The following is a 56,848-nucleotide window of genomic DNA, read 5'->3' as shown; positions in this document are numbered from 1 at the left end:
TTGCAGCATGGCGGTAGAGACACCCAGTTGGGTGCGCGGCGCGGTTTCCTGGGCAAAGATGGTCAGATTGGGCAGCAACAAACCCAGCCCCAGACCACCCATCATCATGGTGATCACAATCAGCCAGTGCGGTGTGCCCAGCACCGTCTGGGTCAGACCGAACGCCGCCACCCAGAAAAAGCCGAAACCTACATACAAAATGACGTTAGGGCGAGGCAGGCGGGTCACCACCCGCCCATTCACAATACTGCCCACCGTGATGAACACCACCAGCGGCGTGACCAGCAAACCGGCTTGATTGGGCGAGAGGCCAAAACCGCCCTGGAACATCAACGGTGCGTAGTACATCACCGCGAACATGCAAAAGCCCATGACCAGCGACAACACAAACAAGGGTTGCAAGCTGCGATGGGTAAACATGTCCAGCGGCAGGATCGGATTGGCGCAACGGCGCTCCCACCATAGCAAGCTGATCAGTGAACCGATCGCCACCACCGCAATCAGCGCCAGCAAGCCTGGTTGCTTGTGCTGTGGCAACCACTCCACCAGCAGTTGCATGCCGCCCAGAAAGAGCGCGATCAAGATCGCCCCCGGCCAGTCCAGCCGTGATGGTTTGTGTTCGGCGTGGCGAATGCGGGGCAGATAGCGCCAGACAAACCACACGCTCAGCAACCCTACCGGCAAATTCACAAAGAACACCCAGCGCCAGCCGCAGTACTCGGTCAAGAAACCACCCAGCGAAGGGCCAATGGCGTTCGCCAGGCCAAAGGCACTGCTGAACAGCACCTGCCAACGCAAGCGTTCATGGGGATCGGGGAACAAATCCGGCACCGAGGCAAAGGATGTTGCCACCAGCATGCCGCCGCCCACGCCTTGCAAAGCACGGGCGAGCACCAGTTCGATCATGCTGTGGGCCATGCCGCACAGCATGGATGCCACGGTGAACAGAATGATGGCGGCAATCACAAACGGTTTGCGGCCGTGATCATCCCCCAGCCGACCAAAGATCGGCACGGTGATCACGGAGGTCAGCAGATAACTGGTCCCCACCCATGCGTACAGGCTGAACCCTTTGAGTTCAGCCACCACGGTGGGCAAAGCGGTACCTACAACGGTCTGATCCAGCGCAACCATGACCAGTACAAAACACAGACCCAGCATCGCCATAAGGCGCTGCCGGAATGTTTGTACAGGGACGGCGCTGGCGGGAAAATCCGGAGATGACATAAAACTGTTGCCATATCAATCGTTGACAAGTCAAACATTATGCAAAAAGCCGTGGACAATGTCTAGTATTGAAATTCCGCCGCCAGCCGGTTCAACCAGGTTTGAAGATCCTGGTCATATGCCCACACTTGCGGCGACACAAGGTGGTAAGATCGCCGCCTTTTTGCATGTTGAACACAGGAACTCCGCCATGATCGATCCTCTGCACCCCACTGCTCCGGATGACGAAACCCAGCTCTCCGAAGGCGAAGCGCAAGCCGCCATCAGCCATATCGAGGCCGTGGCCGGCCTGTTGCTGACCTCGGCGCAGCTGTCTGATCTGCTAGCTGACTGGACTCACGTTCGCGAAAACATCATTGATTGGGGCATGGATGATCCAGCCGCCATGGAAGACCTGAATAACACATTGGCGTCCGAACTGCTGGACGAGCCCTGGCAAGAGGGCGATGAGGATTTTCTGGCCCAGCTGCGCGCTGCCGCCACCAAACGCGGGTACGCCACACGCTGAGCGGGATCGCCAGCAAATACCCATAAAAAAACCGCCTTCGCAGGCGGTTTTTTTCATTTCGATCAGCACTTAGTCGATCAGCACTTAGTGCGCGGCACTACGGCGACGGAATAGCGGCAGCGGTTGATCAGTCGCCCCCTGGTAGTACTCGGTAAAGTCATCCAGACCCTTGAAAGCTTCATTGATGTCTTTATCTGCACGCACAGCAAAGGCATTGAACCCACAACGCTTCATGTACAAGATCACATCCTTGAACACGTCGCCAATAGCGCGCAGTTCGCCCTTGTACTGATAACGGTCACGCAACAGACGTGCATTGGAGTAACTGCGCCCGTCCGTGAAGGCCGGAAAATCCAGTGCAATCAGCGCAAACTCCGCCAGATCAGCGGCGATGTCCTCAGCTTCTTCATCGCTAGCCAGCCACACGCCCACGTTGCCACGCGCAATCAGTGCATCGCGCTGGGCCTGCCATTGCTTCAAGGGCACCACCACCACACCAGCAGCCGGCACGTCGGCAAAGCTACCGTCTTCATTCAAACGCAGTTGTACGGTTTGGTCGTCAACAATGGCACGGTCTTTGATGATCTGGCTCATTGTGCAGCCTCCGCACGGGTTTTGCCGGCGTAGACACGCTGCTTGAACGGATCGATACCCAAACGATCCACCACGTCGATAAAGTGTTCATCGCCTTCACGCGCTTCAACAAACACCTTGATGATCTGGTCAATCACGCCTGGTACGTCATCTTGCGCAAACGACGGGCCAATCACCTTGCCCAGGCTCGCGCCTGCACCCTGACGGCCACCCAGCGAAATCTGGTACCACTCGCTCCCGCTCTTGTCGACGCCGAGGATACCGATATGGCCCACATGGTGGTGGCCACAGGAGTTCATACAGCCCGAAATATTGATGTCCAGCTCACCCAGATCAAACAGGTAATCCAGGTCATCAAACTGGCGCTGGATGCCTTCGGCAATAGGAATGGACTTGGCATTGGCCAGCGAGCAGAAATCACCGCCCGGGCAACACACGATATCAGTTAGCAGACCGACGTTTGGCGTAGCAAACCCAATGGCTTTGGCCTTTTCCCACAGCGCGAAGAGATCGCTCTGCTTCACGTACGGCATGATCAGGTTCTGCTCGTGCGAGACGCGTACTTCACCAAGGCTGTATTGATCAGCCAGGTCCGCCACCGCATCCATTTGGGCATCGGTCGCATCACCTGGGGGCACGCCGGTTTTCTTCAACGACAACGTCACCGCCGCGTAACCCGGCTTCTTGTGGCCAAACACATTGCGTTGAACCCAACGGGCAAATGCCGGGTTGCTGGCTTTCGCCGCCAGGAACGCTGCATCATCGCCCGGCAGGGTTTCATAAGCCGGATCGACAAAGAATTTCGCGACGCGATTGATTTCCGCATCGGTCAGCGTCATCGGGCCGCCGCGGGTGTGCTGCCACTCTTGCTCAACCTTGGCACCGAACGCTTCCGGCGTCATGGCTTTCACCAGAATCTTGATCCGCGCTTTGTACTTGTTGTCGCGACGACCATAGCGGTTGTACACACGCAACACCGCATCAAGGTAAGACAACAAATCGTGCTTGGGCAGCCACGGCTTGATTAGCGCACCAATGACCGGGGTGCGGCCCAGACCGCCACCCACATACACGGCAAAGCCGATTTCGCCAGCGTCATTCTTCTGCACGGTAATACCAATGTCGTGCACCAGAATCGCAGCGCGGTCTTCTGCTGCACCGTTCACCGCAATTTTGAACTTGCGCGGCAGGTGGGCGAATTCGGGGTGGAAGGTAGACCACTGGCGGATGATTTCGCACCACGGGCGCGGATCGACAATCTCGTCGTGCGCCACGCCAGCAAACTGGTCACTGGTGGTATTGCGAATACAGTTACCCGAGGTCTGGATAGCGTGCATCTGTACAGTGGCCAGATCAGCCAGGATTTGTGGCACGTTTTCCAGCGCCGGCCAGTTGTACTGGATGTTCTGGCGCGTGGTGAAGTGGCCATAGCCGCGGTCATATTTGCGGGCAATTTCGGCCAGCATGCGCACCTGGCGGCTGTTCAGCTCACCATAGGGCACCGCCACGCGCAGCATGGGCGCATGGCGCTGGATATACAAACCGTTCTGCAAACGCAGCGGACGGAATTCGTCTTCGGTCAATTCTCCGGCCAGATAGCGGCGGGTTTGATCGCGGAACTGCGCCACGCGCTGATCCACGATTTTCTGGTCAAAATCGTCGTAAACGTACATGCAAGCCACTGCCATTGTTTTGAGCGTAATCCTGGATGATACCAGCGCAGGTTTTCCATCAGAAGATTGTTTTAAGCTATTGAAATCGTGAGGCGGAATATAAAAAAGGCTTATCTATTTTGCAGATAAGTGCCAAAACCCCGCTGTGGCTTCGCGCATGGGGGCCACTTGCCACCGTTGTTTTTCATCCTCATGCGGGGCAGCCCTGATGCCCGCCAACCTTGATTTTCGTTAGCATCGCGCCCATATACGGAACACCTTGCCCGCGCTGGGCCACAAGCCGCCGCGTGGGCGCGATTCCAACAAAGCGTCCGCCGTGAATACACCGGCAGTGATGTTTGAGCCACCCGTTCAGGTAAGCATCTGTCATGCAAGAACAACGTCAAGCCATTCAGCGTCTGGATTACACCCCGCCTCCGTTCCTGATCGACCGTGTCGATCTGACCTTTGAACTGGAAGAAACCAACACCCGCGTGCTGTCTCGCCTGGTACTCAAACGCAATCCGGCCCACCCGGATGCCGGCGCGCCGCTGGTGCTCAATGGTGAAGAACTCACACTGGAAAGCATCAAGCTGGATGGCAAGACGCTGGATGCCAGCGAATTCGCACTGGCCGATACCAGCCTGACTATCCCGACCCTGCCTGACGAATGCATTCTGGAGATCGCCACGCGCATCAACCCGCTGGCCAACACCGCGCTCTCCGGCTTGTATGTGTCCAATGGCAACTTCTTTACGCAGTGTGAGGCCGAAGGCTTCCGTCGCATTACCTGGTATCTGGATCGCCCGGATGTCATGGCCAAGTTCACCACCACCATCATCGCCGACAAAACCCGCTACCCGGTGTTGCTGGGCAACGGTAACCGCGTCGACCAGGGCCAGATGGATCGCAATCGCCACTGGGTGAAGTGGGTTGATCCGTTCCGCAAACCGTCTTATCTGTTTGCTTTGGTTGCCGGCAAGCTGGTGGTCTTGTCCGACCGCCATACGACCGCCAGCGGCAAGAATGTGAATGTTGAAGTCTGGGTTGAGCCGGGCGATGTCGAGAAATGCCACCACGCACTGGCCTCTGCCAAAGCCGCCATGAAGTGGGACGAAGATCGTTTTGGTCTGGAATACGATCTGGACACCTACATGATTGTGGCCGTGAGCGACTTCAATATGGGCGCCATGGAAAACAAGGGGTTGAACATTTTCAACACCAAGTACGTGCTGGCCCGCCCTGAAACCGCGACTGACATCGACTTTGACGGCATCGAAGCCGTGGTTGGCCATGAGTACTTCCACAACTGGACCGGTAACCGCGTGACCTGCCGGGACTGGTTCCAGCTCTCGCTCAAAGAAGGCCTGACCGTGTTCCGCGATCAGGAGTTCTCCAGTGACATCGGCAGCCGCGCCGTGCAGCGTATCGGCAACGTGCGCACACTGCGTGAGTACCAGTTCCCCGAAGATGCAGGCCCGCAAGCCCACCCGGTACGCCCGGATTCTTACCTTGAAATCAATAACTTCTATACAGCCACCGTGTATGAAAAAGGCTCTGAAGTTGTTCGCATGATCTACACCCTGACCGGCAAGGAAGGCTTTCGCAAGGGTATGGATCTGTACTTCAAGCGCCATGACGGCCAGGCCGTGACGTGCGACGATTTTGTTGCTGCCATGGCCGATGCCAACGGCCTGGATCTGACCCAGTTCAAGCGCTGGTATAGTCAGTCTGGCACACCACGCCTGGACGTCGAAGGCGTTTACGATGCCGCGGCCCAGACCTTCACCCTGACCGTGAAGCAAGGCTGCCCCGCTACCCCGGGCCAACCAGAAAAGCAGCCGTACCTGATCCCGTTTGCGCTGGGCCTGATTGATCGCACCACGGGCGCCGAACTGCCGCTGACCCTGGAAGGCGAAACCGTACCTGGCGCAACCAGCCGCGTGCTGGAATTGAAAGAAGCCACCGAACGCCTCGTCTTTACCGGCGTAGCCAGCCACCCGGTGCCCTCGCTGCTGCGTGATTTCTCTGCGCCGGTGAAACTGGATTACCCATATACCGATGACGATCTGGTTTTCCTGATCGCCAACGACACCGATCCGTTTGCCCGTTGGGAAGCCGCCAACACCTACCTGACGCGTCTGCTGCTGCAGCGCTACCAACAAGAAAGTGGCAGCAACGCTGCACCGACCCAACTGGTTGCGGCATTCGACAAATTGCTGACGCAAGATCGCCTTGATCCGGCACTCGTGGCTTTGATGCTGCAACTGCCGAGCGAGCAATTCTTGTTTGAGGCCTTGTCTGACGTCGACCCCAGCCGTCTGCACGCTGTGCGTCAATCGCTCAAGCAATCGCTCGCCCGTGAACTGCGCAGCCCGCTGCTGGCCACGTACCAGCGTTTACACAGCACTGAACCCTATGTTTACAACGCGGCCGAAGCCGGCCGCCGCAGCTTGCAGAATGTGGCGCTGGATTACCTCAGCGAACTGGACGAACCGCGTATTACCGAATTGCTGACCAATCAGTACCGTCACGCAGACAACATGACCGACAAACTGGCAGCGCTATCTGCGTTCAGCCAGCGCGAAGGCGGCGATCAGTATCTGGCCGACTTTGCCGCCATGTGGCAAGACGACCCGCTGGTGATGGACAAATGGTTCACGCTGCAAGCCCTGTCTGACCGTCCGGGTGCACTGGCCCGCGTGCAGCAGTTGATGAACCATCCGGCGTTTGCCATGACCAACCCCAACAAAGTGCGTGCGTTGATTACCGCGTTCTGCAACCGCAACCTGGCCAGCTTTCACGCGGCCGACGGTTATGGCTATGCCTTTGCAGCGGACCGCGTGCTGGATCTGGACAAGATCAACCCGCAGATCGCGGCGCGTCTGGCTGCCTGCTTCAACCGCTGGACGCGTGTCGAACCCAAACGTCGTGCCATGATGAAGGCGGAGCTGGAACGCGTGGCCGGCCAGCCGGGCTTGTCGTCTGATACGTACGAGATCGTGTCCAAGGCATTGCAAGCCGGCGCATGACCGGGCGCAGCCAGCTGCTTGCCATTGCGCGCGGCTGGCTGCACCAGTGTGGTTCACGCAGGCATACAAACAACACCGCTGTCTGGCTGTACGCAGATTTGATTCACAGCCACAGACAAAACGGCTATTTTGCACTTGCATAAAACTGCTGGACTGGCGCTTCAACGACGGTGCCGGTCAACTGCATTTTTTGCGTTTTTCCCTAAACATCAACAAGATAAAGTTGTGGTTACGTCGTTGAACTTATCCGGAATCCTGCCACGTCATGGTCAAGAAGCGTTTTGAAGACACGCGTGAGCATCTGCTCGCAATTGGTGAACAAATTATCCTCGGCAAGGGTTTTGCCGCGGTGGGTCTTGCTGAAATCCTGGCCACGGCCGATGTTCCCAAGGGTTCGTTCTACCACTACTTTGCCTCGAAAGAAGCGTACGGTGTCGCCCTGCTGGAACGCTATTTCGCCAACTACCTGGAAGACGCCAAATTGCGTTTGAACGCCCCGCAAGGCTCGGCGCACGATCATCTGGTCGAGTTCTTTGATGCCTGGCAGGGCAAGTCCTGTGGCAACACCGTGCCCTGCCTCGTGGTGAAACTGGCAGCAGAAGTCGCCGACTTGTCTGACACAATGCGCGCCGCCCTGCAAAGTGGTTGCAATCACATTGTTGCCGCGCTGGAACGCACCGTGGCCAAGGGTCAGGACGCCGGCGAGATCAACAAGCTGCAGTCGGCGGAATCGCTCGCACTCGCCATTTACGAAATGTGGTTGGGCGCCAGTCTGATGACCAAGCTGCGCCGCGATCGCGTACCGCTGGAAACCGCCATGGCGGTGACCAAACAACTCATCGCGCCCTGACCCAGTCACCTCCCCTCATGCGCCGTGGGCTGATATGTAGCTGCGGCGCTTTCGCTGCCTGCCTCAACCCATCTTTTGCTTGTTTGCTTATTCCAAAAAAATAATTGACCGGTCTAATTGAAAACACTTCATCCGGCGCGCATCTACAACCGCGCAAGATACCCCACCCCGGTTTCTTAACAATTACCCCTTCTACAAAAGGAAGTCTCATGTCTCTGGATAAACTGCTCACGCCGGTCAAGGTTGGCCATGTTGAACTGGCCAATCGCCTGGCCATGGCCCCACTGACTCGTTCGCGCGCCAGCAAGCCGGGTGAAAACCCGACAGAACTGAACGCCACGTATTACGCGCAACGTGCTACCGCCGGCCTGATCGTGACTGAAGCCACCCAGATTTCGCAACAAGGTCAGGGCTACGCCTGGACACCGGGCATCTACACCGACGCGCAAGAAGCCGGCTGGAAGAGCGTCGTTGATGGCGTACACGCCAAGGGTGGCAAGCTCTCCCTGCAAATCTGGCACGTCGGCCGGATCTCTCACCGCTTGCTGCAACCGAACGGCCAGGCACCAGTCTCTGCCAGCGCCATCCAGGCATCGAACTCCACCTGCTTTGTCGTGCAAGAAGACGGCACGCCGGCTACCGTACCGTGCGATGCCCCGCGCGCCCTGGAAACCGCTGAGCTGCCGGGTATTGTTGCCTCTTACGTCGCCGCCACCCAACGCGCCAAACGTGCCGGTTTCGACTTCGTCGAAATCCACTCCGCCAACGGCTATCTGCTGCATCAGTTCCTGGCTACCGGCACCAACCAGCGTACCGACCAATACGGCGGCAACCTGGAAAACCGCGCTCGCCTGTTGCTGGAAGTGCTGGATGCTGTGGTTGCCGAAATCGGTGCTGACCATGTTGGTGTACGTCTGTCCCCCGCGTTCCCGGGCCATGACATCACCGATACCGAATCCGAAGCCATGACGCTGTATCTGGCCACTGAGTTCAGCAAGCGCGGCATTGCCTACCTGCACATTGCCGAGCCGGACTGGGTGGGCGGCACGCCGTTGTCTGATGAGTTCCGCCGTGGCATCCGCCAGAACTTCACCGGCGCCATTATCACTTGCGGTGGCTATACCGCCGAGAGCGGCGAAGCCCGCCTGGCTCAAGGTGTCGCCGATGTGATCGGCTATGGCCGTCCGTTCATTGCCAACCCGGATCTGGTCGAGCGCTTCCGCCGGGGCGCAGCACTGAATACGCCAGATCAGTCCACCTTCTACGGTGGCGCAGAAAAGGGTTACACCGACTACCCGTTCCTGGGTTAATCACCCTCTCCTCCTGGCCGGCCGCTGTTCACGCGGCCGGAAACACCGTCTAGCGTCGTCTTTTTCCGGTCCGGAAAATGATGATCTGGCGGTGTTTTTTTTGGCTATAACCCGCCATTTTCCGGTATTGCCACCGGAAGTCAGCAAGCCAGGCACTATCCCCAATCGAAACGAGGCGTCCAGTTCGCGTAGAATCCACTTTTACGCTCAAGGAATGCTTCATGTACCAGGTTATTGCTTCCGATCTTGACGGCACGTTGCTCAATGCCGATCACATGGTAGATGCCTACACGGCAGAAACCCTGCGTCTCTTGCAGGCACAAGGCGTGCATTTTGTGATCGCGACCGGCCGTCATTACCTGGATGTGCGCGGCATTCGTGATGTACTGGGCGTGCGGGCATATCTGATTACCTCCAACGGTGCACGCGTGCATGACTGGGATAACCGTCTGGTGTACGCAGAAAACCTGGAGCCTGAAGTCGCGCGCCAGTTGCTGCAAGCCGAGTTCTCTGAAGGCACGCACCTGAACGTGTATCTGGACGAACAATGGCTGGCAGGCTCGCACGCGCAATGGCTGGCTGACCTGCACCAGGATTCGGGTTTCAGCTATGAGCTGGCTGATCTGCCCAACCACTCTGGCGAAGGCATCGCCAAGGTGCTCTACATTGGCGAGCACGAACATCTGCTGACCGTAGAAGAAAAACTGATCGAGCGCTTCGGCGACGAGTTGTATGTCACCTTCTCCATGCCTGATTGCCTGGAAGTCATGGCACCGACCGTCTCCAAGGGGCACGCGTTGACGGCCGTTCTGGCTGAACTGGGCATCCCTGCCACCGACTGTATTGCGTTTGGCGATGGTCCCAATGACATCCAGCTTTTGCAAACTGCTGGCCACCCGTTTGTGATGGGTAACGCCAACCCGCGCTTGACCGACGCGCTGCCGAATGTCCCGCAAATCGGCCTCAACACCGAAGCGGGCGTGGCGCATCAACTGCGCAAGCTGTTCCACATGGCTGAGCCGAAAAACTGAAGTCAAATAACCCGGATGTAAAAATAGGCGCGGAGATTTCCGCGCCTATTTTTATTTGCCGCCGCAGCAGCAGGTCTAACAGGGGGTTACTCAGCCAGCGGTGCGACCAGCGAACGGAAGTTGCCGGTTGCAGCGTCATACTGATGCAACTCACCTTGCTCAATATCGAAGTACCAGCCGACCAGGAACAACCGGCCTTGCTGAACAGCTTCGGCAATGAACGGGAAGCTCATCAGGTTATCCAGCGAAACGACAATCGCAGCCATTTCACAGGCACGGACCTGCTCGGGCAATGATTTGTCGCCATAGTTGTCCAGCACATACTGGCGGGCGCTTTCTGCCATGCGGACCCAACGGCCAACGAAGTTGGCTTCGGTCTTCGGGTTGTAGCCCTTGAGCAAGGCACCAATACCGCCGCAGGATGAATGCCCCAGCACGATGATGCGCTTGACCTGCAGATCACAGACTGCAAATTCAATGGCCGACGAAACGCCGTGGTACGTGCCGTCCTTTTCATACGGTGGCACAAGGTTGGCCACATTGCGCACCACGAACATGTCGCCGGGGTTGCAATCGGTCAGCAGGGCCGGGTCTACGCGAGAATCAGAACAGCCGATTACCAGCGATGTCGGGCTCTGGCCACGCTTGAGTTGTTCAAAAAGATTGGTGTCCTGCCCAAAATATTTGCCCTGGAAGCGGTGAAAACCGTCTACCAGTTTTTTTAGTTCGTCCATGCCATCTCCCGGGTCTGGTACAACGCGCCCGCAGGCGCAGCACATTTTGCGGGTCGATTCTAACTGAGTAGTGTTTGAAACATGGCTACAGCTCGCGCAAAAAATCGAAACATCCGTTCTTTTCTTGTACCCGTAATGGAATAAAACAGTGCGCTACAGCGTTCTCGTCATGGCCGATCAAAGGCCAATAACCGGGCATTGGCGGCGCGTTGGAGCAACATTCAAAAAAATTGAACAAATTAGCCAGAACTTTTCGCTGGCATGGCGTACCAACCCGCCGATATAGTGCTGCACTACAGTCATTTCTGATTATCCAACCATCATCTGAGGTATCTGGACAATGAAACGCACGCGCTACGACGGCTTTCATATCGCCTTGCACTGGCTGATCGCCGCATTGATCGTCGCCGCGTTTGGTCTGGCGCTGTATATCGACGAACTGCCGCTCTCGCCGCTGAAGTTCCGTCTGTATTCCTATCACAAGTGGATGGGGATCTCCGTCCTGATTCTGGTGGCCGTGCGCCTGCTTTGGCGCCATGCCAAAGGCGTGCCCGCCCCATTGCCCAACCAGCCACGCTGGCAAGTGGTGGTGGCCAATGCGACGCACCACACGCTTTATCTGCTGATGTTTGTCCTGCCCCTGGCGGGCTGGGCCATGAGTTCGGCCAAGGGTATCCCGGTGGTGCTGTTTGGCGTATTGCCGCTGCCTGACTGGGTACCGGTAGATCACGACCTGGGCGAGATTCTGGAAACCGCCCACAAGACGCTGGCGTGGATCCTGGCGGCACTGGTGGCCATGCATGCCGCTGCGGCCATCAAACATCATGTCATCGATAAAGACGACACCCTGCGCCGCATGCTGCCGGGCAAGTCCTGAACAACCGGCTTAACCGTTTCAACATCCAGTCTGACGACTGAACTTTGTGGAACCCGACAATGAAAAAACGTTTTTTGACCACTGTGATCCTGGCTGCGGGCCTTGGCTTTGCCAGCATGTCCGCCATGGCAGCACAAACCCTGGTGCCGGCGCAAAGCAAGATCGGCTTTGCATTCAAACAAATGAATGTCCCGGTGGAAGGCAGCTTCAAGCGCTTTGACGCCAATATCAATTTCGATCCGGCCAAGCCAGAAAAAACCCAAGCCACCATCAATGTTGATCTGACCAGCATTGATGTGGGCAGCGCGGATGGCAACAAGACCACCCAAGGCAAAGACTGGTTCAACACCAGCACCACACCCAAAGCGACGTTTGTGGCCAGTTCCGTCAAGGCTGTGGGCGCTGGCAAGTTTGAAGCGCGCGGCAAACTGACCATCAAGGGTGTGAGCAAAGACATCGTGGCGCAACTGGCCACCAAACAAGATGGCGCGAATCTGGATGTGGAAGGCAGCTTCCCCATGATGCGCCTGCAATACAAGATCGGTGATGGCGAATGGGCCGACACCGGCACTGTGGCTGACGAAGTCACCGTGAAGTTCAAGCTGGTTCTGTCGGGCAAGCCCAACTGATCTGGCAACAAGACCAGCCAGCCATGCCTGGCCGGTCAAAACATACCATCAACACGCTGTATATCTACTCAGGAACAACCATGAAACTGAAACTTGCTGCCATCGCCCTGGCTTGCGTTGCCTCTGCTGCTTTCGCTGCCCCGCAAACTCTGGAACTGGATACCTCCCACACCCAGCCGTACTTTGAAATCGGCCACTTCGGTTACTCCAACCAGATGGGCCGTTTCGAAAAAGCCACCGGTACCGTGGTCATTGACCAGGAAAAGAAAACCGGTTCGCTGGATGTGTCCATTGATACCAACAGCCTGTCTACCGGCTGGGCCGCTCGCGACAAGCACCTGAAGAGCCCGGATTTCTTCAACGCCGAAAAATTCCCGGCCATGACGTTCAAGTCGACCGACTTCAAGTTTGACGGCGACAAGCTGGTTGCCGTGAACGGTAACTTCACCCTGCTGGGCGTGACCAAGCCGCTGACACTGAACATCGCCAACTTCCATTGCGGCGATCACCCGATGATGAAGAAGTTCTGGTGCGGCGCTGAAGCCACCGCCACCATCAAGCGCAGCGACTTTGGCATGACCACCTTCGTCCCGGCCGTATCGGACGAAGTGAAGCTGACCATTCCGGTTGAAGCTGGCGCCAAGTAATTTGCACGGCGAAGAGGAACCCGCAGGCCGCATTTAGTGTGTACTTTCTGCACTTGTACGCCTTGCCTGCTGGCTCCTCTTCATCGCGCATTGGCAGCAAAAAAAAGCCCACGCATATACGTGGGCTTTTTTTGCATGCAGTGTGCGGATCAGCATTCCAGCCGCCCTGCCAGCCAGTCAGCGATACGGGTATCGGTACGCAACCGGTCTATCCACCAGGCCAGCGCCCTGCCCGGTTGATTGTTGCGCCAGACTGCATGAAAGCGTGGCACATGCTGCGGGCCGGCCGGGGTTTTCTCGATCAGGCGTCCAGCTGCGAGTTCCTGGCGGATCATGCAGCGCGGCAGATAACCGCAGCCAAGGCCGGCAAGCTGCGCCTGCAGTTTGGTCCGGGCATCATGCACTGTCAGCGTTTCCTGACCCTGCAAGATATTGACGGTACGCGGCACCAGCGAACGCGAGCTATCTGCGACGGCAATGACACGATATTGCTGGATCAGATCAGGCGGCAGCGGATCTGGTACATGGGCCAATGGGTGCGAAGGCGCGACGGCAAAGACAAACTCGACATCGCCAATATCGTGATTGGTAAACCCGCTACCGTGGGCGGTGTCCATCGAGACACCAATGGCCAGGTCAGCGCGATGATCGATCAGTGCATCCCACATACCGGCCAGCGCTTCGTGCAAAAACCGCAGGCGCGTACCAGAATTGCATTGGTCAAAGGCTTGAATCCACGGCGTAATCACCGAGAACGGCACCATGGTATCGATGGCAATGCGTAGCTCGGGCTCCCACCCGGTGGCGACCCGTTTGACGCGGTATTCCAGATCAGAGGCTGCGCGCAGTAAATGGCGGCCTTGCTCCAGCAGCGTCTCACCTGCTGGCGTGAGGCGAGCGCGGTGGCCAGAGCGGTCAAACAACTGCACGCCCATCTCATCTTCAAGTTTTTTGATGATATAGGTAACAGCGGAAGGCACACGGTGAACTTCTTCCGCTGCCGCCGCAAAACTGCCTTTTCTGGCAATGGCATCCAGTATTTCAAGGGCTTCCAGATTCAAGCGCAGCATTGAAGATTATCCCGAATTACGCAACAGAGTTATCCAGAACGGCCCTTATCTTTGCCGTTTTCTTGAATATAATACAACACATGTTCAACGCAACTGAAGGAGCTACACCATGATCACGCTACGCAAAGCCCAAGACCGCGGCCACGCCAACCACGGCTGGCTGGATAGCTGGCACAGCTTCTCGTTTGCCGGTTACCAGGACAACAACCACGTTCATTTCGGGCCGCTGCGCGTCATCAACGAAGACCGTGTCGCCGCTGGCCAGGGGTTTGGCTCGCACCCGCACCGTGACATGGAAATCATCAGCTACGTGCTGGAAGGCGAACTGGAGCACAAAGACAACATGGGGAATGGTTCCATCATCAAGCCGGGTAATGTCCAGCGCATGAGCGCAGGGACCGGCGTGGTGCATTCGGAATACAACCCGTCTGCAGTAAACCCGGCGCACTTTTTGCAGATCTGGATCATCCCGAACAAGGCGGCTCCCGCTTCTTACGAGGAAAAGACCTTCCCGGAAGAAGACAAGCGCGGCAAGTTCCGGCTGGTGGCCAGTGGCACGGGTGAAAACGGTTCTGTGACCATCAATCAGGATGCAAAGCTCTATATCGGCCTGTTTGACGGCGCAGAAACCACCACGCTGAAGGTGAACCCGGAACGGTTGGTGTACGTGCACGTTGCACGCGGCACGGTCACGGTGAATGGCCAGAAGCTGGAAGCCGGCGATGCCGCCAAGATTCGCGCGGAAAGCGCGGTGACTGTAGGCGAAGGCAATGGTGCGGAAGTGCTGGTGTTTGATCTGCCGCAGCTGCAATAACCATCCTGTTCCGGATGTAAAAATCCCGGCCTCTTTCTGGTAGAAGGCCGGGATTTTTTATGCGCGCACAACGCTCGGGTTTACAGCGCCTTCACCACCCACTTCAACCCGTCATCCTCAGGGTGCTTGTTGATCACAAACCCCAGGCGCCGCATAAACGCCAGCATATTGCTGTTGCTGGAGAGCACCTCTCCCTCCACGGTAGACAGGCGCATATCGCGCGCAGCGTTAAAGAGCGCTTCCATCAAGCGTCCGCCCAGGCCTTTGCCTTGCCAGTCATCGTCGATCACGATGGCAAATTCGCAGCTGTCGTTATCTACATTCACCACAAAGCGTGCGACGGCGACAATCATTTCTCCCGCGCTGCCCTGCACGGTCGCGACCAGCGCCATTTCACGGGCGTAATCAATCTGCGTAAACCGCACCAGCTGGATTTGCGAAAGCGCCTTGAGCGTACTCATGTAGCGGTTGTAACGCGTTTCTTCCGACAACCCATCGACAAAGCGCACGATCATTTCCGCATCCTCCGGACGGATCGGGCGGATGGTCATCGGCATGCCGTTCTTGAGCTGCGTAACCTGCACCAGGTGCGACGGGTACGGGTGAATGGCCATATGGCCATAGCGGCGCGCATCGGCAGCGACCGGCGCCAGGAAGATCCGTGCATCGAGCGCGATGGCGCCGTTTTCGTCAGCGATCAGCGGGTTGATGTCCAGGTGCTGCACCTGCGGGAACTCACACAGCATTTCAGAGATACGCAGCAAGATGTGTTTGACGCTGTCCACATCGGCTGGTGGGCGGTTACGGAATTCGCCCAGCATGTTTTTGACACGGGTGCGGCGGATCAGGTTATCGGCCAGGTAATCGTTAAGCGGCGGCAGCGCCACGGCGACATCGTTGAAGACTTCCACGCCCACGCCGCCCGCGCCAAAGCTGATGACCGGCCCAAATGCCGGGTCATGGGTCGCGCCAACCATCAGTTCCCGGCCGTATTTGCGATTGATCATCGGTTGCACGGTCAGGCCGCGCACGCGATCACCAAAGCGTTCGCGCGCGCGCGCCAGCATACGGGTCGCTTCGGTGGAAACCGCCATCAGGGTGACAAGGTTCAGTGCCACGCCATCGAAATCGGTCTTGTGCGTCAAGCCTTCAACATCCAGCTTGAGCACAATCGGCAAGCCGACACCCATCGCCGCGGTCACGGCAGCTTCGGCCGTTGCCGCGCGTACTGTCGTGGTCACCGGGATATGGAAAGCCCGCAGCAGGGCTTTGGATTCCAGTTCGTCGAGCATCTGGCGGCCACTGCCCAGCGCAGCATCTACGATCATGCGCGCGGACTCCATATCCGGCGCATCCCACTCGCCCAGCGGGCCGGGCGTTTGCAACAAAAGTTGCTGGCTGTATTGCCAGGAGGCCAGCGACCAGAAGACTTCAACCGCGTGTTCTGGCGTGCTGAAAAACGCCATATTGTGCTTGGCCAGAAGTTTGCGGCTGGCCTGTACTTTCTTGCCGCCAATCCAGGCCAGCAAAAGCGGTTTGTCTGTGGTTTTGGCCAGCGCGACCATGGCCTCTGCCGTCGCCATGTGATCGGTACCCATTTGCGGGGTGAACACCACCAGGACGCCATCAATGTTCTCGTCTTCCAGCGCAGCCTCGGTGGCGGAGTGAAAACGCGCGGCAGAGGCGTTGCCCAGGATGTCGATCGGGTTGTCGTGACTGGACTGCGCGGGCAAAAAAGCATCCAGCCGCGTGATCGTGGCCGGTGTCAGACGCGGCAGCGGGATGTGCAAATCGCCCGCACGGTCGACCGCCATCATCCCCGCGCCAATGCCGTTGGTAATCACCGCCAGCCGGCGACCACGGGTGCGGTAATTGCGCGGCAACACGCGCGCGGCAATGAACAACTGGTTGATGGAACGCAAACGCAGCACGCCGGCGCGGCGCAGGGCGTTATCGAACACTTCGTCGCTACCGATCAGACGCTCCGAATGGGTGCGACCAAGTTTTTCACCGCCATCGTAACGCCCCACTTTGAGCACCATGACGGGCTTGGTCCGCGCTGCCGCCCGCAAGGCAGACATAAACGTGCGCGCGTCGCTGACATCTTCGACGTACAGCAAAATACTACGGGTTTTAGGGTCCGAAACAAGGTAATCCAGCGTTTCGCCAACATCCATATCGACCGCCGAACCCAGCGAAATCACGGACGAGAAACCCACGTCCTGAGACTCGGCCCAATCCAGAATGGCTGACGCAACAGAAGAGGACTGCGACACCAGCGCCATGCTGCCCGGTTTGATCGCTCCCGCGTAATTGCCGCTGTTTAGCTTGCTGACCGGCCGCGCCTGGCCAAAGACAGTGGGGCCGAGCAAACGCACGTTGTACTGGCGACAAATGACCAGAATTTTGTCGAGCAAATCACGAGACTTATCCGCCGTACCTACAAAGTCGCACGACATGATGACAATACCCTTCACGCCGTGGCGGCAGCTTTCAGTCACCATGTCGATCAGCGTACGCTGCGGCGTGGTGATAACGACCAGATCCACCGGTTTACCGATCTTGCCAATGCTCTTGTACGCCTTGTGCCCCATCACATCGGCATGCTTGAGATTGACCGGGTACAGCGCGCCGCCGTAACCGCCCTCGATCAAATTGCCAAACACGGTGGTACCCACCGCGCCCTCAGTGACAGAGGCACCGATCACAGCAATCGAGGCAGGTTCAAATAGCGGCGTGAGGTAGTGTTGTTTCATCGGGTCGGGGCCTGGACATGCAGGTGCTGTCGCCAGTTTGGCGAGTACAGCATTCAATCGTCATGATATGCGAAAAACCCCGCCAGCCTGTGGCAGCGGGGATCAGGTAAAACGGCTACTTGAAGCATATTCCATGCCCATTTTTGCCTCATGACACTGCGCAAATGGTCGGGCTGACCTGCACAGTTGGGCGCACACCGTTATAATCACGCGGTTTCTATTTATTTCACCCACTGAACATTCAGGATTTCTTCTCATGGATATCAGCAAGATTCCCGTCGGCAAAGACGTGCCGAACGATTTCAACGTCATTATCGAAATCCCGGCCAACGCAGCGCCGATCAAGTACGAGCACGACAAGGAATCGGGCGCCGTGTTTGTTGACCGTTTCATGGGTACCTGCATGTTCTACCCGATGAACTACGGCTACATTCCGCACACCCTGGCAGAAGATGGGGATCCGGTTGATGCTCTGGTTTACACCCCGTTCCCGTTGATCCCGGCTTCCGTGGTCCGCTGCCGCGCTATCGGCATGCTGAAGATGGAAGACGAATCCGGTGTGGATGCCAAGCTGGTGGTAGTGCCGGTCGACAAGCTCTGTCAAATGACCAAGGGCATCCAGAAGCTGGAAGACCTGCCGGCTCTGTTGCTGGAACAGATCAAGCATTTCTTCGAGCACTACAAAGACCTGGAGCCGGGCAAGTGGGTCAAGGTGCAAGGTTGGGGCAGCAAGGAAGATGCGCACGCTGAAATCGTGGCTGGCATCAAGCGCAATGAAGGCTGATTGCCAACGCTGAACCGGTTTAGCTGCAAAGAAAAAAGCCAGTCGTCTGACTGGCTTTTTTCATGCCCGCTGCCAGACCAAACCGGCATCTGGTCGGAAACTGTCTTTTCTGACAACTAAATAAGTATTTTTTAATATAACGGTAAAGTAACTCGCCTACCCTCTTCGCCAGCCGATTACCCCATACTGCAACGCACCATAGGACCAGGAGAGGAAGATGATGACTGCTACCGCCTCCAGAAGTGTCTTTACCAAGACAAACAAAGGTTCGCTTGAGATCACCGAGCGCGCCCACGGTCTGCCCGCGCGCTTGCGCCGTGCATTGATCCTGGTCGATGGTGCCCGTGATACCTCCGCGATCAGCGCCATGATGCCAGGCGAGGATATGGAGCGCATGCTGGGTGAGTTGCAAACCATGGGGTTTATCCAGAACGGCACCGGTGGCGCCCCGACTGCGCGCATCGAGCCGGTACGTGCGGCTGCGCCCGCTCCGATTGCAGCCGTGATCCCTCTCGAGCCTGCCGCTGTGCCCGCGCCAGCGCCCGTCTCTGCCGAGACAATGCCCGCCGCAGCTCCGGTGGCTAGTGGCCTGGATACCGCGCTGATTCATCAAGTCAAAGTTCTGATGATTGAAAGTGCGCAACAGTTTCTTGGCTTGATGGCCAAGCCGCTGATTGCAGAGATCGAAGCCGTACATGATGCTATCTCGTTGAAGACCGCCATCGCCCGGTGGAACATCAGCCTGCGCCAGTCCCACAAGGCCGCTCAGCACGCCGATCAATACGTTCTGGCCGTCAAAACACTGGTTGGCATCTGACGCTTAAGCAACTCTGGATTGTTGCCGGCTTGAAGCGCGGGCCTTGCGCACTCATTTAGTTGAGATACAAGGCATGCCGGTCACCTGGCCGGTATGGCAAACAGAGGCAACGCCAATGACTTCCAGACTGAAAATCGACTTTGTTTCCGATGTGTCCTGCCCATGGTGCGCCATTGGCCTGAATGCGCTAGAACGCGCGCTGGACCAGATCGGACCGGACATCAAGGCTGATCTGCATTTCCAGCCCTTTGAGCTGAACCCGCAAATGGTGCCTGAGGGTCAGGACATCAATGAACATCTGGCGCAGAAATACGGCTCTACGCCAGAGCAATCCGCGCGCAATCGCGAAGGTATCCGGGCGCGTGGTGAAGAGGTCGGCTTCAAGTTCAGCATGGACAAGCGCGGCCGCATCTATAACACGTTTGATGCGCACCGTTTGCTGCACTGGGCAGCAGAAGAAGGCAAACAGCGCGATCTCAAACACGCACTGTTCAAAGCCTATTTCACCGACGGTGAAAACCCGGGTGATCACGATTTGTTGTTGAAGGTGGCAGGCGAAGTGGGGCTTGATACCGAACGCGCCCGCGCCATTCTGGCTTCAGACGAATATGCCAGCGATGTGCGTCAGGCAGAGCTCTTCTACCAGCAAAACGGCATCCACGCCGTGCCGGCAGTGATCATCAATGATCGTCATCTGATTCAGGGTGGCCAACCGGTGGAAGTCTTCGAGCAAGCATTGCGGCAGATCGCCGCAGGCAGTCAAGACTAGTTGCAGCACTCCTTTACGGGCCGTTATCAAGGGCAGTCGGTACTCCGTCGTGAGGCGAAGAACCACTGCCCTTTTTATCTGTTCGTTCAGGCTGGTTCTTGCCCCGGCCGGTACATCCGGAACAAGGCATCCGGCTTGATCTCGAAATAGTCCGCCGGGCCGCCACCACGCAAGATGGGGCTGGCTGCGGCGGTATCGTACACGCCGTCGCGCAGCAACTGACGGGCAATGTGCACGGCAACCACTTCGCCCAGCACCAACCAGGTGTTCGTCTCTGAGCCGGTTGCTGATTGCAGCCTGACGATCTGACTCATCCGGCACTCAAACGAAACCGGGCTTTCTGCCACGCGTGGTACTTGCACCAGTCTGGATGGTGCGGGGGTCAGCCCGGCCAGTTCAAATTCATTCACATCTGGCGGTACCGCAGCGCAACTCTGGTTCATGGGTGCAGCGAGGTTTTTTGTTGCCAGATTCCAGCAAAACTCACCGGTTTCCTGGATATTGCGCAGCGTGTCTTTTGCACCCACGCTGGCAAAACCAATGATGGGTGGGGTGTAGTTAAATGCGTTGAAGAAACTATATGGCGCAAGATTCAACACGCCATTGCCGGCACGTGAAGAGATCCAGCCAATGGGTCGCGGTCCGACGATGGCATTGAACGGATCATGGACCAGGCCATGGCCGTCTTTGGGCTCGTAAAAGTGGGCATCTGTGCTCATACGGGCTCCCTTTGCAAAATGGGCATTAAAGATACACCCCGACCATGCAAATCAGCAGGTGTTTGCCCGTTTTTTCACGCCTGTCAGAGCAAAACAACACCGCTTTGCCGCCGAGGGCGCCATATCAGCCGATTGTCATATACTCGTTGGAAAACAGGCGACCGGCGGCAAAGCCGGCACTCAAGCTCAGTCAAGGCTACTTGCAGCCAGCGCACAGCGCGGCGCAGTAGTCAGGGGTCCGGTTTTCTGCAAGGTACAACTCAATGATGCAGGAAACCAAAGGGGGAGTTTTGCAAAAGCGTCTGGCTTTCAGCGTGATTGTGCTGATCGCCATTATTGTCGTGATCGGCCCGATTTTTGCCGCACTCAGCATTGCCCGGGCACGCGGTCTGGAATCGCAACAGGCCGAAGCTTCGAAACTGGCCAGCAATGTGCTGGTGCGCGCCGACACCGTGGCAAAGCAGTTTTTTGATATGCACGATGCGCTCATCAAAGCGCATGCCGACAACCCCTGCTCTGAAAGCAATATCGACCTGATGCGCCAGTTGGCCTTCAGCTCCAATTACTTGCGCGCGGTGGGTTTTGTCGCTGGCAATAGTCTGGTCTGTTCGTCGCTGGGGATTCAGGGCAACGGCCTGTCGATTGGCAATCCGGACATGATCACGCCCAAAGGGGTGTCCATCCGCAAGGCAGTACGCTTGCCGATCGCCAGCGGCTTTGATGTGCGCATTTCTGAAAAGGATGGCTACGCGGCCATCATGGCGCGTGATGTCGCGCTGGATATCGACACCCATACAGATGGCATGCTCAAAGGGGTGTTCTATCTGGGCGGGACTGAACTTGTCACCTCCAATGGCAATATCAATCCGGCCTGGCTGGATCACCTTGGCAGCAAGCAAGGCGTGTCGTTCCTGGATGGCGATTATGTCGTCGCCCTGCATCGCTCGCCGAACTACAATCTTGTAGCGGTGGTCGCCACGCCGGTGGTGTATCTGACCCAGAACGTGCGCAAACTGGCGCTGGTGATGGTGCCGCTGGGAGCAGTCACCGCACTGTTGCTGATCACGGTGCTGGTGTGGATTGCCCGCCATCAGACCACCATGCAGACCATGATCCGCACCGCCTTGAAGCGGCATGAGTTTCATCTGGTGTATCAACCGGTCATTGATTTGCGAACTGGCCGCTGGGTGGGCGCTGAAGCGCTGATTCGCTGGCGTCGCATCAATGGAGAGATGATCCCGCCGGACATTTTCATTCCGGAAGCAGAGCGCGCCGGGCTGATTACGCAGATCACGGAACGCGTGCTGGAACTGGTGGCATATGACATCACCCACCACTTCAAATCATTCAAGGATTTTCACGTTGCCATCAACTTGTCTGCCGCTGATTTTGGCAGCGATCGCATCGTCGGTCAGTTGTATCGCCTGCTGCGTACGACAGGACTCGCGCCTGGCCAGTTGATTATTGAAGCTACCGAGCGTGGCCTCATCAATGCAGAAGAATCCCGCCGCATTATCAGGGACATCCGCTCACTGGATATCGGCGTGGCGATTGACGACTTCGGGACCGGGTATTCCAGCTTGTCGTACTTGACCACGCTGGAACTGGACTACCTGAAGATCGACAAATCATTCACCGACACCATCGGCAAGGACGCCGCAGCCAGCCACGTGCCAACACACATTATTGCCATGGCCCGTTCGCTCAAGCTGCAGTGCGTCGCTGAGGGCGTCGAAACCGCCGAGCAAGCCGAGTTTCTTCGTACACAAGGTGTGCGGCTGGCACAAGGCTGGTTGTTTTCGCGGGCAATCCCGCCGGCAGAGCTGGCACAGAAACTGCGATCGATGAAATCGGTTATCAGCAAGATGGAAGATCTGGTCTGACCCCCTGGCCCTAGCGCCAGGTGGTCAGAATGGTGCGATAGGTGCCGTCAGCCTGAATCGTCTCAAAACCCCGGTTGAAACTCTCCAGGGCGGCGGCGGCACCTTGAAACTTGCGGGAGAACACACAATACAGATCGTTCTGCGCACTCAGGCCAACGACCTTGAACTTGCCTTCGAACTCACGCTGATTGGCATTGATCAGGTAGTTGGCCACCTTTTCAAATGCCAGCACGTATTGCACCCGTCCTAGCTCCAGCATGCGAAAACTGTAAATAGTCTGGTTGGTGACCTCGCGGATAATCGTGCCATCGTCATCAAAATCACTACCGTATTCATAGCCATTGGTGACGGCGACGCGCTTGCCATGCAAGGCGGCTGGTCCCAGATTGTGATCAACGGAATCGGCCCGCGCGTAGATGAGTGCCTTGCTGCTGAACATCGGGTGGGTGGGCCAGAGGAAATCCTGTTCGTTCTCTCGCGTGCGGGAGGTGTCAAAACAGGCAGCCAGTTCTCCCGTCCGCACCATGTGTATACAACGGGCATAAGGCAGGGAGACAAATCGCACCTCCACCCCCGCAGCTGCAAACGCGGCCCTGACAATATCTTCAGCCATGCCATGGGCATCGCCATTGACCTTGCCCGAGTAGGGATACCAGTCATCTTCCGCGCCAACCACAATGCTCTGCCCTGCCCGCGCCGGCACCATGCACAGCGATGACAACAAAGCCAGCAGCGACAATACCCATGCGGGCATGACAAAAATCCTGTTCATGGCCTTGCGGCTATGACATACAAATATTTGCCAATATCAGGCATGTGTGGCGCCGCTGCAAACCCGCTGAGCACCCGCCACACAACAAAGAGACACATCTATAAAAAAACCCGCCAGCTTGTTGGCGGGCGGGTTTTGCGGCAAGAACGGCGACAGATCAGGCCAGTTCTGGCGGGAGTTTGCCTCCATTGGCAGTCAGCGCCTGCATGACCGCTTTGTGCAGCCAGAGATTCATGCTGGCAGAGTCTGCGGTATTGCCGGTAAAGCCCAGTTCTTGCGCTAGTTGTTTGCGGTGCTCCAGGCTGCTGTCCAGCCCCAGTGCTTTCATCATGTCGACAATGGATGAGCGCCAGTTCAGCGTCTGCCCGCTTTCAGTCACAAGGCGATCCATCACTGCAGCAATATCGACCACCGTCGCCGGTGCAATGGCCGGTATCACGGCAGGCGCAACGTCTGCCACCGGTGCAGCAGCTTGCGCTGGTGCCTGAGTTTGTTCTTCCGGCCTGGCCTTACCGAACAGTTTGCCGACCAGATCACTGAAAATACCCATGGTTTACTCCTGGTTAGATAACACGATGTTCATGCGACGGGTTTAAACCGTGCGCGACGCCGCCAGTTTGCTCATGGCAAAAGCCAGCGCGGCACTGCCCAGCGTCTGGACGAGTTCTGGATGTTGCGCATAAAAACCACTGACCAGTGAAAGCACGTCCGGATGCGCACTGTGGGCATCCGCGGCCATCTCGGTGACGTCTTGCTCAGTTAACTGACCCGCCTGTTCTGGGGTGATCTGGCTGGCGCCCGCAGGCAAAATGCGGCCCAGCGCGCCGCCAGCCGCCTGGGCAAGTAGTTGTGGCCCCACTGCACTCAGCAGCTGATTGATCAGCCCGGCGCGCTGGGCGTTGTTTGACTGGCCGAAAAGTTGACCGACCAGATTGGCAAAGGGCGGTGTTTGCTCCGCGCTGAACATCGCCGCCAGTCCGTCTGCCACTGCGCCATGGCTATTAGCCGCCGCACTGTTCCCTGCAACCTGTTTGATTACTTCATCCAGAAAGCCCATCGCCCCTCCCCTGTGCCGCAGCAAAAAAGGCGCCCAGCGTAGCAAGGAGAGACGGACCAACCTATCAGACAAGCCTTGAAACAACCGCTGGGCCAATAAAGAAAAACCCGCCAGCGAATGCAGGCGGGTTCAGTGGTAAAGCGGACGATCGCGGCGACGAGGTTTATTCGACAGGCACCCAGATTTCAAAACCGCCATTGCCCGTCGCCGGATCAAATGACTGGCCGTACTTCTCAAAGTCTGGCGCTTTGGCGTGGCGTTCACCCGACTCGGGCAGCCACTTGTTCCAGATGGTGTTGCACAGGGTATGGATCGCCGAAATATGCCCGCGCCAGGTAAAGACAGCGTAGCGCCGGGCCGGAATAGCCACCGTCACAAAGTCTTTGGGCAGGTGATCCTTGCTGGTGACCTGGACGCCGGCAACATAGTCAAACTGTTCGCCATCTGCCCCGACGCACACGCCATAGGCTGCACCCATGACCTCATGGGGCAAGGTGCCGATGAACTCACCAAAACGCCGCCACAATTCGGGGATGTTGCCCACCGTTTCATAGCTGAATCTGCCACCCAGACCCGCAATCAGCATGGGCTTGCTGGTTTCAAAACGGGGTGGCTCCAGTTCCAGATACTGTTGTTGCTGATCCATACGCAAAGGCTCCATTAGGTTTAGCCCATCCAGGCTTGATCGCGCGCGCAGTGCTTCAGGGGTGAGCCCGAATGCGTCATGAAACGCGCGGGTGAATGCCTCGTGAGAGTGATAACCCGCATCCAGTGCGACATCCAGAATGCTGCTGGCCCCGCCAACCAGTTGCCGCGCTGCCTCTGACAAGCGCCGTTCCCGTACGTAGCGCATCACTGTGTGACCTGTGACGACGCCAAAGACGCGGATCAGGCTGAAGCGAGACATGCCGCAAGCATCGGCGAGGTAATCCAGTGTGAGCTCTGAGCCCAGCGCCGATTCCACGAGCCACAGCGTTTTGCCGACTGGATTGATCGTTTCTCTCATGTGCATGGGGCTCAATCTAACGGGATTGAAAAAACGTACTTGATCGAAATTGCGCGCCAACAAAAATGGCGCAGCAAACGCTGCGCCATGGATTGCTTGGCCAGACTCAGGCTTTCCTTCTCTTTTTGCGATAATGTTCAAACCGCTCCTGAGTTTTTTCGTCTTTGTGGTGACCAAAGGCGTGATGACTTTCCAGCCACATCACATTGACAATGCCAGCCGCCAGCGCGAAGCCCAGGCCCAGAATCCAGGTGAAGTACCACATCTTGCTTGCTCCTTTACGCTGTATCTCAATAGCTATGGGTTTCTGAATTGATCCGCTCAACCGTGACCGGGCCGCGCAGCACGCGGTATACCCAGGTGGTGTAGATACCGATTAACGGCACGAACACGATCACGACACCCAGCATGATGCCCAGCGTCTTGTGGCTGGACACCGCATCCCACAGCATCAGGCTGGAGCGGGCATCGAGGGAAGACGGCAGCACAAACGGAAACAGCGACCAGCCGGCGGTGAGGATGATCCCGATCAAACTGAGCGAGCTGCCCAGCAAGGTCAGCCAGGCACGGTTGGCGCTCACCGCCAGAAGGGCAATCAGCGCACCACCGATACCCAGCCCCGGCAGAATCCAGGTCAACGGGTATTTGCCATAATTGGCCAGCCAGCCTCCGGCGACCCATTCCACGGTTTTATCCAGCGGGCGCAGGATATCATTGGGTGAGCCCATCTGCGTTACATGCAGACCATTGCGCTGAGCAACCCAGAACCCACCCAGGGCGAACAGGACGGCGGTCGCCAGTGCGGCCAGTTGTACGGCACGACGGGCGCGGCTGCGGACAACGCCTTCAGTCTTGAAGAAGACCCAGCCACCGCCATGCATGGTCAGCATGGCCACAGAGACAATCCCGCTGAACAGCGCAAATGGATTCAACAGACTGAAGAAACTGGCGTGACCATAGGTCACCCGCAGGGTTTCATCGAAACGGTAATCCACGCCAACAAAGAAGTTGCCAAAGGCCACGCCAAAGATCAGCGAGGGCACCAGACCACCGATAAACAAACCCCAGTCCCAGCTATTACGCCATCTCGGGTCAGGCAGTTTGCTACGGTAATCAAAACCCACTGGCCGCAAGAACAGCGCAAACAAGGTCAGGATCAGCGCGACATACAGTACCGAGAACGCCGCGGCATACACCAGGGGCCAGGCCGCAAACAACGCACCACCAGCGGTAATCAGCCAGGTCTGGTTACCTTCCCAGGTCGCGCCCACGGTGTTGATCACGACCCGGCGTTCATCATCGGTTTTACCAATAAAGGGCAGCAGAATGGCTGCGCCCAGATCCCAACCGCCAGTGAGCGCAAAGCCGATGATCAGGACGCCGACCAGCCCCCACCAGATCAGTTTGAGCGTTTCGTAATCAAGCATGCTGCTCCCCTTGCTTCAGTGTCTTTTCATGATGGTATTGGCCGGTATGCAACGAGGACGGCCCCAGCTTGATGTACTTGAGCATGAGGTACATCTCGATCACAAAGAGCGAACTGTAGATGGCCAACAGGCCCAACAGACTGAAGTGCAATTGACCAGGCTCAAGTGCAGAGGCGGAGAGCATGGTGGGGAGCACACCAGAAATGGTCCACGGCTGACGACCGTATTCCGCGACAAACCAACCCAGTTCAATGGCCACCCAGGGCAACGGGATAGAAAACACAATCAGCTTGAGCAACCAGCGCTGGGGCGCAAGGTTGCGTCTGGCCAGAAAGTAGAACGACGCAGCAAAAATAAACAGGAACAAGAATCCCAGCCCGACCATGATACGGAACGAGAAAAACAGCGGCAGCACCTGCGGGATAGTGTCGTTGGCAGCCAGTTTGATTTGCTCAGGCGTCGCATCGGTCACTTTGTCGGTGTACTTCTTCAGCAGTAGACCAAACCCGAGGTCATGCTTGTGCGCTTCAAACTGCTGTTTGACCGGGTCGCTCTTGTCCCCTGCCAGTAGCTTTTGCAAGGCGTCATACGCCGCCATGCCACTGCGAATGCGCCCTTCGTACTCAACCTTGAGGTCTTTGATACCGGTGACCTGTTTATCCACTGAACGCGTTGCAATCAAACCCAGGACATAGGGAATGCGGATGGCGTAATCGGTGCGCTCTTCTTTCTGGTTGGGAATACCAATCGCCGTGAATGTGGCTGGTGCGGGCATGGTTTCCCACTCAGCCTCAATGGCGGCCAGTTTCACCTTTTGCACTTCGCCGGAGGTATAACCGGATTCATCGCCCAGAATGATCACCGAGAGCACCGAAGCCAGACCAAAGCCCGCTGCAACGGCAAAGGAGCGGATGGCAAAACCGGTATCCCGTGCCTTCAAGAGGTACCAGGACGAGACACCCAGCACAAACATGGATGCCGCCACATAACCAGCCGCCACCGTATGCACAAACTTGACCTGCGCGACCGGGTTGAAGAACACGTCGGCAATGCTGGTGAGCTCCATGCGCATGGTTTCGTAGTTGAACTCTGCGCCAACCGGGTTTTGCATCCAGCCATTGGCAATCAGAATCCACAGGGCCGAGAGGTTGGAGCCCAGTGCGACCAGGAATGTCACGCCCAGATGCTGCACGCGTGAGAGACGGTCCCAGCCAAAAAAGAACAGGCCGACGAAGGTGGATTCCAGAAAGAACGCCATCAAGCCTTCAATGGCCAGCGGCACCCCAAAGATGTCGCCCACGTAGTGCGAGTAGTAAGCCCAGTTTGTCCCGAACTGGAATTCCATCGTGATGCCCGTAGTCACGCCCATGGCAAAGTTGATACCAAAGAGCTTGCCCCAGAACCGCGTCATGTCTTTGTAGACTTGCTGCCCGGTCATGACATACATGGACTCACAGATCACCAGAATCCAGCTCAAGCCCAGGGTGAGTGGCACAAACAGAAAATGGAACAACGCGGTTGCGCCAAACTGCAACCGCGATAGTGCCACGACATCTTCGGCAAATATCATTTCGGGGTTTCTCCGGGGGTACGCAAAGCGGGGCCGGACGCAGGCGCGCCCAGTATTTGTTGCCGCACCAGTTGTGGGGGCATGTTCATATCTTTGGCCAGGGGATGGGCAAACCAGGCGTGCCACGCTAGCCAAAGCAACGTGCACTTGACGATCAGCACACTGGTGATTTCCAGCGCAAGGCGTCGATCAAAAGATGGCAACTGCATACTGCCGCTCCAAAGCGGGTAGCGTTGAGCGCTACCGCGGTACTGTCAGTCTAGTCAGGCAATCCGGAATTTGTGGCGCCAACAGCCACTTTGCGTAGAGGCCGGTCAGCTCTCGGTGCGATCACCGCGTAGCCGGTCTGCCAATCCAAGTACCTTTTGTACTTTGGAACCCAGCCGCATCAGGTTTTCCAGCGTTTGCGGGGAGAGACGATGAATTTCATCAAACCAGCCCGCGGCCAGATCAATCAGCTCATGCATTTGCTGCATGCGTTGCTGGGCGTAGCGATCTTCTTCGCTGGTCGGCGTCGCCAGCATGGCATCGCGCAACATGGAGAGCGTCGGGTCGATTTCGCGTTTCTTTTTCTCTTCGGCCAGCGTGCGAAAGATCTCCCACACATCTTTGGGCGCTTCGAAATACTCTCGTCGATCACCCGGCAGATGGCTCATGCGGCACAGTCGCCAGGACTGCAGCTCTTTGAGACCCATGCTGACATTGGAACGGGAAAACCCCAGGGTTTCGCCGATTTCATCGGCGTTGAGCGGGCGCTCTGAAATGAACAGGACGGCATAGATCTGGCCAACGGTGCGGTTTACGCCCCAGCGGCTACCCATCTCGCCGAAATGCAGGACAAATCGTTCGGTAAGTTCAGTGAGTTGCATTTTTGGTCTACCAGTGGAATTCGGGGCCGGATGATAGCGACGTGGCTCATCCGATCAATGTCTCTTTTTCTGATTTTTTCTGATCTTCAGCAATTTTGTTATTTTCTGAATTTTCATTAATTACTGAAAATTGTAAAACCTGACTCTCATCAATGCAATATCCATTTGGTATTTTTTGGGGAACTTGCAGTTGCCACATCCCCCCCGGGGGGATACCATGCACAGATGGAACATACTGATCATCCGGAAATCATCAACCGTTTGCGCCGCGCTGAGGGTCATCTGAAAACCATCATGCGCATGCTGGAAGAAGGCCGGACTTGCCTGGATATCGCCCAGCAATTGCAAGCGGTAGAAAAAGCCATTGCCAGTGCCAAGCGGCAACTGGTGCAAGACCATATCGATCATTGCCTTGAACACGCGGTGGATGCCGCCGGTGAAGCGGGCCAGCGTGAGGCGCTGGACGAGTTCAAACAGATCGTCCGCTACCTTTGAGACTGACTGATGACATCACCCTACCGCCCGGCCAACACCCCTGCTCCGCACCAGCATGACGCTGTTTGCGGGCACGATCACAGCCACGATCACGCCGGTCATGATCATGCTCACGATCACAAACACGGCCACGATCACAACCATCATCACGACCACGACCACACCTTCGGCCACGCTCACGGTGTCACTGATCAGCGCCGCATTGCGGCGGCTTTCGTGATCATCTTTGCCTTCATGCTGGTGGAAGTCGCCGGCGGTATCTGGTCAGGCTCCCTGGCCCTGCTGGCCGATGCCGGACACATGGTGTCCGACGCGGCGGCACTGGGCTTTTCCTGGCTGGCACTGCATTACGGCAAGCGCCCGGCCAATGCAAAGCTGACCTTTGGCTACAAGCGCCTGGAAATCCTGGCGGCCTTTGTAAACGGCTGCGCCTTGTTTCTGGTGGCCGCGTGGATTTTGTTCGAAGCCATCGTGCGCTTTGCCAAACCGGTGCCGATCCTGTCCGGCACCATGCTGTGGGTCGCCGTCGTAGGGCTGGCCGCCAACATCGCTGCGTTTTATGTCCTCAATGGCGGCAATCAGGAAAACCTGAACATGCGCAGTGCCTGGTTGCATGTGCTCGGCGATATCCTGGGTTCTGTCGCAGCCATCGTCGCGGCGCTTGTCATCCGCTTTACAGGCTGGACGCCCATCGACCCGCTGTTGTCTGTGCTGGTTGCACTGCTGATCCTGAAAAGTGCCTGGCAGATCGTCAAGGCCACCACGCATATCCTGCTGGAAGGTACGCCGCCCAATCTGCACCTGGACGATATCAAGCGCGACCTGGAACAACATATTGAAGGTGTCACCGATATTCACCATATCCACGCCTGGGCCATGACCGCAGAGCAGCTGATGGTCACGCTGCATGCGGTTGCAAAACCGGGTGCCGATCAGGCGTCGATCGTCACCCACATTCAGCAGCGACTGGCCAGCGAGTTCAATGTGGGCCATGTCACCGTGCAGGTCGAAACCGCAGATTGCGTGGATCAGTTCCATCAATTTGAATCAGACAAGGCCCAGTGTCACTGACTGTTCCGGCTCAATGCGCATGACACTGCGCTAGCCAGCACTGCTGCGCTGCGGCAAGATCAGGGCATGGATTGTCTCAACGCTGGAGAAACACAATGATCGTACTGGTAACCGGCGCCAGCATCGGGATCGGCGAGGCCACAGCCCGTCGTTTTCTGGATGAAGGCCACAAAGTGATTGCTGCAGCTCGCAGCGCAGATGCGCTTGCCGCCCTGGCCAACGAATACCCGGGCAAGGTTCATCCGCTCACCCTGGATGTCACCAATAATGAGGGCGTGATCGCCGCGCTGGCACACCTGCCGCAAGCATTTGCCGAGATTGACGTACTGGTCAACAACGCCGGCCTTGCCCTGGGTCTGGAGCCGGCCCAGCGCGCCGAACTGGAAGACTGGGAGCGCATGGTCGACACCAATATCAAGGGTCTGCTGTACGTCACGCGCGCGGTATTGCCCGGCATGGTGGCACGCAATCGCGGTGCGATCCTGAACCTGGGCTCTGTTGCTGGCCGCTGGCCGTATCCGGGCGGCAATGTCTATGGTGCGACCAAAGCCTTTGTCCGTCAGTTCTCGCTGAACCTGCGGGCGGATCTCCTGGGTACGCGTGTCCGGGTCACGGACGTTGAGCCAGGCATGGTAGGCGGTACGACGTTCTCCAACGTCCGCTTTCATGGCGATGATGAGCGCGCCGCGACGGTCTACAACGGCACTGAACCGCTGACTCCGCAAGATATTGCCGACGCCATTTACTGGATTGCCTCGCGCCCGGATCGCGTCAATATCAACACCATTGAGATCATGCCGGTGCGCCAGTCGTTTGGGGGTCTGGCGATTGATCGTGATCGCCGCTGAACCCGCGTTACCGCCAACAAAAAACCCGGCTTTGGCCGGGTTTTTTGTTGCGCTGGAAACACCCGCAACTTACCAGTTATAGCGGGTCATCTCTGAGCTGTTCACGAAGTAATAGTCACCCACAAAGACATACTGCTGGTTCTTGTCGAGCAAGTCCTTCGGTGGCGGCGGCAGCGGTACGGAGCGCTCCAGAATCAGCTTGCACTTGGGCCCCAAGGCTGCGGGACCATCCACGTCCAGCACCTTGATGTCAAAGGTCTTGCCGTCGGCGCTCAAAGAACCCCGGAAGTGCACGCGGCCAAACATCGGGTTGTCGTGCTCGTCATGCGGGAAATTCATCTGCCCCACGTGTTCGACCTTGCGCTTGATCGCATCAAACCACCAGCCGTACTGGAAGCGCTTGACCGGGTCATTGGTCGCCTCGATCTGTGAATCAGGCTCTGGCGCAGCATCGTCATGGTTTTGCTGCTGCGGCGGCAAATCAGACAAGTGACGCAACAACTGCCCCGACTTGGGCTGCGGCGAGGCGCGGCGATTCAATGCGTCATCCAGGCCGCCCATGGCAATTTCACGCGGCGGTGTTTGATCGGGCACAGGCTTGGTCACCGGTGCAGATGCAACACGTGGCGCTTCTTTATGACGTGGCTTGGGTGGGGGCGCCGAATAGTCCGGCTTTTCCTGCGCCGGAACGGTCCGCGTCAGCACGGGCGGCTGTTTGGGCGCCAATTCGGCCTGGGCTGCGGGTTTGGTTCGCGGCAAGAGCTGCATCTGGAATGGCGCTTCTTGCTTTGCCACTGCGCCACTGGCCTTTTTGGGCGGCATTTTCGGTATGAACAAGACCGCCACGTGCAGCAAGATAGCTAGCAGAAACGCCAGTGCCAGCACATCGAGGTTGATGGTCAGAATGCCGTCTTTATATGAGAGGTGCTTGACTGACAAGAATCTTCAACTTGAACAAAAAGTTAATCCCCGCCCCAATCACGGGGAACCGGCACTGACCCGCGCCGCGCAACCTGATGCGCTGACCGGCGAGCCGCACAGTTTTACCCTGAGGCGCGACGACAATCAAACAGTTTATGTATCGTGCATGTAGCCCGCGACTTGAACCCGCCAGTACGCGGCCACTGGTGTGTAACGCAAGAACCCTGTGCCGCGCCGACAAACCCGGCGTTTTCTTTTTGCATCCCGGCCCAGCCATCCTGGTTAGCGACTCCAGACGACCTGGTCTTTCTGGAAGCTAGCCCACATCAGCAGCAAGATCTGCCCGTTTTCGTCCCAGATATCCTTGCTGGCCGGACCAAACGGCGCCGCGCGGCGCACCAGCAACAGCACCGCATCATCGAACTCCGGATTCCCGGACGGGCTGATGATGTCGCTCTCTGCCAGAGAACCATCCCGCCCATTGACCAGCAGCCGCAAACGCACACGCCCGTACATGGGGTCGCCATGGCTGTTGGTCGGGAAACTCATTTTGCCGTATCGCTCGATCCTTTGTTTAACCTGGGAGGCTTCCCACATGCTGTAAATGGCACGTGTCACGGAATCGCGCTGGGCGCGCACGTAGCCTTCTTCCTGGGCCTGCCTGCCACCTTCGTTTTGCGGCCGGATGAGTGGCATGTTAATCGAAGGCCCGTTCAGATTCAGGTTCAGATTCAGCGGTTTGACCGGCTGTGAGCCACTGCCGGTGCCATTACCCGCACTGCTCTTGCTACCCGTTCCTGTCGTGCTTTTGCCGGCACCGTTGCCCTGCCCTGCATTTTGCGCCGGCAGCACACTCTTGCCACTTTGGCTGCCAGGCAAGCCAGCCGCAGGCAACGGGGTCACTGGCATGGCCATTACCGGCGCGTGAGTCGGCACCGGCGTAATGGCCGGTACTGCCACCGGTGCCCGCGTTGGCTCCGCAGTGGGCACAGCCGTTGGCACTACGATGGGCAGCGGCGTAGGCACTGGCGTGGCTACAGGGGTCGGACGCGCTGTCGGCACTGCAGTGGGTACCGGCGTCGGCGCAGCGGTAGGCACCGGTGTTGCCGTCACGACGGGCGTGGGTACAGGCGTGGCAACGGGGGTCGGCGTAGCCGTTGGTAACGGCGTTGGATGTGGCGTCGGTACTGCGGTTGGCGTGGGTGTCGCTACGGGTGTCGGTGTCGGTGTCGGTGTCGGTGTCGGTGTCGGTGTCGGTGTCGGTGTCGGTGTAGCCACCGGCGCGGGCGTCGGTGTCGACACAGGTGTCGGAGTCGGAGTTACCACCGGCGTGGGTGTCGGCGTCACCACGGGTTCTGGCACAGGCGCAGGTTGCGGCGTAGGCGTGGCTTCAACAGCAGGTGCAGAAGCGGGCGAGACCTCAGATGCTCTGGCGTGACGTGCCCGATGGCGTCCGCTACGTGCGACAGGTGGCGCCACGGTTGCGGGTTTTTCTTCGGGCACTGGCACAGCGATCACCGCTTGTGTAGCGGTGTCCTCCGGCGTGGTTTCGCCGTGCACACTGACAGGCCTGTCTTGCGGCGGCGGCGTGACTTCAACCGGAACAGGAGGTGGTTGAAGCTCCACCCGCAGCGGCATGATGCTGGCCAGGAAAGTGGCGCCGCCGCCCGAAAAATTGAACGGGATCAACAACGTTGCCAGGTGCAACAGAACAGACAATACCAGTGCACACCAGGTCAGCCGCCGCTGTGATCTCAATTGGTCCTCGCTGTGTCGGGGCGCGGTGCCGGTGCTTGATGTGCGGGCCGGCTCCCGTTGTGGGTCAGGGTGTCGATTGCGGATGTAGAAAGGTACACTACTCTGGCACTTTGCGCGCGCCTGACGCATACGCTGACCAGCCAGCAGGCCATCACTTGGAGGCTACCCATGACCCAGTCCGACGAATCAGCAATTCGCGCCTTGTGCTCACATTGGCAGCACGCCACCGCTGCGGGCGATTACGACAGCGTGCTGGCACTCATGGCCGATGACGCCATTTTTATCACACCAGGTCAGCCGCCCATTATCGGTAAATCGGCCTTTGCCGCGCTCTTGCCACCCAGGCAGGCCGGTATTCGCATTGATACCGTGCAGGACATTGCTGAAATCGTGATCTGCGCTGATCTGGCTTATGCCCGCAGCCATCTGGAGGTGACCGTTCGTAGCCCGCAGTTGGCTCAGCCAGTGACACGCAGCGGCCAGACGCTCACCCTGTATCAGCGCCAGGCCGATGGTCGCTGGTTGTTGTTGCGTGACGCCAACACGCTCTTGCTTGATGCAACCAGCGGCCGCCCGCTGGACTAACAGCACACGCTCATACAAAAAAACGCCACCAGCTTGAAGCGGGTGGCGTTTTTTTATCGCGGCGATCAGGCCAGATGTTCAGCCAGGAACTCCAGCACGCGGCCATGGGCCAACAATGCTGCATTCTGGTTGTACATTGGACGACCCCAGCAATTGAAACCGTGGTCGGCCTGTTCGTAGATATAAACCTCGGTATCTTCGCGATCACCCAGGGTATCAATGACCGATTGGCGCACATCCTTGCCAATATGGGTATCCAGGCCACCAAAGTGGAACTGCACCGGTGCCTTCAGTTGCGCAGCGTCACCCATCACCGTGTTAATGGCGCCTGGGTAATAACACACCCCGGCGGCCACATCCGCACTATGGGCTGCGGTCAGGAACGACAAGCGACCACCCATGCAATAACCCACAGTGGCGATCTTGCCCGTGACTTCCGGCTGCGCTTTGAGTGTGCTGACTGCGCCGACCAGATCCTTCACCGCGGCAGGTTGATCCAGGCCTTGCATGAATGCAAAGGCCTGCTTGGTGCCCGCTTCGTCATAGTTCAGGTCAACGCGCGGGCTCTGACGCCAGAAAACATCCGGGGCCAGCACGACAAAACCATCAGCGGCGTACTGGTCGGCCACTTTACGAATATGGTCGTTCACGCCCCAGATTTCCTGGATCAGCACCAGACCCGGCCCTTTGCCGGTCGGCGGCAGCGAGAGATAGCCGCCATACGTTTCACCTGTCGAGCTTGTGATATCGATCCAGCGAGAGGTCATTGTGTACTCCGTTACTTGGTTCTGAGGGGTTGAAACGATGCTGGCGCACACATTGGGCCGACCGGTCGGTTTACAAGGCCGGCGTCCGGCGTTTTTTTGCCAGCCAGGTGTCCAGCGCGCGTCCAAACGCTTTCTTGTCTGCATCCGACAAGCCGGCCGGGCCGCCGGTTTGTACCCCGGCATCGCGCAGTCCTTGCATGAAATCACGCATGGATAACCGTTCTGCAATATTGGCTTTGGTTAGTGCCTCGCCACGCGGGTCAATGACATCGGCGCCTTTGGCAATCACGGCCGAGGCCAACGGGATATCCGCAGTGATGATGAGGTCCCCTTGTTGCACGCGTGCTGCGATCTCGTTATCGGCGACATCAAAGCCCGCCGCTACTTGTAAAGCATTGATCCAGGGAGACGGCGGCACGTGCAAAAGCTGATTGGCCACAAGGGTGACCTGGATGCGCGCGCGGTCTGCAGCGCGAAACAGCATGTCTTTAACGGGTCTGGGACAGGCATCCGCATCGACCCAGATACGCGGGCCGACAGATGGAGCGATAGGAGGTTCGGTTGTCATCGACCGAGGATATAAAATAAAACAGCGGCCAGCCAGCAGGTTTTTACCCTGCTGCAGGCCGCCAGGACTTCCCCTGAAAACAATGCAACGAAGAAGCGCGTATCAAAAAGTGCTGGATGGCTTACGCCGACCCCATGTGCGTCAGGTGAATGGCATCCAGCAGTTTATGCCGCGCCGCTTCGATCTGGTCGTCATCGCCAGAATCACACGCCTGAGCCAGGGCGTTATAGGTGTCCGCCCAGACCTCGCGTATTTGCGCGTGGTGTGTTTCAAACTGCTCGTAGACAAAATCTAGTGCCGCTTCCACGGTATCCAGCGGTTGCCCGCCTGCATCCGTTGTGTTGACTGGTTGCTGCAATCTGGTCATTTGAAATACCCCCCAGGCATTTGCCATCATTGCTGACCGGCCTATGCAAACGCCCCTGCGTTGTAAGCTCTGACACGGCTGACCGGTGAGCCCTTTTTGTGGTACTGCGCTACACAAACTAATCAGGACATTTGCATGAATCAAGTATCGGCCAGCGCCAGACGGCACACCGCCCGGCCTGCAATCGATACCATCAAGGCAACATCTGCTTCCCTGCCGGTCAACCCCGGCGTCAGGATGGCGTTTTGCCTGTATCGCCAGATGTTTTTTGCGTTCGTCGCCTGACAACGGCAGAACCGCCGCAAGCCGATCAACGGCACTGACTATGTTGCGTGGCAACGACGTGCTACTCGCGCGATACAAACACACTGACTGACTTGCAACTTAAGCTGGCATAGTAAGCAACGCGGTTAATAATTGAAGTAGATGGCTCCGCCGCTTCGCCATCAGGTCAATACGACCCTGACTGTTTAGCGATTTGCATCGAGGATTTTCATGATCACCAGAACCGGTTTCATCAAACGCGCTGGCGTTGTGTTAATGGCCGTCCCCTGCTTTGCCCATGCGGTACTCGGCGGTGCGCCGACCACAACCAGCTCGGCGCAAACCGCACTCAAGGCGTCTGTAAAAGCCGCTCAGAGCAGCACCAGTAGCAGCACGGCCTTTTCCGTGAACACTTTGCAGACTAGCCTTGGCACCACCATCAATGAATATGTGGGTACCGATGGCAAAGTATTTGCCGTGAGCTGGAGCGGGCCACAAATGCCAGACCTGCGCGTCTTGCTGGGCACGTATTTCCCACAATTGTCAGACAACGCCACCACACACCACGCCGGACATACATCCAGCCTCGTCAACACCAGTGATCTGGTGGTGCAGTCTGGCGGCAAACCGCTGGCCTACCATGGGCGTGCATGGGTGCCAGCCATGCTGCCCTCTGGTGTCACTACCGACCAGATTCAATGAGCCCTGCCCGACGCGGGCTAACAGTCTGACGACTCTGACGAATTCAGGAGCACACAATGCGGTACTTCTTGCTGGCTTGTCTGGGCAGCCTTTACTTGCTACTGATCGGGTGTAACGGCGCGGCCGATGGCTCTTCGCTCATCAACCCGACGGCTACGCCAACACCGACATCCACGCCGATCTCCGGCAGTAACGTTGCCAAAATCACGGTTGATAGCGGCCCGAGCGGCGTGAGTGGCGCCCTCAATATTCCGTATGTTTCTGTCACGCTGTGCGTGCCGGGTACAACGACCTGCACCACGGTAGACCACGTGCTGGTCGATACCGGCTCTACCGGCCTGCGGATCATGGCTTCGGCCCTCAACGGCGTGACACTCCCCGCGCAGAACACACCGGCCTCTAGCGGCAGCGCCCCCGTCACCGTACCGAATGTACCCATGGCAGAGTGCTATCAATTTGCCGATGGCTATATCTGGGGCTCGGTCGCCAAGGCTGACATTACCATTGGCGGCGAAACCGCCAGCGGCGTGCAGTTGCAGATCATTGGCGACTCCAGCTACCCCACGGTGCCATCCGGCTGCAGCGCCGGCGGTTCGAATGAAAGCACCGTCGCAGACTTTGGTGCTAACGGGGTCATCGGCCTGTCCAATATCGTGCACGACTGCGATACCCTGGGTGCCTGCGACACGACCGCCAATACGGCGTTCTACTACGGTTGCTCAACACCGTCGAACTGCCAGGCCACGACCATGCCGATCGCCAACCAGTTGGTGAACCCGGCCACGCTATTTGCCACCGATAACAACGGCGTCATGATCGTGATGCCCTCCGTTGGCAGCACCGGTGCCGCCTCTGTCTCCGGCTCACTGGTCTTCGGTATTGGCACGGCAAGCAACAACGCCCTCAGCGGCGTGACGCAATACCCAACGAATTACGTTGGCTTTTTGTATATGGGCATTGGCAGCACTGCAAACAGTTCCGGCTTTTTTGATTCGGGCTCGAACATCTATTTCCTGCCATCCACGGTAGCGTCCGCTTGCGCTTCAGGAAGCAACTCTGCCGGCCCGGACTTCTTCTGCCCGAACACCACACTGAGCCCGACAGTCGCCATTGCCGCCTACAACACCAACAGGTCGCCCTCGACCACGGTGACGCTGAGCATCGCCAACGCCACCAGCCTGTTCAGCAGCGGCAACATTGCCTACAGCAATATCGGCGGCCCCAACTCGAACCCCGGTATTGATCTGGGCTTCCCGTTCAATTATGGCCGTAGTGTGTATGTCGGCTTCAATAGCGGTAGCACACCCGGTTTCGTCGCTTTCTAAACGGCAAACCAATCGGTAATCACCAGATGCCGCCCCCGATGTGGGGCGGCATTTTCTTTGGCCGCGCCCATACCGTGGCGTGAACCCCACAGGTGTAAGCTGACGACCGTCGCGACTTTCCCGCCGTCCGGGTTGCGGCCCCACGCCTGACCGCTTATGCCGATATAATAGTTTGCCCGGTAACGTTGCCGACCGAGGGGCGTCGGTTTGGCACGGGTGAAAGCCGCACAACGGCCCGCCAGTACAGGGCGAGCCGTCGAATCAAAGCATCCAAGGATAAATAGATATGAAGGCGCTGTGGTTGGGTCTGCTGGCCCTGATTTCCCTGTCGGCTTTTGCCGCCGAACCGGGTGTGACTGAAAACGAAATTCTGCTGGGCCAGTCTGCTGCCCTTTCCGGCCCTGCGGCCGAACTGGGTAAGAGCGTGAACCGTGGCGCCAAAGCATATTTTGACTACGTGAACGCACATGGCGGCGTGAACGGCCGCAAGATCAAACTGGTTGCGCTGGATGATGGTTATGAGCCGGATCGCGCGGCGGCCAACACCCAAAAGCTCATCAAGGAACAGCAGGTATTTGCGCTGTTCGGCTATGTGGGCACCCCAACCTCCAACGCCTCACTGCCGCTGATCAATCAAAACAGCGTGCCGTTTATTGCGCCGTTTACCGGGGCTGACAGCCTGCGCAATCCACTCAACAAAAACATCTTTAACGTGCGTGCCGGTTATCGCGACGAAGCGGCAGAAATCGCCGAAGGCATGAAGAAGATGGGCATGTCGACCATCAATATCTTCTATCAGAACGATGCCTACGGTCAGGCCGGCTTGAAGGCCATGCAGGAAGCCTCGATCAAATACGGCATCAAGATCAACGCAACCGCCACCGTGCAACGTAACAGCGTGGAAGTGGCCAAGGCCGTTGATGAACTGGTCGTCAAGAGCCCGGCCAACGCCGTATTCATGGTCACCGCCTACAAATCGTCCGCCGCCTTCATTACCGCCGCCCGCGCCCGCAACTATATTGGCCCGTTCTACAACGTGTCGTTTGTGGGTACCGAAGCGTTGGTGCATGAGCTGAAGAACGACGGCTCCGGCGTGATCGTCTCGCAAGTGATGCCCACCCCGTACAACCCGACCCGGCCGGTGACCATTGAATACGTCAAGGCGCTCTCCGCCGCAGGCGTGAGCGATGTGGATTACCCAAGCCTGGAAGGCTATATCGGCGCCCGCGTGCTGGTAGAAGGCCTCAAGCGCGCCGGCAAGGCACTGACGCGCGAAAAATTGATCAGCGCACTGGAAAGCCTGGGCGACTACGACATGGGTGGCTACCGCGTGAAGTTCTCCCCGACCAACCACAATGGCTCGACCTATGTTGATCTGACGGTCGTGGATCATGACGGGCGGATTCACAGCTAAACCCTGTTTGATGCCCAATAAAAAACCGCCCTTGGGGGCGGTTTTTTATTTGCAACGTACCTCCTCTCCGCGTTCGCACGCGTGCTCACGCCTGGTACAGGGGTATATCCTCGCAAGAACGCGGTATTGAACCCTGTTGACTCCATCTTGCCGCGGGGTGTTTTGTAGGATTTGCCCAGTCCACACTTGCAAACAAATGCGTCAGGCACTGACAACGCAGGCTTTGCGGCGCGGCTAACATCAACCACGACATCCCGCTCGCGCCCGGAGCACACCATGCCAGCATCCCTCATCCAGCCCAACCACCGGCCCAGGACCAACAGCGTCACTGCGTTCAGCAGCGGTGCGGCACTCACGCATGACCGCGCTACGTTTTTGCTGACTGCTGAACACGCCACCATCCTTCAGTTGTTCAACGAGTATGAGCGCCGCAAGTACACGTTATCGGTGACGCATAAAGTCAATCTGGTGCGGCAAACCTGCGTTTTGCTGGCCTGGCATTCCCATGTGGAAGAGCAATTGTTCTACCCGGCCGCGCGCGCTGCGCTGCATAAGCAAGGGCAGCTCATCGATGAAGCCACGGTCGAACACGCCAGTTGCAATGCCTTGATGGCCCAACTGGAGGTCACACCGCCAGATCACCCGTTGTTCGAGGCCCGTTTCAAGGTGCTTTCTGATTATGTGGCGATGCACTTTGCGGAAGAAGAAGAGCGCTTGTTCCCGTTGATCCGGCAATTAGGGACGCTGGATTTAAACGCGCTGGGCGATCAGATGTTGAGCTTGCAGCATGCGCTGCGCGATCAAGCCATGGCCCCGGGTACGCACTAGCGCAGATCGGCGCCACGTTCGGTCAGGAGTTCACGCAGTACGCTGCGGTGGCAATGGGTTTCGTCTTCGCAATAACAGCCGATGGAGAAATTGCTCTGGTGTGAGAGCGCGGCCAGCAGGTCGAGCGTGCGACTGGCATCGGGTTCTTTCATTTGTTTGCGGAATTGTTTGACGAAGGCATCCCAGGCCTTCTGATCGTGCTCAGCCTGTGCCGTTTGCGCCGCTTGAACCAGCTCTGGCAACGGCGACAATTGTGGATACCAGACATCATAAAAGTCGCGACTGGCGAACTCTTCTTTACGCACGCCACGCGGCGGACGGCGCACCGTACCAATGCGCACACCCTCATCTTCATGTCTTGGTGAACCCAGTCGAACGATGCGGACGGCCATCAACGGCACCTTTTGGTGGTTGGGATCAGCGCAGAATCCGATCCGGGTGGCTATACACCGTGAGCCGCTCACCCCGCACAAAGCCAGCCAGTGTCAGGCCGGTTTCTTCGGCCAGGCGTACTGCCAGCGCGGTCGGCGCAGAAATAGCAGCCAGAACGGCAAACCCGGCGGCGGCAGCTTTGTGCACCATCTCGTACGATGCGCGTGAACTGATCACCAGTACGCCGTCTCGCACGGGTTGGTGGGCGACAGCACCAATGAGTTTATCCAGCGCATTATGCCGACCAATGTCTTCACGCACGGTAATGCGGCCGTCGTACCACCAACCGGCGGCATGCGCTGCGCCTGTCGCCAGATTCAGTGGCTGCAATGCGCCCAGCTGATCCATCGCGGTCAGGACATCGGTAAACAAAACCTGCGCCCCCGTACTCACGGGGGATAGTGGACGGATCACATGTTGCAATGAATCCTGCCCGCACAAGCCGCAGCCTGTACGGCCAGTCAGATTGCGGCGTTGTTCCTTAAGGGCCGCAAAGCGCTGTTCAGGAATGCGCATTTCCACCTGGACACCAGTGGGTAACGGCACGACCTCCAGATCCAGCAGTTCACCCGGACGGGCAATGATGCCCTCCGTCAGCGAGAACCCAAGCGCAAAGTCTTCCAGGTCCAGCGGGCTGGCCATCATGACGGCATGCGAGATCCCGTTGAACACCAGGGCTACGGGGATTTCTTCTGCCAGCGTTTCCGGCCGGGCCATGCTCTGGCCACGATCAATGCGCAGCGCTTCAACCCGTGCTGAAACAGCTGGCAGAGGTAAATCCACAAGGCCGTTGACGTCGTTCATGGACATAACGCCCTCCCCGCTTCAGTCAGCCATAAGGTGCGACGCTTGCCATCTTGCTGCGTACGCACCAAAGACTCCCCATCAGCCAGCGAGGATGCCGTCAGCACCGTCAGCGCGCGGTTCAACTGGCTCATACCCAGCCCCAGCTTTTTGCCGACCTGATGGTCAGAGAGCCCATCTTGCCCGGCCAGCAAGGCCATGATGGCAATCAGCGTTTCTTCCATGATTCATTAATCCGGCCGTTCAAGCGGCCTCTTGCTGATCGCTGGAAAGCGTCAGCACGACCGGTACCGACTTGGAAGCCGGCGTGCGGGCGCGATCGGCCATACTGTCCAGCGGCACCAGGTTGTTGGTTTCCGGGTAATAGCTGGCCAGACAACCCGGCGGAATGTCGTATTCGACCAGCTTGAAGCGCAGCGCCTTGCGCTCGCCATCGTGCCAGACAGAGGTCATGTCGACCCATTGACCCGCTGCGAAGCCCAGTTTTTCCAGATCATGCTTGTTGATGAAACACACGCGGCGCTGGCCAAACACGCCACGATAACGGTCATCCAGGCCGTAGATGGTGGTGTTGTACTGGTCGTGACTGCGCACGGTCATCAAGTTGAAAATCTGTTTCCCGGTGTGCTGGCGACGCAGCGCGGTAATGGGCATGTCACCCGGCACGGGGTTCGGCACAAACAGCGCTTTGCCCGTCGCCGTAACCCATTTACGATCACGTGCGGAGTTACCCAGATAGAAACCACCCGGAACGTGAACGCGGTGATTGAAATCGTTAAAGCCGTCAATCACCTCGGCGATTTTGTCACGGATGCGGTCATAGTCTTCGATCATCCACAGCCAGGGTGTCTTGCTGTTTTTGAGCGTCGCTGCGGCCATGCGCGCCACAATGGCGGGCTCTGACAAGAGGTGTTCCGATGCTGGCGTGTTCATGCCGGCAGAGATATGCACCATGCTCATGGAGTCTTCTACCGTCACGCCTTGCGCGCCACCCACCTGGTTGTCGACTTCGGTGCGGCCCAGGCACGGCATGATCAGTGCATCTTTGCCGTGTTCAAGGTGAGAGCGGTTGAGCTTGGTGGTGACATGCACGGTCAGATCACACTGTCGCAAACCGGCCCGGGTGCGGTCAGAATCCGGCGTGGCGGAGGCAAAGTTGCCGCCCATGCCGATAAACACTTTGGCCTCGCCTTTGAGCATGGCTTCAATGCCGCCGACCACATCGTGGCCGTGTTCTTGTGGCGGGACAAAATCAAACGCCTTGCCCAGCTTGTTCAGGAAGTCGACCGAAGGCTTTTCGTAAATCCCCATCGTGCGGTCACCCTGCACGTTAGAGTGCCCGCGCACCGGACACGCACCTGCGCCTGGCTTGCCGATATTGCCCTTAAGCAACAACAAATTGATGATGGCCTGGATCGTCGCCACCGAATGCTTGTGCTGGGTAATGCCCATGCCCCACGTGCAGATCGTGGCATTGCTGGCCATGTAGATGTCCGCAATGTCGCGGATCTGCGCTTCAGACAGGCCCGACTGTTCTTCGATGTGCTCCCACATCTGCGCGTCAATCATGGCGAGGAAATCTTCAAAGCCGCTGGTGTGTTCTTCAATGAAGTCGGCATCGATGACACCGGCCTCTATCACCGCTTTGGCAATACCGATGGCAACGGCCATATCGCCGCCAATACGCACCTGATAATAGCTGGATGCAATTTTGGTGCCGTCGCCGGAGAGCATATCCAGCGGGCTTTGCGGATCAGCAAAGCGTTCAAGGCCGCGCTCGCGCAGCGGGTTGAACACCACAATGCGGCAACCGCGCTTGGCCGCTTCGCGCAGCGTACCCAGCATGCGCGGGTGATTGGTACCCGGGTTCTGACCAAAGATGAACAGTGCTTCGGCGTGGTCAAAATCTTCCAGTGTGACCGTCCCCTTCCCGATGCCGACCTGTTCTTTCATGGCCGTGCCCGAAGGCTCATGGCACATGTTGGAGCAATCTGGCAGGTTGTTGGTACCGTACTCGCGGATAAACAACTGATAAAGGAATGCAGCTTCGTTGGAGGTGCGGCCAGAGGTATAAAACAGGGCTTCGTGCGGGCTGGCCAACGCGTTCAGATGTTGGCCGGTGAGCTCAAATGCGTCGTCCCAGGACACTGCGACATAACGGTCGCGGGTGGCGTCATAGCGCATCGGCTCGGTCAGACGGCCTTGCGCTTCCAGCCAGTAATCATCTCTGGTGTTCAGTTCGGTGACCGAATACTGTTCAAAGAATGCACGGTCGATACGGCGCTCGGTCGCTTCCGCTGCCACGGCCTTGGCGCCGTTTTCACAAAACTCGAACGTGGAGTGGTGGTTCTTGTCTGGCCAGGCGCAACCCGGACAGTCAAAGCCATCGGGCTGGTTTTGTTTGAGCAGCGTACTGATCCCGCGCACCATGACGCCTTGCTCGCGAATGGTGTGCAATACGCTTTTGAGCGCACCCCAACCACCGGCCGGACGGTTATAGAACTTGATCGCCTGCTTGCTCATTCTCAATACGCCTTAGATAAACCACTTGTCACAACATACTCAGCGGACACGCCCTGTTCAATAAGGTTTTGTCGCGCATCAACACAATACGTTCTGAATAATGGATTGCCAGAAGGGCAACCGCCCCGGCCGCAACAAGGCGAACGGGGCGGATGGTGTTGCCAGTCAGATTACCGCTGGCAACTTAGCTGAACAGCGCCGCCGTTTTCTTCACGGTCTGGATCACGCCCCAGGCCAGCGGAATCAGCACATATGCCCACAGCACCAGACCTTTGATCTTGGTCATGTCTTAGTCCTCACGCGAAATGAATTTTTCGTCCACGTTCTTGATGAACGCGTTGCAGACGAAACCGATCACCAGCAAACCAGCCAGCATATACATGGTGGTGTTGTACGCTTGCGCAGCCGGAACACCCAGATCCTTGATCTGATGGTCACGCATGTAGTTCACGATCACCGGGCCAAGCACACCCGCGGCAGACCACGCGGTCAGCAAACGACCATGGATGGCGCCCACGTAGCGGGTACCAAACTTGTCGGACAGGTAAGCCGGGATGGTCGCAAAACCGCCGCCATACATCGACAGGATCACCGCATACAGGCCTACGAACAGCGCGATGCTGCTTGAACCAATGGTCGGCACCAGGGCGTATAACGCGGCGCCCAGCAGCAGGAACACGAGGTAGGTGGTCTTGCGGCCGATCGCATCAGACACGCTGGACCAGAAGAAACGGCCACCCATGTTGAAGATGGACAGCAAACCCACAAAACCCGCCGCAGCCGCTGCGCTGACCGAACCCTTGAAGACTTCCTGAATCATCAGCGAAGCCTGACCCAGCACACCGATACCTGCGGTCACGTTCAGGCACAGCACGGCCCACATCAGCCAGAACTGCGGTGTCTTCAGCGCGGTGTCGGCATCCACATAGACGTGGCTGGCCAGTTTTTTCGGATCTTGTTTTTCAACAAAACCTTCCGGCTTCCAGTCCGGTGCCGGCAGACGCACGGTGAACGCACCGATCAGCATCGACAGCGTATAGATCAGCCCCATCACCACGAAGGTTTCAGCAATACCTGGCGTGGTGGCTGTCTTGAACTTGTCCATCAGCGTCACGGCCAGCGGCGCGCCAATCATGGCACCGCCACCAAAACCCATAATGGCCAAGCCGGTCGCCATACCGCGACGATCAGGGAACCACTTGATCAGCGTAGAAACAGGGGAGACATAACCCAGGCCCAGACCGATACCACCGATCACGCCATAGCCGAGATACAACATCCACAGTTGCTGCAAATAGATGCCCAGTGCCGACACCAGGAAGCCGCCGCCAAAGCACAGCGCCGAGGCAAACATGGTGGCACGCGGGCCAACACGTTCAAGCCACTTGCCGCCAAATGCGGCAGACAGACCCAGAAAAACGATGGCCAGAGAGAAAATCCAGCCCAGCGAAGGAATGCTCCAGCCGTAAGCTTTGTTCAGCGGTGCATTGAACACCGAGAACGCGTACGCCTGACCGATCGACAAATGAACTGCCAGTGCGGCCGGCGGAATCAACCAACGGTTGAATTCCGGCTTGGCGATACTGAGGCTCTTGTCCAGTGTTGCGGCAAAACCCATCTATTTCCCCTTTTTATTCAAGACCTTTACGTAAAGGAAGCTTGCAAACCCGTGCGTTTGACGACTGCGTTATCTGCCTATGCCCGCTGGCAAAACTGCGCACTACCACATAACCGGCATTGACATGATGCGCCATATCATAGCGCTCTTATATTCAAAATGGGTTATATGTACGCCCATTCCGTTAGTCGGATACAAACGGACCGGTTGGTGCGGGAGAAGTCTTACAAAAAGCAGGAGTGACAGCAGGCATACACCAGCCGCATCCGAGGTGGAATGCGGCTTGGGCGGCGATTGTAGCAGATAGCGGCCGTTTGTCAGCCCAAGCACGCGCTGGCCCGGTTTGCCCCTTCTTTGGCCGTTTTTTTTTGCGCCCGATCGCCACCCGGTCCATGTGAGCGGCACGCCCTCACCCCACAGACGGGGATGAGTTAAGCCTCCCTCGACCGGCAGAGGTCAAAACAGGGGGTGACTTAGCAAATTGAGGGTGATACCGGTTATGGCGTGGTTCACAGTGAAATGGAACGCCATGACGGGTTTGCTGGTCATAGCGACGACATGACGTAAGCATATTCCGACGCGTATTTCAGTCCGCACCACGCGCTTTGCCAGGCGCGGCATGGGACACTCAACGCGCCCGACGCTGATCCTGGGAAACCGCATGAGACACAACCGCTACGCATTCTGGCTCATTTTGCTGGCTACTCTGCCCCGTGTGATGGCAGACCCCGTGCAAAGCGTACCCACGCTGGAAGTCGACCGGTATCTGGGTACCTGGTACGAGATCGGCCACTTGCCCATGTTCTTCCAGCGCCTGTGTGCGTCCGACACCACGGCGCTCTATAGCAAAAACACCGATGGCACCATTGCCGTCACCAACACCTGCCGCCATGAAGACCGTCAACTGGATACCGCCCGTGGCACGGCGACGGTCATCCCCAACAGTGGCAACGCACGCCTCAAGGTCCAGTTTTTCTGGCCTTTCAGTGGAGATTACTGGGTGATCGGCCTGGCACCGGACTACCACTGGGCACTGGTCGGCTCACCCAATAACAAATATCTGTGGCTGCTTTCGCGTAGCCCGACCCTTGCGCAGACAGACGTCGATACTGCATTGCAGATTGCACGTCGCCAGGGATTTGATCTGGAGAAATTCATCTACACGCCGCATAGCGAGCGTTAGCAGGAGCAACAACTCATGAAAGCCATCTGGAACGGCGTGGTACTGGCAGATAGTGACGACACCGTGGTGGTCGAGGGGAATCACTATTTTCCTCGCGCCGCACTCAATGACGCACTGATCGAACCCTCGCGCACACACACGACCTGCCAGTGGAAAGGCGAAGCCAGCTATTACACGTTGAACGTTGGCGGCCAGCGCAATCCGGATGCGGTCTGGTACTACCCGGTCCCGAAAGATGCAGCAAAACAGATCAAGGACCGGGTCGCTTTCTGGCGTGGCGTCACCATCGAACCCTGAAACACCGACCCTGGCAACTGCCGCATTTGCAGCAAATGGTGGCGTGGCTTGCCGGTTTTGACACACTGCGGCCAGCACCACCGCCTTCTGATACCAGCCAGCGCTGGCATGGATCATGCGTTATACAAGGCTTATACCTTATGGGAGTTCCTTGATGAATTTGACCTCTTTGCTGGCACGCGGCTGCATCGCGCTGTCGATCGCCCTGCCCCTGATGACACAGGCCGGGACTACGCTCACCCTGGAGGAGGTGGTTGCCGGCCCGCAGCGCACCCCGACGCGAGTCAAGCGGGATGTCTACAGGCACCCGGCGCAAACACTCGCGTTCTTTGGCCTGCGGCCGGATCAAACCGTGGTTGAAATCTGGCCCGGTGGCGGCTGGTATACCGAGATCCTGGCGCCCTACCTGAACCAGCATGGTCGTTACTATGCCGCGCAAGTCGCGCCAGAGATGGATGAAGAGCGAGCCGACGAAGTGGCTGGTTTTGAAAACACGCTGAGCCACCAACCGGATCTCTACAGTCACGCGGCGATACTGACGTTCGAGCCACCGCAGCGCGTAGACATCCGTCCGGCCGGCGGCGCAGATGTCGTGCTGACATTTCGCAACGTGCATAACTGGCTCAAAGATGGCTCCGCGCCTGCCGCGTTTGCCGCGTTCTATCGTGCACTCAAGCCAGGCGGCGTACTGGGTGTGGAAGAACACCGGGCTGCGCCGGGAACCTCGTTACAGCAGATGATCGATACCGGTTACGTTTCGGAAGACACCGTGATCAAGCTGGCACAGGACGCCGGTTTCAAACTGGTTGCCAGATCGGACATTAACGCCAACCCCAAAGACACCAAAGATTACCCGAACGGGGTCTGGTCGTTGCCCCCTTCCTATAAAGGCGGCGATCAGGATCGCGAGCGCTTTGCGGCGATTGGTGAGTCTGATCGCATGACGCTCAAGTTCATCAAACCTGCCCGTTAGTACCTGGCATTTTCAAACAAGACAAGAAGATCATTCCTGAACGAGGCCAATTATCAGAATGAGCAAGCAGACCCAGAATGCAGTCATCAACAGCCCAACTGCATCTGGAGATCATCATGCGCTTGCCCACACTGCTTCTGGCCTCGTCTTTCCTGGCCGCCACCCTTAGCCTGCCCGCACTGGCTGATACGAATGTGTTGCCGCAACCGCATCACATTGCGGTAACCGACGCCGATACCAGCGCCAGCGTCATTCTGGCCGCCCGCCGTTACGCCGCCTTCTGGAATACCGGCGACACCCGCTATGCCGACCAGGCACTCTCTCCTGATTTCATCGACCGCACCCTGCCCGCTGGCCGCGTACAAGGGCCGCAAGGACCGCGCCAGGCCTCTGCCGGTTTCCGCACCGCCGTGCCTGATCTGACCGCCGAGATGGATGACGTTGTCGTCAGTCAGGATCGCGTGTCCGTTCATCTGCATTTCAAGGGTCATTTCACCGGCCAATTCGGCAACGTGCAGGGCACCGGCCAGACCATCGACTTCCAGGCATTTGACCTGTACCGCGTCGCGGAGGGTCGCATCGTCGAAAACTGGCATCTGGAAGACAACCTGACGCTGCTGCAACAGATGGGCATCGTCAAACCGTAAAGCGATGCTGAAGGAGGACCACCATGGCCTGGACTTTTGATCACCTTAGCCTGAGGGCCAGCGGCCAGGATCAGATCGCCCGCTTTTTTGGCGATGTCCTGGGCTGGCAACCTGGTTATCGACCTGACTTTGGTTTTGACGGCACATGGTTGTACCAGGGCGATCAAGCCGTGGTTCACCTGCTGGGCCAACCGGGAAACCAACCGCACGTGACTTTTGCGCACCTGGCGTTCCGGACTGACGAAGCCGCCGAAACCGTCATTGAGCGAGTGCGCGCCAGTGGTTACCGCTGGCAGGCCGGGCGCCACCCGGATAAACCCGCGGCACAGATTTTTGTTGAATTGCCCGGCGGCGTGGTGCTGGAGCTGGAAGCACCGCTGACCCCGCCCACCGTTTCACCTTGAATAACTCTCTTCACACACAGGAAACATCATGACTCAAACAACCCTTTTTGATCCGCTGGAACTGGGTGCCACCACCCTGCGTAACCGCGTGGTGATGGCCCCCATGACGCGTGCCCGTACCACGCAGCCAGGCAATATCCCGAACGAACTGATGGCCGAGTACTACGCCCAGCGCGCTGACGCCGGATTGATCGTCTCAGAGGCCACGCAGATTTCGCAGCAAGGCCAGGGCTATTCATTTACACCCGGCATTTTCAGCGCCGACCAGATCGCCGGCTGGCGGACTGTGACCGACCGCGTCCATGCGGCAGGGGGCAAGATATTCCTGCAGCTGTGGCACGTAGGCCGTGTTTCTCATCCCGTGTTCCACAACGGCCAGCCGCCAGTGGCGCCCTCGGCCATTCAGCCCAAAGATACGCAAGTGTGGATCGTGGGCGATGACGGCGTAGGCCGCATGGTGGATTGCCCCATGCCACGCGCCCTGAGCGCCGATGAGATTGGCGGCATCATCGCTGATTTCCGCAAGGGCGCGGCCAATGCCATTGCGGCGGGTTTTGACGGTGTGGAAGTCCACGGCGGCAACGGGTATCTGGTTGACCAGTTTTTGCGTGGTGTTTCAAACCAGCGTACCGACCAGTACGGTGGCTCCCGCGACAACCGGACACGCTTTCTGGTGGAGTTGATGACGGCACTGGCCGATGAAGTTGGCGCGGACAAAGTCGGCGTGCGTCTTGCCCCTTACATCACCTTCAAAGACATGACAGACCCGGATATCGTCCCGACGATTTTGCATGCAGCTGAAAAACTGGACCCGCTGGGGCTGGCGTATATCCACTTGTCAGAAGCCGATTGGGACGATGCACCGGTCATCCCCGAAGACTTCCGCCACGAACTGCGTCGCCTCTTCCACGGCAAAATCATTGTCGCCGGTGGTTATGACAAACAGCGCGCAGAAGTCATTCTGGCGAAGGGACTGGCTGACCTTGTGGCGTTTGGTCGCCCATTTGTCGCTAATCCTGACTTGCCGCGCCGCCTGGCGCGTGACCTGCCGCTGGCCCAACCGGACGGCGCCAGCCTGTTTGGTGGCAACCACCTGGGTTACACGGACTACCCTGCCTACGCGTGATGAGGCTGGCCGGGCGGATCAGATGGTATGCCCGGCAAATTGCGCCATCAAAAATTCAATCAGTAATTTGAGGCGCAAAGGCTGCAGGCGGTTGGCGTGGTACAGCAGGTTAAGCGGTGCCTGGTCGGTAAAGTATTCGTCCAGCACCGTGACCAGCCGGCCCGCCGCGAGGTCCGCCGTAATATCCGGGCGGGATTTCCAGGCATACCCGTAGCCTTGCAGCGCCCATTTGCGGATCACCTCGCCATCATTGCTATGGCGCACGCCCTCTACCCGCACACTGGCGCTCTGGCCGTTCTCACGGTAACGCCATTCATTCATCGGGCCGGCCCCGGTCACCAAAACCAGCGCCGGCAGCCCTTGCAAATCGGCGGGCGTTTTTGGCACGCCGGTCTGCGCGACGCGATCTGGCGAAGCGCACACCACGCGCTGGCTGGGTAACAATTGGCGCGCCACCATACTGCTGTCTGCGGGTTGTCCATAACGCACGGCCAGATCAATGTCGTCCCCGACCAGGTTGGCAGTGGAGTCTGTCAGCGACAGCACAAAACGCACTTCCGGATATTGGGCAGAAAACGCATCCAGCGCCGTGAGCAACACATTGCGACCAAGATCAGAGGGCGCCGAGATCCGCACGACACCCTGGACTTCGGTCCGACCGGCCTGGAGCGCGTGTTCGGCCTCAATCAGCAAATCCAGCACTTGCTGGCTGTAGGCGCGGTAAATCTGGCCTTCGTCCGTCAGGCGCAACTGGCGCGTGGTGCGTTCAAACAAGCGAATCTTGAGGGTAGCCTCCAGCCGCTGGATACACGCACTGGACGCGGCGGGGGACAAACCATGTTTGCGCCCGGCCGCAGAAAAGCTGCCCAGGCTGGCTGCATCCAGAAACAAGCGCATGTCGTTAAGCCGATCCACGTTTTCCTCTCTGCCTTGAAAATACCCGACTGAATGTCCCTTATTATTCAGCAGTCATGAAAAATCCCCAACACTCGATTGGGGATCAGAGGATGGTGCAGACCGATCAGTGGCCGGCCACGATCGCCGGCCGGCCTGAGACGGGAATAGGGTTGGCCTCATCCAGCCGGCCAGACAACACGGTCAGCCCCAGCGCGCCCAGTGCCAGCAATGCGCCGATCCAGGGCGTATGCATCAGGCCAAAGTGTTCCACCACCAGCCCACCCGCCCAGGCCCCCGCTGCGATGCCCACGTTGAACGCTGCAATATTAAGGCCAGAAGCCACATCGACTGCACCCGGTACGAAGTGCTCAGCCTGCTGCACGACGTACACCTGCAAACCTGCCACATTGCCAAACGCCACAGCGCCCCAGACCAGCACGGTGGCCACCAGCAGCACCGGATGCGGCGCAGTGAACGTCAATGCCAGCAACACCAGCGCCAGCAGCAGGAATATCCGCTTGAGCGCGCCCACCGGACCAAGACGATCCGCCAGCTTGCCGCCCCAGATATTGCCCACCGCAACCGACACGCCATAGGCCAGCAAGACCAGACTGATTGCATTGGGACCAAAACCGGTGATGTCACGCAGCATGGGGGCCAGGAAGGTGAAGGCAATGAATGACGCACCGTAACCCAGGGCGGTAATGGCGTACACCAGCAACAAGCGTGGCTGACGCATTACATCCAGCTGTTTGATCAGCGAAACCGGCGTATTGCGCGGAATACTGGCCGGCACAAAAGCAAGACTGCCAGCCACCGCCAGTGCACCCAGGCCGGATACAACGAGAAAGGTTTCACGCCAGCCAAAGTGCTGGCCAATGAACGTCCCCAGTGGCACACCGGTCACCAGCGCCACGGTCAGCCCGGTGAACATGATGGCAATGGCGCTGGCGGCTTTCTCACGCGGCACAAGGCTGGTCGCGATGGTCGAGCCAATCGAGAAAAATACGCCGTGCGTCATCCCCGTAAGGATCCGCGCCACAATCAACGAGGTATACCCCGGCGCATGCCAGGCCAGAAGGTTGCCCAGCGTGAACAAGACCATGAGCGAGACCAGCAATGTTTTGCGCGGCAGCTTGCCGGTAAGCGCAGTCAGCACCGGCGCACCAACCGCCACGCCCAGCGCGTACAGGCTGACCAGCAAACCGGCTGATGGCAAAGAAACGCCAAGATTGGCGGCAATATCAGGGATCAGACCAACGATCACAAACTCGGTGGTGCCGATAGCAAAAGCGCTGATGGTCAGCGCCAGCAAAGCAATAGGCATGAGGTTTCTCCGGCAGATGGAACATGCCGCAGTGTGCGCAAACGACTCGCGCAGAAAAACCATGCTCAAGGCACAACATTGTTGATTATTGATCACCAATAACTAAAAAACTTTCGCTTCTGGGTCAACCAAACCCTCATTGCGTCACCGTTGGCCGAGCCACCCGGCAGACCGACTCTTCCGCTCATCCCCGTCAGGGCTGCAACCCAAAAAGCAGCAGATAAACTGACGCCAGCCTTGCCCATGCAAGGCAATACAAGACCAACGAGTAACACCAAAGAGGAATGGAACCGATGAACAAACCGCAAATGCGCCGTTTGGCGCGCCTGTGCGCCCTGACATTTGGCGCGACACTGCCTCTCTTGCTGGTCAGCCAGCATGCAACCGCTGCCATTGCCGCCTGGCAAGACGGCGGGACATATACCGCCGGTACTGTCGTCTATTACGGCAGCCATGCTTATGAGGCGCTTGTAACGCAAACAGATTACGTCGGCGCGAACTGGAACCCGGCGTCCACGCCAAGCTTGTGGAAGGACTTGGGGTTTGTCACGCAGGCAGCCACTCCGGTACCAACCCCGACACCAAGCGTTACCCCAACGCCCACGCCGGTACCCACGCCCTACCCGGAAATGACACCGGTGCCGACGCCAGCGCCCACCGCCGCACCAACCCAGGCCCCGGCCCAGGCGCCCACACCAACCCCGGTGCCCACTGTCACGCCGACGCCCGCCCCGACCACTTGCTACGCGCTCTGGAATAGCGCCACCGCTTATTCAGGCGGTGCGACCGTCAGCGAAGGCAATGTCAATTACAAGGCCAACTGGTGGACCCAGGGTAACGAGCCAGCCACACACAATGGCGCCATCGGTACTGGTCAGCCGTGGACCGCCGTCGGCAACTGCGGCCCGTCGCCGATCCCGACACCGACGCCTGTCCCCACGCCAACGCCGACCCCAACACCGGTCCCCACTCCCACGCCCGTTCCGACTCCGACCCCAACGCCAACACCCGCTCCGACGCCGTCCGGCGCAGTGACCACCACCGGCAAGATCAACTTCCACCTGTTGCTGGGCGCTGGTACGGCGCAAGACAGCCTGACGCTGGATGGCGATAACTACACCGACCTGATCATGTCCAACATGATCGCCGGCGTGATGTATGGCCACCTGGTGCAGCAGTACTACCCGGGTCTGCAGTTTGAAAAAGACTATCTGTACGGCTCGGTACTGGGGCAGTTGTTGCAGGAAAACCTGGAAACCCAGGTCTATCAGGCCAGCAGCAACTTGATTGACCCCTCGTCTGACCAGCAAGCCGTGATGGGTGCAGGCCAGGGCGGCCCATACCAGATCAACAACTACGCCGCCGATATGGTTTCTGGTAGCTACACGCCAGCTGGTCACTCGCTGATCAATTTCATCGCGCTGCAAAAGAACATTGGCTACACGCTGGCCGATGCCCCGACGCAGTACACCAAGGCCACACCGCCGTCGTTCAACAACAAGTACTACGGCCCGATGCTGACCGCGTACTTCCATTACAACGACATGGTGGCGCTGGTTGAGATCGGCAAAGGCACTGGCGGCTGGACGACCCCATGGCAACCGGCGTTCGACAACACGCTGACCAACTTCAAGAGCTTGCCAAACAACTTCTTCGACGTGCTCTTGAACGTGGCCTACAACCAGGGCTATTACGGCACGCTGATGTCCAGCTACAGCCAGTTGGGCGCAACCGCCACCGCTGCCACGGTGGCGCAAGTGAACGACTGGAGTTCAGTCTGGGGCAAATCGGATACCTATCAACAATATCCGTATCAGGTGCGTTACTACCTGAACCAGTTCTACGACCTGCCCATCCCGACCACCAGCGCCACCACCCTGGCTACGCCGACCAACCATGTGGCCTTCAACATGACCACACTGGGTAATGTGTTCAGCAACGTGTTCACGACACTGTCTTATGTGAACAGCAGCGGCCAGGGCGCGTTTATCCCGGCGGCTTCGGCACAAGCGGCGTACACCACAGCACTGCAGCAGCACAGCGTGGTGGCGAGCAGCACGCTGGATCTATCCAGCGCCATCGACCGCGCCACGATCTTTGCGGTGCTGGAAGACGCGATCAAGAACCTGGAATTAAGCCTGGGCGTGCAGTTCAACGCCACGACCAATTCGCAGATCTGATGGGTTGGTGATTGTTGGCTGTCAAAACAAAACGCGCTGGCCAGGAGGTCAGCGCGTTTTTTTTGGTGTGAGTTACTGGATTGAGTGTCACTGGCTTGCCTTGCCGGGTGCTGGATTCACAGTTTTGTGGCAGCCAGGGCCGATTGTCGCTATCGCTCCGAATCCACCCTGCACACCTACCCGATCTTCACCGGCGCCCCAGTCTCTGCACTGGCGTAAATCGCATCCAGAATTTCCATCACAATCAGCCCTTCCTCTCCTGAAGCCGGGTGAGGCCGGTCCGCCAGGATCGCTGCTGCCATTTCGTACATGGCCGGCAACCCTTCTTCTTTGGGTGGATGCACATGAATATCCAGCCCTGCCCCGTGCTGCTCGGTGAAGATGTGCGCATCAAACGTATAACCCTCATCCAGATTGTGTTGCAGCAAACCGGCGCGGGTCCCAAGCAAACGGGTTTCCATCAGATCGGCTTCTTTGATATTGGCCGCCCATGAGGCTTCCAGTGACAACGTTGCGCCGTTCTCAAAGCGGATGAACGCACTGGCGAGATCCTCCACATCGAAGGTCTTGCCCGACTGCCGCGCCAGTTCACCGGCGATGGGGTTATAGGTGTTGCCCAACACCCAGACCGGTTTCGGGTAGCCCATCAGCCATAAGGCAAGATCCAGCCGGTGCACACCCAGATCAATCAGCGGACCACCGCCAGACAAGGCTTTGGTGCCAAACCAGCCACCAAACCCGGGCATGCCGCGGCGGCGGTGCCAGACGGTACGACCGGTGTAGAAATCGCCAAACACACCTGCATCGACCTGTGCTTTCAAGGCGCGGGATTGCGCGCTAAAGCGGTAAGAGAAGTTGATCATCAGGCGTTTGCCCGCCCGCTTCGCTGCCGCCAGCATTTCGCGGCCTTCATCAGCGTTCATCGCCATCGGCTTTTCACACAGCACATGGCAGCCCGCCGCCAGCGCTGCCAGCGTCAGCGCTTTATGAAACTTGTTGGGGGTGCAGATACTGACCACATCCAGCTTTTCTGCTGCCAGCATCGCCTCCAGACTGTCGTAGCGACCAGGTACGGCGAACTCGTCGCCCACGGTGGCAAGACGCTCAGTATCCGGGTCGG

Annotated in this window: 57 protein-coding genes and 1 pseudogene (2 of these 58 running past the window's edge); 29 read left to right on the top strand and 29 right to left on the bottom strand. The window is 58.0% G+C overall.

The genetic code is table 11. The features are described from left to right. Positions 1-1,167, bottom strand: the 5' portion of a protein-coding gene (locus IEX44_RS10575; protein WP_229678965.1) for an MDR family MFS transporter. It extends 372 nt beyond the left edge of the window; only the first 1,167 of its 1,539 coding nucleotides appear in the window; it begins with the start codon at positions 1,165-1,167; its stop codon lies off the left edge, out of view. A gap of 250 nt (positions 1,168-1,417) precedes the next feature. Here IEX44_RS10575 and IEX44_RS10570 point away from each other — a divergent pair, with 250 nt between their 5' ends. Beyond that, on the top strand, positions 1,418-1,735 hold the full coding sequence (locus IEX44_RS10570) for a hypothetical protein (protein ID WP_188693004.1): 318 nt from the start codon (positions 1,418-1,420) through the stop codon (positions 1,733-1,735). Between the two features lie 84 nt (positions 1,736-1,819). Here the strand turns inward: IEX44_RS10570 and IEX44_RS10565 are convergent, their stop codons facing one another. Further along, complete coding sequence (locus IEX44_RS10565) at positions 1,820-2,329, bottom strand: DUF934 domain-containing protein (protein ID WP_188693001.1); 510 nt, start codon at positions 2,327-2,329, stop codon at positions 1,820-1,822. After that, the gene (locus IEX44_RS10560) at positions 2,326-4,002 is read right to left on the bottom strand and encodes a nitrite/sulfite reductase (protein ID WP_188692998.1); all 1,677 of its coding nucleotides are present in this window, start codon (positions 4,000-4,002) and stop codon (positions 2,326-2,328) included. Before IEX44_RS10560 ends, IEX44_RS10565 begins: the two co-directional genes overlap by 4 nt. Before the next feature lie 368 nt (positions 4,003-4,370). Here IEX44_RS10560 and pepN point away from each other — a divergent pair, with 368 nt between their 5' ends. From pepN to IEX44_RS10540, 4 genes are all read left to right on the top strand, one after another. Continuing rightward, positions 4,371-7,013: an aminopeptidase N gene (pepN, locus tag IEX44_RS10555; RefSeq protein WP_188692995.1), complete on the top strand. Its 2,643-nt coding sequence runs from the start codon at positions 4,371-4,373 to the stop codon at positions 7,011-7,013. Between the two features lie 265 nt (positions 7,014-7,278). Beyond that, a complete protein-coding gene (locus tag IEX44_RS10550) occupies positions 7,279-7,863 on the top strand; it encodes a TetR/AcrR family transcriptional regulator (RefSeq protein WP_188692992.1) in 585 nt (194 codons plus the stop codon). Positions 7,864-8,072: 209 nt separating this feature from the next. Further along, positions 8,073-9,173, top strand: a complete 1,101-nt coding sequence (locus tag IEX44_RS10545; RefSeq protein WP_188692990.1) for an alkene reductase — start codon at positions 8,073-8,075, stop codon at positions 9,171-9,173. A gap of 221 nt (positions 9,174-9,394) precedes the next feature. After that, complete coding sequence (locus IEX44_RS10540) at positions 9,395-10,204, top strand: Cof-type HAD-IIB family hydrolase (RefSeq protein ID WP_188692987.1); 810 nt, start codon at positions 9,395-9,397, stop codon at positions 10,202-10,204. A gap of 86 nt (positions 10,205-10,290) precedes the next feature. On the opposite strand, the gene IEX44_RS10535 is transcribed toward IEX44_RS10540, so the two are convergent. After that, positions 10,291-10,938, bottom strand: coding sequence for a carbonic anhydrase (locus tag IEX44_RS10535; RefSeq protein ID WP_188692984.1), 648 nt, complete (start codon positions 10,936-10,938; stop codon positions 10,291-10,293). Positions 10,939-11,278: 340 nt separating this feature from the next. On the opposite strand from IEX44_RS10535, the gene IEX44_RS10530 reads away from it, so the two are divergent. The 3 genes from IEX44_RS10530 (at position 11,279) to IEX44_RS10520 (ending at position 13,091) form a co-directional block, all read left to right on the top strand. Continuing rightward, a complete protein-coding gene (locus IEX44_RS10530; RefSeq protein WP_188692981.1) occupies positions 11,279-11,815 on the top strand; it encodes a cytochrome b in 537 nt (178 codons plus the stop codon). Between the two features lie 59 nt (positions 11,816-11,874). After that, positions 11,875-12,444, top strand: a complete 570-nt coding sequence (locus IEX44_RS10525) for a YceI family protein (RefSeq protein ID WP_188692979.1) — start codon at positions 11,875-11,877, stop codon at positions 12,442-12,444. An 80-nt stretch (positions 12,445-12,524) separates the two neighbouring features. After that, the gene (locus tag IEX44_RS10520) at positions 12,525-13,091 is read left to right on the top strand and encodes a YceI family protein (protein ID WP_188692976.1); all 567 of its coding nucleotides are present in this window, start codon (positions 12,525-12,527) and stop codon (positions 13,089-13,091) included. A gap of 149 nt (positions 13,092-13,240) precedes the next feature. Here IEX44_RS10520 and IEX44_RS10515 read toward each other — a convergent pair whose 3' ends face one another. Beyond that, complete coding sequence (locus tag IEX44_RS10515) at positions 13,241-14,161, bottom strand: LysR family transcriptional regulator (protein WP_229678963.1); 921 nt, start codon at positions 14,159-14,161, stop codon at positions 13,241-13,243. A gap of 109 nt (positions 14,162-14,270) precedes the next feature. Here IEX44_RS10515 and IEX44_RS10510 point away from each other — a divergent pair, with 109 nt between their 5' ends. Then, positions 14,271-14,975 (top strand): pirin family protein, encoded by a 705-nt coding sequence (locus tag IEX44_RS10510; protein ID WP_188692973.1) that lies wholly within the window; start codon positions 14,271-14,273, stop codon positions 14,973-14,975. A gap of 80 nt (positions 14,976-15,055) precedes the next feature. Here the strand turns inward: IEX44_RS10510 and IEX44_RS10505 are convergent, their stop codons facing one another. Continuing rightward, complete coding sequence (locus tag IEX44_RS10505; RefSeq protein WP_188692968.1) at positions 15,056-17,731, bottom strand: bifunctional acetate--CoA ligase family protein/GNAT family N-acetyltransferase; 2,676 nt, start codon at positions 17,729-17,731, stop codon at positions 15,056-15,058. Between the two features lie 256 nt (positions 17,732-17,987). Here IEX44_RS10505 and ppa point away from each other — a divergent pair, with 256 nt between their 5' ends. The 3 genes from ppa to IEX44_RS10490 all read left to right on the top strand — a co-directional run bounded on the left by ppa (position 17,988) and on the right by IEX44_RS10490 (position 20,101). Then, positions 17,988-18,515 carry an inorganic diphosphatase gene (ppa, locus tag IEX44_RS10500; RefSeq protein WP_188692964.1) on the top strand — a complete coding sequence of 176 codons (528 nt, stop codon included), beginning with the start codon at positions 17,988-17,990 and terminating at the stop codon, positions 18,513-18,515. Between the two features lie 220 nt (positions 18,516-18,735). After that, positions 18,736-19,332 (top strand): hypothetical protein, encoded by a 597-nt coding sequence (locus tag IEX44_RS10495; protein ID WP_229678961.1) that lies wholly within the window; start codon positions 18,736-18,738, stop codon positions 19,330-19,332. Between the two features lie 115 nt (positions 19,333-19,447). Next, a complete protein-coding gene (locus tag IEX44_RS10490; RefSeq protein ID WP_188692958.1) occupies positions 19,448-20,101 on the top strand; it encodes a DsbA family oxidoreductase in 654 nt (217 codons plus the stop codon). Positions 20,102-20,187: 86 nt separating this feature from the next. On the opposite strand, the gene IEX44_RS10485 is transcribed toward IEX44_RS10490, so the two are convergent. Next, entirely contained in the window at positions 20,188-20,820 is a 633-nt protein-coding gene (locus tag IEX44_RS10485; RefSeq protein ID WP_188692955.1) for a flavin reductase family protein, read from the bottom strand. Between the two features lie 263 nt (positions 20,821-21,083). On the opposite strand from IEX44_RS10485, the gene IEX44_RS10480 reads away from it, so the two are divergent. Next, positions 21,084-22,703 (top strand): EAL domain-containing protein, encoded by a 1,620-nt coding sequence (locus IEX44_RS10480; protein ID WP_188692952.1) that lies wholly within the window; start codon positions 21,084-21,086, stop codon positions 22,701-22,703. Between the two features lie 10 nt (positions 22,704-22,713). Here the strand turns inward: IEX44_RS10480 and IEX44_RS10475 are convergent, their stop codons facing one another. The 9 genes from IEX44_RS10475 to IEX44_RS10435 form a co-directional block, all read right to left on the bottom strand. Next, a complete protein-coding gene (locus IEX44_RS10475) occupies positions 22,714-23,457 on the bottom strand; it encodes a substrate-binding periplasmic protein (protein WP_188692951.1) in 744 nt (247 codons plus the stop codon). Between the two features lie 175 nt (positions 23,458-23,632). After that, complete coding sequence (locus tag IEX44_RS10470; protein WP_188692947.1) at positions 23,633-24,025, bottom strand: DUF3597 domain-containing protein; 393 nt, start codon at positions 24,023-24,025, stop codon at positions 23,633-23,635. Between the two features lie 42 nt (positions 24,026-24,067). Continuing rightward, positions 24,068-24,532: a hypothetical protein gene (locus tag IEX44_RS10465; RefSeq protein WP_188692944.1), complete on the bottom strand. Its 465-nt coding sequence runs from the start codon at positions 24,530-24,532 to the stop codon at positions 24,068-24,070. A 163-nt stretch (positions 24,533-24,695) separates the two neighbouring features. Continuing rightward, on the bottom strand, positions 24,696-25,544 hold the full coding sequence (locus tag IEX44_RS10460) for an AraC family transcriptional regulator (RefSeq protein WP_229678959.1): 849 nt from the start codon (positions 25,542-25,544) through the stop codon (positions 24,696-24,698). 100 nt (positions 25,545-25,644) lie between these two features. Then, positions 25,645-25,803, bottom strand: a complete 159-nt coding sequence (gene cydX, locus IEX44_RS21320; protein WP_188692941.1) for a cytochrome bd-I oxidase subunit CydX — start codon at positions 25,801-25,803, stop codon at positions 25,645-25,647. A 25-nt stretch (positions 25,804-25,828) separates the two neighbouring features. Then, positions 25,829-26,965, bottom strand: coding sequence for a cytochrome d ubiquinol oxidase subunit II (gene cydB / locus IEX44_RS10450; RefSeq protein WP_188692938.1), 1,137 nt, complete (start codon positions 26,963-26,965; stop codon positions 25,829-25,831). Next, on the bottom strand, positions 26,958-28,535 hold the full coding sequence (locus tag IEX44_RS10445; protein WP_188692935.1) for a cytochrome ubiquinol oxidase subunit I: 1,578 nt from the start codon (positions 28,533-28,535) through the stop codon (positions 26,958-26,960). Before IEX44_RS10445 ends, cydB begins: the two co-directional genes overlap by 8 nt. Further along, the gene (gene cydP / locus IEX44_RS10440; protein ID WP_188692932.1) at positions 28,532-28,744 is read right to left on the bottom strand and encodes a cytochrome oxidase putative small subunit CydP; all 213 of its coding nucleotides are present in this window, start codon (positions 28,742-28,744) and stop codon (positions 28,532-28,534) included. Before cydP ends, IEX44_RS10445 begins: the two co-directional genes overlap by 4 nt. A gap of 105 nt (positions 28,745-28,849) precedes the next feature. Then, on the bottom strand, positions 28,850-29,404 hold the full coding sequence (locus IEX44_RS10435) for a GbsR/MarR family transcriptional regulator (RefSeq protein WP_188692930.1): 555 nt from the start codon (positions 29,402-29,404) through the stop codon (positions 28,850-28,852). A gap of 225 nt (positions 29,405-29,629) precedes the next feature. Here IEX44_RS10435 and IEX44_RS10430 point away from each other — a divergent pair, with 225 nt between their 5' ends. The 3 genes from IEX44_RS10430 (at position 29,630) to IEX44_RS10420 (ending at position 31,818) form a co-directional block, all read left to right on the top strand. Beyond that, complete coding sequence (locus IEX44_RS10430) at positions 29,630-29,899, top strand: metal-sensing transcriptional repressor (protein WP_188692927.1); 270 nt, start codon at positions 29,630-29,632, stop codon at positions 29,897-29,899. A gap of 9 nt (positions 29,900-29,908) precedes the next feature. Further along, positions 29,909-30,970 (top strand): cation diffusion facilitator family transporter, encoded by a 1,062-nt coding sequence (locus IEX44_RS10425; RefSeq protein WP_188692924.1) that lies wholly within the window; start codon positions 29,909-29,911, stop codon positions 30,968-30,970. A 95-nt stretch (positions 30,971-31,065) separates the two neighbouring features. Next, positions 31,066-31,818, top strand: a complete 753-nt coding sequence (locus tag IEX44_RS10420; RefSeq protein WP_188692921.1) for an SDR family oxidoreductase — start codon at positions 31,066-31,068, stop codon at positions 31,816-31,818. Positions 31,819-31,887: 69 nt separating this feature from the next. Here the strand turns inward: IEX44_RS10420 and IEX44_RS10415 are convergent, their stop codons facing one another. Together IEX44_RS10415 and IEX44_RS10410 are read right to left on the bottom strand one after the other, a co-directional pair. Further along, positions 31,888-32,757, bottom strand: coding sequence for a hypothetical protein (locus tag IEX44_RS10415; protein ID WP_188692919.1), 870 nt, complete (start codon positions 32,755-32,757; stop codon positions 31,888-31,890). Between the two features lie 264 nt (positions 32,758-33,021). Beyond that, positions 33,022-34,497 carry an energy transducer TonB gene (locus IEX44_RS10410; protein WP_229678952.1) on the bottom strand — a complete coding sequence of 492 codons (1,476 nt, stop codon included), beginning with the start codon at positions 34,495-34,497 and terminating at the stop codon, positions 33,022-33,024. Positions 34,498-34,665: 168 nt separating this feature from the next. Between IEX44_RS10410 and IEX44_RS10405 the strand changes: the two genes are divergently transcribed. Then, positions 34,666-35,082: a YybH family protein gene (locus IEX44_RS10405; protein ID WP_188692913.1), complete on the top strand. Its 417-nt coding sequence runs from the start codon at positions 34,666-34,668 to the stop codon at positions 35,080-35,082. A gap of 65 nt (positions 35,083-35,147) precedes the next feature. Here IEX44_RS10405 and IEX44_RS10400 read toward each other — a convergent pair whose 3' ends face one another. The 3 genes from IEX44_RS10400 to IEX44_RS10390 all read right to left on the bottom strand — a co-directional run bounded on the left by IEX44_RS10400 (position 35,148) and on the right by IEX44_RS10390 (position 36,784). Then, positions 35,148-35,849, bottom strand: a complete 702-nt coding sequence (locus IEX44_RS10400) for a dienelactone hydrolase family protein (RefSeq protein WP_188692910.1) — start codon at positions 35,847-35,849, stop codon at positions 35,148-35,150. A 70-nt stretch (positions 35,850-35,919) separates the two neighbouring features. Then, complete coding sequence (locus IEX44_RS10395; protein WP_188692907.1) at positions 35,920-36,417, bottom strand: YaiI/YqxD family protein; 498 nt, start codon at positions 36,415-36,417, stop codon at positions 35,920-35,922. Between the two features lie 121 nt (positions 36,418-36,538). After that, positions 36,539-36,784, bottom strand: a complete 246-nt coding sequence (locus tag IEX44_RS10390) for a hypothetical protein (protein ID WP_188692903.1) — start codon at positions 36,782-36,784, stop codon at positions 36,539-36,541. A 135-nt stretch (positions 36,785-36,919) separates the two neighbouring features. Here IEX44_RS10390 and IEX44_RS21040 point away from each other — a divergent pair, with 135 nt between their 5' ends. The 5 genes from IEX44_RS21040 (at position 36,920) to IEX44_RS10370 (ending at position 41,317) form a co-directional block, all read left to right on the top strand. Then, the gene (locus tag IEX44_RS21040) at positions 36,920-37,069 is read left to right on the top strand and encodes a hypothetical protein (protein ID WP_229678950.1); all 150 of its coding nucleotides are present in this window, start codon (positions 36,920-36,922) and stop codon (positions 37,067-37,069) included. A 210-nt stretch (positions 37,070-37,279) separates the two neighbouring features. Beyond that, positions 37,280-37,750 (top strand): DUF2844 domain-containing protein, encoded by a 471-nt coding sequence (locus tag IEX44_RS10385; protein ID WP_188692899.1) that lies wholly within the window; start codon positions 37,280-37,282, stop codon positions 37,748-37,750. Between the two features lie 56 nt (positions 37,751-37,806). Next, positions 37,807-39,075, top strand: a complete 1,269-nt coding sequence (locus tag IEX44_RS10380) for a DUF3443 family protein (protein WP_188692896.1) — start codon at positions 37,807-37,809, stop codon at positions 39,073-39,075. A 286-nt stretch (positions 39,076-39,361) separates the two neighbouring features. Continuing rightward, complete coding sequence (locus tag IEX44_RS10375; protein ID WP_188692893.1) at positions 39,362-40,489, top strand: ABC transporter substrate-binding protein; 1,128 nt, start codon at positions 39,362-39,364, stop codon at positions 40,487-40,489. Between the two features lie 276 nt (positions 40,490-40,765). Then, positions 40,766-41,317, top strand: a complete 552-nt coding sequence (locus tag IEX44_RS10370; protein WP_188692890.1) for a hemerythrin domain-containing protein — start codon at positions 40,766-40,768, stop codon at positions 41,315-41,317. On the opposite strand, the gene IEX44_RS10365 is transcribed toward IEX44_RS10370, so the two are convergent. From IEX44_RS10365 to IEX44_RS10345, 5 genes and pseudogenes are all read right to left on the bottom strand, one after another. Next, on the bottom strand, positions 41,314-41,709 hold the full coding sequence (locus tag IEX44_RS10365) for a DUF488 domain-containing protein (protein WP_188692887.1): 396 nt from the start codon (positions 41,707-41,709) through the stop codon (positions 41,314-41,316). The genes IEX44_RS10370 and IEX44_RS10365 overlap by 4 nt on opposite strands. Positions 41,710-41,734: 25 nt before the next feature. Further along, positions 41,735-42,559, bottom strand: a complete 825-nt coding sequence (fdhD, locus tag IEX44_RS10360) for a formate dehydrogenase accessory sulfurtransferase FdhD (protein ID WP_188692884.1) — start codon at positions 42,557-42,559, stop codon at positions 41,735-41,737. Continuing rightward, positions 42,550-42,777: a hypothetical protein gene (locus IEX44_RS10355; RefSeq protein WP_188692881.1), complete on the bottom strand. Its 228-nt coding sequence runs from the start codon at positions 42,775-42,777 to the stop codon at positions 42,550-42,552. Before IEX44_RS10355 ends, fdhD begins: the two co-directional genes overlap by 10 nt. 19 nt (positions 42,778-42,796) lie before the next feature. After that, entirely contained in the window at positions 42,797-45,076 is a 2,280-nt protein-coding gene (locus IEX44_RS10350; protein WP_188692879.1) for an FdhF/YdeP family oxidoreductase, read from the bottom strand. 184 nt (positions 45,077-45,260) lie between these two features. Further along, positions 45,261-46,694: pseudogene (locus IEX44_RS10345) on the bottom strand (L-lactate MFS transporter). A gap of 661 nt (positions 46,695-47,355) precedes the next feature. Here IEX44_RS10345 and IEX44_RS10340 point away from each other — a divergent pair. The 6 genes from IEX44_RS10340 (at position 47,356) to IEX44_RS10315 (ending at position 51,324) form a co-directional block, all read left to right on the top strand. Beyond that, entirely contained in the window at positions 47,356-47,877 is a 522-nt protein-coding gene (locus tag IEX44_RS10340) for a lipocalin family protein (RefSeq protein ID WP_188692873.1), read from the top strand. A 15-nt stretch (positions 47,878-47,892) separates the two neighbouring features. Beyond that, positions 47,893-48,174: a DUF427 domain-containing protein gene (locus IEX44_RS10335; RefSeq protein ID WP_188692870.1), complete on the top strand. Its 282-nt coding sequence runs from the start codon at positions 47,893-47,895 to the stop codon at positions 48,172-48,174. 154 nt (positions 48,175-48,328) lie between these two features. Further along, on the top strand, positions 48,329-49,147 hold the full coding sequence (locus tag IEX44_RS10330) for a class I SAM-dependent methyltransferase (RefSeq protein ID WP_188692865.1): 819 nt from the start codon (positions 48,329-48,331) through the stop codon (positions 49,145-49,147). A gap of 77 nt (positions 49,148-49,224) precedes the next feature. Beyond that, positions 49,225-49,794: an ester cyclase gene (locus tag IEX44_RS10325; protein ID WP_229678947.1), complete on the top strand. Its 570-nt coding sequence runs from the start codon at positions 49,225-49,227 to the stop codon at positions 49,792-49,794. 23 nt (positions 49,795-49,817) lie between these two features. Then, entirely contained in the window at positions 49,818-50,198 is a 381-nt protein-coding gene (locus tag IEX44_RS10320) for a VOC family protein (protein ID WP_188692862.1), read from the top strand. Positions 50,199-50,226: 28 nt separating this feature from the next. Then, positions 50,227-51,324: an alkene reductase gene (locus IEX44_RS10315; protein WP_188692860.1), complete on the top strand. Its 1,098-nt coding sequence runs from the start codon at positions 50,227-50,229 to the stop codon at positions 51,322-51,324. A gap of 18 nt (positions 51,325-51,342) precedes the next feature. Here the strand turns inward: IEX44_RS10315 and IEX44_RS10310 are convergent, their stop codons facing one another. Both IEX44_RS10310 and IEX44_RS10305 read right to left on the bottom strand, forming a co-directional pair. Beyond that, positions 51,343-52,239 carry a LysR family transcriptional regulator gene (locus IEX44_RS10310; RefSeq protein ID WP_229678946.1) on the bottom strand — a complete coding sequence of 299 codons (897 nt, stop codon included), beginning with the start codon at positions 52,237-52,239 and terminating at the stop codon, positions 51,343-51,345. A 106-nt stretch (positions 52,240-52,345) separates the two neighbouring features. Further along, positions 52,346-53,548 carry an MFS transporter gene (locus IEX44_RS10305; protein ID WP_188692857.1) on the bottom strand — a complete coding sequence of 401 codons (1,203 nt, stop codon included), beginning with the start codon at positions 53,546-53,548 and terminating at the stop codon, positions 52,346-52,348. A 293-nt stretch (positions 53,549-53,841) separates the two neighbouring features. Between IEX44_RS10305 and IEX44_RS10300 the strand changes: the two genes are divergently transcribed. Continuing rightward, positions 53,842-55,728, top strand: a complete 1,887-nt coding sequence (locus IEX44_RS10300) for a carbohydrate-binding protein (protein ID WP_188692854.1) — start codon at positions 53,842-53,844, stop codon at positions 55,726-55,728. 176 nt (positions 55,729-55,904) lie between these two features. Here IEX44_RS10300 and IEX44_RS10295 read toward each other — a convergent pair whose 3' ends face one another. Further along, positions 55,905-56,848: the 3' portion of a Gfo/Idh/MocA family protein gene (locus IEX44_RS10295; protein ID WP_188692851.1), read on the bottom strand. Its footprint extends 112 nt past the window's final position; only the last 944 of its 1,056 coding nucleotides appear in the window; its start codon lies off the right edge, out of view — the gene reads right to left on this strand; its stop codon occupies positions 55,905-55,907.

The organism is Silvimonas amylolytica, from assembly GCF_014645555.1.
In the GTDB taxonomy this organism is placed as follows: Bacteria; Pseudomonadota; Gammaproteobacteria; order Burkholderiales; family Chitinibacteraceae; genus Silvimonas; species Silvimonas amylolytica.
Note: the sequence above shows the minus strand (reverse complement) of the source record. Positions and strands in the feature narration are given on the sequence as shown.

Bases quoted from the DNA above. Each gene is read 5' to 3' on its own strand.
- cydB (WP_188692938.1), bottom strand. From the start codon at position 26,965: ATGCTTGATTACGAAACGCTCAAACTGATCTGGTGGGGGCTGGTCGGC.
- IEX44_RS10385 (WP_188692899.1), top strand. From the start codon at position 37,280: ATGATCACCAGAACCGGTTTCATCAAACGCGCTGGCGTTGTGTTAATG.
- IEX44_RS10535 (WP_188692984.1), bottom strand. From the start codon at position 10,938: ATGGACGAACTAAAAAAACTGGTAGACGGTTTTCACCGCTTCCAGGGC.
- IEX44_RS10370 (WP_188692890.1), top strand. From the start codon at position 40,766: ATGCCAGCATCCCTCATCCAGCCCAACCACCGGCCCAGGACCAACAGC.
- IEX44_RS10515 (WP_229678963.1), bottom strand. From the start codon at position 14,161: ATGCTGCGCTTGAATCTGGAAGCCCTTGAAATACTGGATGCCATTGCC.
- IEX44_RS10460 (WP_229678959.1), bottom strand. From the start codon at position 25,544: ATGCACATGAGAGAAACGATCAATCCAGTCGGCAAAACGCTGTGGCTC.
- IEX44_RS10300 (WP_188692854.1), top strand. From the start codon at position 53,842: ATGAACAAACCGCAAATGCGCCGTTTGGCGCGCCTGTGCGCCCTGACA.
- IEX44_RS10505 (WP_188692968.1), bottom strand. From the start codon at position 17,731: ATGAAACAACACTACCTCACGCCGCTATTTGAACCTGCCTCGATTGCT.
- IEX44_RS10485 (WP_188692955.1), bottom strand. From the start codon at position 20,820: ATGAGCACAGATGCCCACTTTTACGAGCCCAAAGACGGCCATGGCCTG.
- fdhD (WP_188692884.1), bottom strand. From the start codon at position 42,559: ATGTCCATGAACGACGTCAACGGCCTTGTGGATTTACCTCTGCCAGCT.
- IEX44_RS10545 (WP_188692990.1), top strand. From the start codon at position 8,073: ATGTCTCTGGATAAACTGCTCACGCCGGTCAAGGTTGGCCATGTTGAA.
- IEX44_RS10465 (WP_188692944.1), bottom strand. From the start codon at position 24,532: ATGGGCTTTCTGGATGAAGTAATCAAACAGGTTGCAGGGAACAGTGCG.
- IEX44_RS10340 (WP_188692873.1), top strand. From the start codon at position 47,356: ATGAGACACAACCGCTACGCATTCTGGCTCATTTTGCTGGCTACTCTG.
- IEX44_RS10495 (WP_229678961.1), top strand. From the start codon at position 18,736: ATGACTGCTACCGCCTCCAGAAGTGTCTTTACCAAGACAAACAAAGGT.
- IEX44_RS10520 (WP_188692976.1), top strand. From the start codon at position 12,525: ATGAAACTGAAACTTGCTGCCATCGCCCTGGCTTGCGTTGCCTCTGCT.
- IEX44_RS10305 (WP_188692857.1), bottom strand. From the start codon at position 53,548: ATGCCTATTGCTTTGCTGGCGCTGACCATCAGCGCTTTTGCTATCGGC.
- cydP (WP_188692932.1), bottom strand. From the start codon at position 28,744: ATGCAGTTGCCATCTTTTGATCGACGCCTTGCGCTGGAAATCACCAGT.
- IEX44_RS10355 (WP_188692881.1), bottom strand. From the start codon at position 42,777: ATGGAAGAAACGCTGATTGCCATCATGGCCTTGCTGGCCGGGCAAGAT.
- IEX44_RS10325 (WP_229678947.1), top strand. From the start codon at position 49,225: ATGCAGTCATCAACAGCCCAACTGCATCTGGAGATCATCATGCGCTTG.
- IEX44_RS10425 (WP_188692924.1), top strand. From the start codon at position 29,909: ATGACATCACCCTACCGCCCGGCCAACACCCCTGCTCCGCACCAGCAT.
- IEX44_RS10490 (WP_188692958.1), top strand. From the start codon at position 19,448: ATGACTTCCAGACTGAAAATCGACTTTGTTTCCGATGTGTCCTGCCCA.
- IEX44_RS10395 (WP_188692907.1), bottom strand. From the start codon at position 36,417: ATGACAACCGAACCTCCTATCGCTCCATCTGTCGGCCCGCGTATCTGG.
- IEX44_RS10390 (WP_188692903.1), bottom strand. From the start codon at position 36,784: ATGACCAGATTGCAGCAACCAGTCAACACAACGGATGCAGGCGGGCAA.
- IEX44_RS10380 (WP_188692896.1), top strand. From the start codon at position 37,807: ATGCGGTACTTCTTGCTGGCTTGTCTGGGCAGCCTTTACTTGCTACTG.
- IEX44_RS10550 (WP_188692992.1), top strand. From the start codon at position 7,279: ATGGTCAAGAAGCGTTTTGAAGACACGCGTGAGCATCTGCTCGCAATT.
- pepN (WP_188692995.1), top strand. From the start codon at position 4,371: ATGCAAGAACAACGTCAAGCCATTCAGCGTCTGGATTACACCCCGCCT.
- IEX44_RS10525 (WP_188692979.1), top strand. From the start codon at position 11,875: ATGAAAAAACGTTTTTTGACCACTGTGATCCTGGCTGCGGGCCTTGGC.
- IEX44_RS10330 (WP_188692865.1), top strand. From the start codon at position 48,329: ATGAATTTGACCTCTTTGCTGGCACGCGGCTGCATCGCGCTGTCGATC.
- IEX44_RS21040 (WP_229678950.1), top strand. From the start codon at position 36,920: ATGAATCAAGTATCGGCCAGCGCCAGACGGCACACCGCCCGGCCTGCA.
- cydX (WP_188692941.1), bottom strand. From the start codon at position 25,803: ATGTGGTACTTCACCTGGATTCTGGGCCTGGGCTTCGCGCTGGCGGCT.
- IEX44_RS10475 (WP_188692951.1), bottom strand. From the start codon at position 23,457: ATGCCCGCATGGGTATTGTCGCTGCTGGCTTTGTTGTCATCGCTGTGC.
- IEX44_RS10400 (WP_188692910.1), bottom strand. From the start codon at position 35,849: ATGACCTCTCGCTGGATCGATATCACAAGCTCGACAGGTGAAACGTAT.
- IEX44_RS10480 (WP_188692952.1), top strand. From the start codon at position 21,084: ATGATGCAGGAAACCAAAGGGGGAGTTTTGCAAAAGCGTCTGGCTTTC.
- IEX44_RS10510 (WP_188692973.1), top strand. From the start codon at position 14,271: ATGATCACGCTACGCAAAGCCCAAGACCGCGGCCACGCCAACCACGGC.
- IEX44_RS10365 (WP_188692887.1), bottom strand. From the start codon at position 41,709: ATGGCCGTCCGCATCGTTCGACTGGGTTCACCAAGACATGAAGATGAG.
- IEX44_RS10420 (WP_188692921.1), top strand. From the start codon at position 31,066: ATGATCGTACTGGTAACCGGCGCCAGCATCGGGATCGGCGAGGCCACA.
- IEX44_RS10570 (WP_188693004.1), top strand. From the start codon at position 1,418: ATGATCGATCCTCTGCACCCCACTGCTCCGGATGACGAAACCCAGCTC.
- IEX44_RS10405 (WP_188692913.1), top strand. From the start codon at position 34,666: ATGACCCAGTCCGACGAATCAGCAATTCGCGCCTTGTGCTCACATTGG.
- IEX44_RS10320 (WP_188692862.1), top strand. From the start codon at position 49,818: ATGGCCTGGACTTTTGATCACCTTAGCCTGAGGGCCAGCGGCCAGGAT.
- IEX44_RS10540 (WP_188692987.1), top strand. From the start codon at position 9,395: ATGTACCAGGTTATTGCTTCCGATCTTGACGGCACGTTGCTCAATGCC.
- ppa (WP_188692964.1), top strand. From the start codon at position 17,988: ATGGATATCAGCAAGATTCCCGTCGGCAAAGACGTGCCGAACGATTTC.
- IEX44_RS10335 (WP_188692870.1), top strand. From the start codon at position 47,893: ATGAAAGCCATCTGGAACGGCGTGGTACTGGCAGATAGTGACGACACC.
- IEX44_RS10375 (WP_188692893.1), top strand. From the start codon at position 39,362: ATGAAGGCGCTGTGGTTGGGTCTGCTGGCCCTGATTTCCCTGTCGGCT.
- IEX44_RS10435 (WP_188692930.1), bottom strand. From the start codon at position 29,404: ATGCAACTCACTGAACTTACCGAACGATTTGTCCTGCATTTCGGCGAG.
- IEX44_RS10430 (WP_188692927.1), top strand. From the start codon at position 29,630: ATGGAACATACTGATCATCCGGAAATCATCAACCGTTTGCGCCGCGCT.
- IEX44_RS10445 (WP_188692935.1), bottom strand. From the start codon at position 28,535: ATGATATTTGCCGAAGATGTCGTGGCACTATCGCGGTTGCAGTTTGGC.
- IEX44_RS10560 (WP_188692998.1), bottom strand. From the start codon at position 4,002: ATGTACGTTTACGACGATTTTGACCAGAAAATCGTGGATCAGCGCGTG.
- IEX44_RS10470 (WP_188692947.1), bottom strand. From the start codon at position 24,025: ATGGGTATTTTCAGTGATCTGGTCGGCAAACTGTTCGGTAAGGCCAGG.
- IEX44_RS10565 (WP_188693001.1), bottom strand. From the start codon at position 2,329: ATGAGCCAGATCATCAAAGACCGTGCCATTGTTGACGACCAAACCGTA.
- IEX44_RS10315 (WP_188692860.1), top strand. From the start codon at position 50,227: ATGACTCAAACAACCCTTTTTGATCCGCTGGAACTGGGTGCCACCACC.
- IEX44_RS10530 (WP_188692981.1), top strand. From the start codon at position 11,279: ATGAAACGCACGCGCTACGACGGCTTTCATATCGCCTTGCACTGGCTG.
- IEX44_RS10350 (WP_188692879.1), bottom strand. From the start codon at position 45,076: ATGAGCAAGCAGGCGATCAAGTTCTATAACCGTCCGGCCGGTGGTTGG.